Annotated in this window: 46 protein-coding genes and 3 pseudogenes (2 of these 49 only partly in view); 5 read left to right on the top strand and 44 right to left on the bottom strand. The window is 47.8% G+C overall.

Going from position 1 to position 57,671, the window contains the following annotated elements; translation table 11 throughout:
* The 3 genes in view from T458_RS55805 to T458_RS55795 are tightly spaced (at most 6 nt apart) and all read right to left on the bottom strand, a layout consistent with a single transcriptional unit that may run on beyond the window.
* A protein-coding gene (locus T458_RS55805) for a hypothetical protein (protein ID WP_023555592.1) crosses the window boundary here: on the bottom strand, window positions 1-489 show its 5' end (the start). It extends 747 nt beyond the left edge of the window; 489 of the gene's 1,236 nt are visible here — the first part of the coding sequence; the start codon lies at window positions 487-489; the stop codon falls past the left edge of the window.
* A complete protein-coding gene (locus T458_RS55800) occupies window positions 489-785 on the bottom strand; it encodes a 4Fe-4S binding protein (protein ID WP_023555591.1) in 297 nt (98 codons plus the stop codon). The genes T458_RS55805 and T458_RS55800 overlap by 1 nt, the downstream gene beginning before the upstream one ends.
* A 6-nt stretch (window positions 786-791) precedes the next feature.
* Entirely contained in the window at window positions 792-1,367 is a 576-nt protein-coding gene (locus tag T458_RS55795) for a 2-oxoacid:acceptor oxidoreductase family protein (protein ID WP_023555590.1), read from the bottom strand.
* Between the two features lie 325 nt (window positions 1,368-1,692).
* On the opposite strand from T458_RS55795, the pseudogene tnpA reads away from it, so the two are divergent.
* From tnpA to T458_RS55780, 3 genes and pseudogenes are all read left to right on the top strand, one after another.
* Window positions 1,693-2,093, top strand: a pseudogene (gene tnpA / locus T458_RS55790) (IS200/IS605 family transposase).
* A gap of 6 nt (window positions 2,094-2,099) precedes the next feature.
* Window positions 2,100-3,203: an IS200/IS605 family element RNA-guided endonuclease TnpB gene (gene tnpB, locus T458_RS55785; RefSeq protein WP_023555589.1), complete on the top strand. Its 1,104-nt coding sequence runs from the start codon at window positions 2,100-2,102 to the stop codon at window positions 3,201-3,203.
* A 171-nt stretch (window positions 3,204-3,374) separates the two neighbouring features.
* Window positions 3,375-4,016, top strand: coding sequence for a Crp/Fnr family transcriptional regulator (locus tag T458_RS55780; protein WP_023555588.1), 642 nt, complete (start codon window positions 3,375-3,377; stop codon window positions 4,014-4,016).
* 39 nt (window positions 4,017-4,055) lie between these two features.
* Here T458_RS55780 and T458_RS55775 read toward each other — a convergent pair whose 3' ends face one another.
* The 5 genes from T458_RS55775 to T458_RS55755 all read right to left on the bottom strand — a co-directional run bounded on the left by T458_RS55775 (window position 4,056) and on the right by T458_RS55755 (window position 10,874).
* The gene (locus tag T458_RS55775; protein ID WP_023555587.1) at window positions 4,056-6,041 is read right to left on the bottom strand and encodes a sodium:solute symporter family protein; all 1,986 of its coding nucleotides are present in this window, start codon (window positions 6,039-6,041) and stop codon (window positions 4,056-4,058) included.
* A gap of 16 nt (window positions 6,042-6,057) precedes the next feature.
* Window positions 6,058-6,822, bottom strand: coding sequence for a cyclase family protein (locus T458_RS55770; protein ID WP_023555586.1), 765 nt, complete (start codon window positions 6,820-6,822; stop codon window positions 6,058-6,060).
* An 11-nt stretch (window positions 6,823-6,833) separates the two neighbouring features.
* A complete protein-coding gene (locus tag T458_RS55765) occupies window positions 6,834-7,652 on the bottom strand; it encodes a beta-keto acid cleavage family enzyme (protein WP_023555585.1) in 819 nt (272 codons plus the stop codon).
* A gap of 170 nt (window positions 7,653-7,822) precedes the next feature.
* Window positions 7,823-9,496 carry a sigma-54 interaction domain-containing protein gene (locus T458_RS55760; RefSeq protein ID WP_252989900.1) on the bottom strand — a complete coding sequence of 558 codons (1,674 nt, stop codon included), beginning with the start codon at window positions 9,494-9,496 and terminating at the stop codon, window positions 7,823-7,825.
* A 154-nt stretch (window positions 9,497-9,650) separates the two neighbouring features.
* Window positions 9,651-10,874, bottom strand: coding sequence for a branched-chain amino acid ABC transporter substrate-binding protein (locus T458_RS55755; RefSeq protein ID WP_023555583.1), 1,224 nt, complete (start codon window positions 10,872-10,874; stop codon window positions 9,651-9,653).
* Window positions 10,875-11,207: 333 nt separating this feature from the next.
* Here T458_RS55755 and T458_RS55750 point away from each other — a divergent pair, with 333 nt between their 5' ends.
* Window positions 11,208-11,525 (top strand): hypothetical protein, encoded by a 318-nt coding sequence (locus tag T458_RS55750; RefSeq protein WP_023555582.1) that lies wholly within the window; start codon window positions 11,208-11,210, stop codon window positions 11,523-11,525.
* Between the two features lie 161 nt (window positions 11,526-11,686).
* Here the strand turns inward: T458_RS55750 and T458_RS55745 are convergent, their stop codons facing one another.
* Genes T458_RS55745 through T458_RS55725 form a run of 5 tightly spaced genes read right to left on the bottom strand, consistent with a single transcriptional unit; the run spans window position 11,687 to window position 17,538 of the window.
* Window positions 11,687-12,745: an autoinducer 2 ABC transporter substrate-binding protein gene (locus tag T458_RS55745; protein ID WP_023555581.1), complete on the bottom strand. Its 1,059-nt coding sequence runs from the start codon at window positions 12,743-12,745 to the stop codon at window positions 11,687-11,689.
* 25 nt (window positions 12,746-12,770) lie between these two features.
* A complete protein-coding gene (locus T458_RS55740) occupies window positions 12,771-13,970 on the bottom strand; it encodes a M24 family metallopeptidase (RefSeq protein WP_171819430.1) in 1,200 nt (399 codons plus the stop codon).
* A 51-nt stretch (window positions 13,971-14,021) separates the two neighbouring features.
* On the bottom strand, window positions 14,022-15,038 hold the full coding sequence (locus tag T458_RS55735) for an ABC transporter permease (protein WP_023555579.1): 1,017 nt from the start codon (window positions 15,036-15,038) through the stop codon (window positions 14,022-14,024).
* 1 nt (window position 15,039) lies between these two features.
* A complete protein-coding gene (locus tag T458_RS55730; protein WP_023555578.1) occupies window positions 15,040-15,999 on the bottom strand; it encodes an ABC transporter permease in 960 nt (319 codons plus the stop codon).
* Window positions 16,000-16,032: 33 nt separating this feature from the next.
* A complete protein-coding gene (locus tag T458_RS55725; RefSeq protein WP_023555577.1) occupies window positions 16,033-17,538 on the bottom strand; it encodes a sugar ABC transporter ATP-binding protein in 1,506 nt (501 codons plus the stop codon).
* A 216-nt stretch (window positions 17,539-17,754) separates the two neighbouring features.
* Between T458_RS55725 and T458_RS55720 the strand changes: the two genes are divergently transcribed.
* Window positions 17,755-19,047: a M20/M25/M40 family metallo-hydrolase gene (locus T458_RS55720; RefSeq protein WP_023555576.1), complete on the top strand. Its 1,293-nt coding sequence runs from the start codon at window positions 17,755-17,757 to the stop codon at window positions 19,045-19,047.
* A 184-nt stretch (window positions 19,048-19,231) separates the two neighbouring features.
* On the opposite strand, the gene T458_RS56235 is transcribed toward T458_RS55720, so the two are convergent.
* The 31 genes and pseudogenes from T458_RS56235 to T458_RS55600 form a co-directional block, all read right to left on the bottom strand.
* Window positions 19,232-24,181, bottom strand: coding sequence for an immunoglobulin-like domain-containing protein (locus tag T458_RS56235; RefSeq protein WP_051410152.1), 4,950 nt, complete (start codon window positions 24,179-24,181; stop codon window positions 19,232-19,234).
* 174 nt (window positions 24,182-24,355) lie between these two features.
* Window positions 24,356-25,003: a response regulator transcription factor gene (locus tag T458_RS55715; protein WP_023555575.1), complete on the bottom strand. Its 648-nt coding sequence runs from the start codon at window positions 25,001-25,003 to the stop codon at window positions 24,356-24,358.
* A gap of 8 nt (window positions 25,004-25,011) precedes the next feature.
* Window positions 25,012-26,340: a sensor histidine kinase gene (locus T458_RS55710; protein ID WP_023555574.1), complete on the bottom strand. Its 1,329-nt coding sequence runs from the start codon at window positions 26,338-26,340 to the stop codon at window positions 25,012-25,014.
* A gap of 298 nt (window positions 26,341-26,638) precedes the next feature.
* A pseudogene (locus tag T458_RS0129655) lies at window positions 26,639-27,643 on the bottom strand (IS110 family transposase); the annotation flags it as partial.
* 13 nt (window positions 27,644-27,656) lie between these two features.
* A complete protein-coding gene (locus T458_RS57440) occupies window positions 27,657-27,800 on the bottom strand; it encodes a hypothetical protein (protein WP_023555573.1) in 144 nt (47 codons plus the stop codon).
* A gap of 620 nt (window positions 27,801-28,420) precedes the next feature.
* Window positions 28,421-29,047, bottom strand: a complete 627-nt coding sequence (locus T458_RS55705; RefSeq protein ID WP_023555572.1) for a hypothetical protein — start codon at window positions 29,045-29,047, stop codon at window positions 28,421-28,423.
* Window positions 29,048-29,063: 16 nt separating this feature from the next.
* On the bottom strand, window positions 29,064-30,713 hold the full coding sequence (locus tag T458_RS57490) for an RHS repeat-associated core domain-containing protein (RefSeq protein WP_252989894.1): 1,650 nt from the start codon (window positions 30,711-30,713) through the stop codon (window positions 29,064-29,066).
* Between the two features lie 689 nt (window positions 30,714-31,402).
* Window positions 31,403-31,640, bottom strand: a pseudogene (locus T458_RS58015) (transposase).
* Window positions 31,634-31,918: a transposase gene (locus T458_RS58010; RefSeq protein ID WP_354702705.1), complete on the bottom strand. Its 285-nt coding sequence runs from the start codon at window positions 31,916-31,918 to the stop codon at window positions 31,634-31,636. The pseudogene T458_RS58015 and the gene T458_RS58010 overlap by 7 nt, the downstream one beginning before the upstream one ends.
* Before the next feature lie 178 nt (window positions 31,919-32,096).
* The gene (locus tag T458_RS0129645) at window positions 32,097-32,711 is read right to left on the bottom strand and encodes a hypothetical protein (protein WP_252989893.1); all 615 of its coding nucleotides are present in this window, start codon (window positions 32,709-32,711) and stop codon (window positions 32,097-32,099) included.
* A gap of 338 nt (window positions 32,712-33,049) precedes the next feature.
* Window positions 33,050-33,403: a hypothetical protein gene (locus tag T458_RS55690; RefSeq protein WP_023555567.1), complete on the bottom strand. Its 354-nt coding sequence runs from the start codon at window positions 33,401-33,403 to the stop codon at window positions 33,050-33,052.
* Between the two features lie 12 nt (window positions 33,404-33,415).
* Complete coding sequence (locus tag T458_RS55685) at window positions 33,416-34,066, bottom strand: hypothetical protein (RefSeq protein ID WP_144083929.1); 651 nt, start codon at window positions 34,064-34,066, stop codon at window positions 33,416-33,418.
* A gap of 434 nt (window positions 34,067-34,500) precedes the next feature.
* Window positions 34,501-34,728, bottom strand: coding sequence for a hypothetical protein (locus T458_RS55680; RefSeq protein ID WP_216087491.1), 228 nt, complete (start codon window positions 34,726-34,728; stop codon window positions 34,501-34,503).
* 744 nt (window positions 34,729-35,472) lie between these two features.
* Window positions 35,473-35,727: a hypothetical protein gene (locus T458_RS55675; protein ID WP_023555564.1), complete on the bottom strand. Its 255-nt coding sequence runs from the start codon at window positions 35,725-35,727 to the stop codon at window positions 35,473-35,475.
* A gap of 2 nt (window positions 35,728-35,729) precedes the next feature.
* Window positions 35,730-40,121 carry an RHS repeat domain-containing protein gene (locus T458_RS55670; protein WP_171819429.1) on the bottom strand — a complete coding sequence of 1,464 codons (4,392 nt, stop codon included), beginning with the start codon at window positions 40,119-40,121 and terminating at the stop codon, window positions 35,730-35,732.
* A gap of 1,067 nt (window positions 40,122-41,188) precedes the next feature.
* Entirely contained in the window at window positions 41,189-43,090 is a 1,902-nt protein-coding gene (locus T458_RS55665; protein ID WP_023555562.1) for a hypothetical protein, read from the bottom strand.
* 344 nt (window positions 43,091-43,434) lie between these two features.
* On the bottom strand, window positions 43,435-43,557 hold the full coding sequence (locus T458_RS57860; RefSeq protein WP_023555561.1) for a hypothetical protein: 123 nt from the start codon (window positions 43,555-43,557) through the stop codon (window positions 43,435-43,437).
* A gap of 80 nt (window positions 43,558-43,637) precedes the next feature.
* Window positions 43,638-44,012: a response regulator gene (locus tag T458_RS56230; protein ID WP_023555560.1), complete on the bottom strand. Its 375-nt coding sequence runs from the start codon at window positions 44,010-44,012 to the stop codon at window positions 43,638-43,640.
* A 61-nt stretch (window positions 44,013-44,073) separates the two neighbouring features.
* Window positions 44,074-48,216 carry an immunoglobulin-like domain-containing protein gene (locus tag T458_RS56225; RefSeq protein WP_023555559.1) on the bottom strand — a complete coding sequence of 1,381 codons (4,143 nt, stop codon included), beginning with the start codon at window positions 48,214-48,216 and terminating at the stop codon, window positions 44,074-44,076.
* 230 nt (window positions 48,217-48,446) lie between these two features.
* A complete protein-coding gene (locus T458_RS55655; RefSeq protein ID WP_023555558.1) occupies window positions 48,447-48,872 on the bottom strand; it encodes an acyl-CoA thioesterase in 426 nt (141 codons plus the stop codon).
* 28 nt (window positions 48,873-48,900) lie between these two features.
* Complete coding sequence (locus T458_RS55650) at window positions 48,901-49,689, bottom strand: 2-keto-4-pentenoate hydratase (RefSeq protein ID WP_023555557.1); 789 nt, start codon at window positions 49,687-49,689, stop codon at window positions 48,901-48,903.
* Between the two features lie 5 nt (window positions 49,690-49,694).
* The gene (gene dmpG / locus T458_RS55645) at window positions 49,695-50,723 is read right to left on the bottom strand and encodes a 4-hydroxy-2-oxovalerate aldolase (RefSeq protein WP_023555556.1); all 1,029 of its coding nucleotides are present in this window, start codon (window positions 50,721-50,723) and stop codon (window positions 49,695-49,697) included.
* Window positions 50,724-50,750: 27 nt separating this feature from the next.
* Window positions 50,751-51,629: an acetaldehyde dehydrogenase (acetylating) gene (locus T458_RS55640; RefSeq protein ID WP_023555555.1), complete on the bottom strand. Its 879-nt coding sequence runs from the start codon at window positions 51,627-51,629 to the stop codon at window positions 50,751-50,753.
* Between the two features lie 13 nt (window positions 51,630-51,642).
* Entirely contained in the window at window positions 51,643-52,422 is a 780-nt protein-coding gene (locus T458_RS55635; protein WP_023555554.1) for a 2-keto-4-pentenoate hydratase, read from the bottom strand.
* Between the two features lie 73 nt (window positions 52,423-52,495).
* Window positions 52,496-53,965 (bottom strand): aldehyde dehydrogenase, encoded by a 1,470-nt coding sequence (locus T458_RS55630; RefSeq protein WP_023555553.1) that lies wholly within the window; start codon window positions 53,963-53,965, stop codon window positions 52,496-52,498.
* A gap of 17 nt (window positions 53,966-53,982) precedes the next feature.
* Window positions 53,983-54,444, bottom strand: coding sequence for a RidA family protein (locus tag T458_RS55625; protein WP_023555552.1), 462 nt, complete (start codon window positions 54,442-54,444; stop codon window positions 53,983-53,985).
* A 15-nt stretch (window positions 54,445-54,459) separates the two neighbouring features.
* Window positions 54,460-55,449, bottom strand: coding sequence for an amidohydrolase family protein (locus T458_RS55620; protein ID WP_035316465.1), 990 nt, complete (start codon window positions 55,447-55,449; stop codon window positions 54,460-54,462).
* Window positions 55,440-55,979: a 3-hydroxyanthranilate 3,4-dioxygenase gene (locus T458_RS55615; RefSeq protein ID WP_023555550.1), complete on the bottom strand. Its 540-nt coding sequence runs from the start codon at window positions 55,977-55,979 to the stop codon at window positions 55,440-55,442. The genes T458_RS55620 and T458_RS55615 overlap by 10 nt, the downstream gene beginning before the upstream one ends.
* 13 nt (window positions 55,980-55,992) lie before the next feature.
* Entirely contained in the window at window positions 55,993-56,178 is a 186-nt protein-coding gene (locus tag T458_RS55610) for a 2-hydroxymuconate tautomerase (RefSeq protein WP_031306363.1), read from the bottom strand.
* A gap of 26 nt (window positions 56,179-56,204) precedes the next feature.
* Window positions 56,205-56,732, bottom strand: a complete 528-nt coding sequence (locus T458_RS55605) for an FAD synthetase family protein (protein WP_023555548.1) — start codon at window positions 56,730-56,732, stop codon at window positions 56,205-56,207.
* 107 nt (window positions 56,733-56,839) lie between these two features.
* Window positions 56,840-57,671 carry the 3' portion of a 4-hydroxyphenylacetate 3-hydroxylase family protein gene (locus tag T458_RS55600; protein WP_023555547.1) on the bottom strand. Its footprint extends 647 nt past the window's final position, so 832 of the gene's 1,479 nt are visible here — the last part of the coding sequence; the start codon falls outside the window, past its right edge; the stop codon is at window positions 56,840-56,842.

Raw genomic sequence — 57,671 nt, 5'->3', positions numbered from 1 at the left:
TACAGGAAGCAGCACGCCCTTGTTTTCGGCAATCTTGTAGGCTTGCACGACTGTGTCGAGAACCTCCTGGTTGCTCTCACACCAGATCTGAATCCAGCCTGCTTCCCGTACCGTAACCGCATCCTGCTGACCTCCCCAGACCGTTTGCGGCGAGATGACCTCGCGTGTGACCAAGGCCATCACGATCGGCAGACGCATGGTGCTGGTGCGGATATACGGCTCATACATCAAGGCGAGCCCCTGCGAGCTGGTTCCAGTGAATGTGCGTGCGCCTGCGAATACGCCGCCTTGCAGCACACTCAGCGCCGTATGCTCGCTCTCCACTTCGACCAGGTCCGCATCGATCTCCCCTTCTGCGACGAAGGTTGCCAGATACTCGACGAGCGGTGTCTGGGGCGTGATCGGGTACGCAGCCAGCAAGGAGACGCGTGCCAGCTTTGCACCCCAGGCCGCCGCCTTGTTTCCATTTAAAACGTCAATTTTGCCCACTATTCCTCACCTACCTCTTCAAACATCGTGATCGCATTGGCAGGACAAACCTCGGCGCAAATGCCGCACCCTTTGCACCAATCCAGATTGGTATCGTAATGCGTGTTCAACTCGACCTTGCAGCCGACGGGACAATACATGTAACAAGCAGAACAACGCTTGCACAGATCCGGATCTGTAACCGGCCGCTGATACCGCCATAGACCGGTGTTGACGACGTACAGACCTTTCCCGACGGAAGCCACGTTATCGCCAGTGAGTTGATACAACTTGTCAGGCACTTTTGTATCGCTCATCTCTTCTCACTCCGCCTTCCGTATAGGACCGCTCCGGGTAACAACCTGCACTTCGTTATATCCACGGGCGACGGCCACCAGATTTTTTTCTACGATCTTCTTTGGAAAATAGTTCTCTATACATTCGGATAAGGACTGCAGGGAGACCAGCTTGGTCGCCTGTGAAAACGCTCCCAATAAAATGGTGTTGGTAATCGGGGCATTGAATACGTCCAATGCGATGCGGTTGGCGTCAATGATCGCCAAGGTGTCTACCTGCTCGGGAATATCCTCCAAGGTCATCTTCTTGCGGGTGTTCAGAATCGCAAATCCATTCGCTTGTATGCCGTTAAAAACGGGAAGCTGCGCGATCAGCGAGGAATCAAGAACGATGATTCCATCCGGTTCATATACCTGCGTCCTTTCCCGGATCGGCTTGTTGTCCAACTTGACGAAGGCTTCAAGCGGTGCGCCGCGGCGTTCAAAACCGTATGCCGGAATGGACTGCCCGTAATTGCCCTCATGGACAAGAGCATGGCATAACAGCTCAGATGCCATAACGGCCCCTTGCCCGCCGCGACCGTGAAATCGAATTTGTTTCATCTTCTTCACCTCCTTCTCATGGTTGCTTTCCTTCTCTTATAATAGATTATTTGAAAAATTCAGTATGCTAAGCATTTTACACTTTGCCAAGAAAGCTGAACATTCGACATCCCCGAAAAGAGGGGCGGACGCGGAACTCTTCTTTACAATAACAACCGTTCCTTTTATGAATTAGCCGAGAACACTCGTGACTTCAGTCATCAGATGAATCGGCTTCGGACAAGGCGTGTCTTTTGACACGTGAATTGTCCGACATATGTTAACTTAAGATGTAATTTCTTGAAAAACATGTTGCGTATGTTATCCTGTGATTGAGGTGGACAACATGGCAGAAGTCAAACAGGGTAGAGGATATGTGTACTCGATCCAATACCATATTGTATGGTGTGTGAAATATCGCCATAAAGTGTTGCTTGGTGATAGCGATAACAAACGAAAGGAAATACGTAATCAAATTGCTACAGATAACGGTTTCACGATCTCAGAAATGGAAAGTGATTGTGACCATGTTCATCTCCTCATTAGATTGTAATCCGCAACATTCAATTCCGAATATCATCAAAGCGTTAAAGGGTGTTTGGCAAGATTGCTATTTAAAGAGTTCCCCCAGCTAAAAAGAAGCTATAGGGAGGGAATCTTTGGAATCCTTCCTACTTTGTGGCAACCGTAAGTGAACACACGGAAGCGCAAATACGACAATACATTCAAAATCAGAAAGTGAGGTGAAAAGCGATGTTAGTAAATAAAGCATACAAATTCCGTATCTATCCAACCAAAGAGCAGGAAGTATTCATCGCTAAAACGATTGGTTGCAGTCGATTTGTGTTCAACCACTTCTTGGCAAAGTGGAACGAAACATACAAAAAAACAGGTAAAGGATTATCATACGGAGTATGTTCTTCCGAACTGCCGAATCTGAAAAAAGAATTACCTTGGCTCAAAGAAGTAGATAGCATCGCTATTCAATCATCAGTAAAGAACCTCTCAGACGCATATTCACGTTTCTTCAAGAAGCAGAATGATGCACCACGTTTCAAGTCAAAAAGGAATAAAGTTCAGTCGTACACAACGAAACACACAAATGGAAATATTGCGATTGAAGGAAATAAGATCAAACTCCCTAAACTTGGACTTGTTCGTTTTGCGAAATCAAGAGAAGTAGAAGGGCGTATTTTACATGCTACGATTAGACGCAATCCTTCTGGCAAATACTTTGTTTCGTTGTTAGTAGAAACAGACGTGCAACCATTACCAAAAACAAACAGCGAAGTTGGAATTGATGTCGGACTTAAAGATTTTGCGATTCTCTCGAATGGAGAAGTGTTTGAGAATCCGAAATTCCTACGGAATATGGAACAAAAACTCATTTGTGCACAACGCACCCTTTCCAGACGTGTGAAAGGTTCTTCAAACTGGAATAAACAGCGAATGAAGGTTGCACGAATCCATGAACGCATTGCAAATGCCCGAACAGATTACTTGCAAAAAATTTCAATGCATATTGTCAAAAACCACGACATCATTGCGATTGAAGATTTGCAAGTATCGAACATGATGAAGAACCACAAACTTGCCAAAGTGATTAGCGAAGTGTCTTGGTATCAATTCAGAACGATGCTTGAGTATAAAGCAAAGTGGTATGGGCGTACTGTCATTGCTGTAGGCAAAACATTCGCTTCCTCTCAGCTCTGTTCGTGTTGTGGATACCAAAACAAAGAAGTTAAAAATCTTAATTTGCGACAATGGAAGTGTCCTTCTTGTCATAGCGAATGGGATAGGGATGTGAACGCAAGTTTGAATATTCTTGCCGAAGGCAAAAGACTACTCTCTGCATAATCGCAGTAACCGCAGGAACTGCGGGGATAGCTTGGTGGTACATCATGTACTAATTCTGTTCAGTAGAACGGACTACCCAAGAATCTCGTGGCTTTAGCCATGAGAGGTTCAAGATTTGATTACATATGAGAAACGGACGGATAATTCTGATAACGGCAAAGGGGGATCGAGATGTCGAAGCACAAATATGCCTGGAAGCCTTACCTGGCGAGAGGATTGAAAAAGACCTATCCGCCAAAAGCCATCTTGTTTCATCAGGGCGAGATCGGAAACGGCTTTTACTACCTGGAAGATGGCGAGGTCAAGATTCAATTAACCTCTTTCAAAGGGGATGAACGAATCATCGACATCGTGACACCCGGTGAACTTTTTGGAGAAGCAGGCATAAAAAAAGAGCCGTACTTTTCCACGGCTTATGTGATGAAACCATCCACCCTCTTTTATTTTTCCAACGAGGTGTTTCAACAGATCTGCAGGGAGCATCCATCCGCGATCGATATTTTTCTGCAATCCCTGATCCGCAAAGAACGCCTGCTGGCCGAGATTGTAGCGCAAGAGAATCGTTCCTTCGAGCAAAAGCTCGCCTTTTTCCTGCTCAAGCTCTACAACAAAAACAAGGATACAAACATCGCCATCAACCAGATTTCGTTGTCCAATTACATCGGCACATCACGAATTACCGTGTACAAGATCCTCCAGCAATGGGAGAAAAAAGAGATCGTGACCGTGTCCAACCGGTCTATTCAAATCAATGATCTGAACCGGCTGCGCGCCATATTGAATGATGATATTGTGATTCCTTCGGTGGATTGAAGGGAGGGGCCCTGTGTTCGACAGGGCCCCTCCTCGCTATTACGCTCCTTTTTCTTGCAGCAGGGCGGCATGTGCCTGCAGCAATTGCTGTCCACTTGACGTAATTTCCATTTTCCGCCGCCACATTCCACCCTCGTTCACATAGCCCTGCCTGATCAGCTTGGCGACAATTACGGATATCTTGAGGGAATCCAGCTCCTGCTTCTGGATGTACTCACGGAGCTGTTGGCTGCCGGCCCCTACCTTTTGCAGGATGACGAGATCTTCCTTGCTGACCATGCCTTTCTCCGAATGAATCACCAGGAGCCCCTCTTCGACCAGCTTCCTCGCTTCCTCTCCCAAACGGAATGTGTAAAAACCGGGTCCGACATAGCTTTCGCGGAACACAAGCCGCTTTTGATCCAGCATTTCGATGAGGTGGTTGCTGACAGTCGAGTCTTTTCCCAGCATGTCGGTGATTTCAGCCATCGTGTTGTAGCCGGAATGGATCAGACTCAGCACCTCTTGTTCTTCCTTTGTGACGGAGAGAGCGCTTGAATCAGGCGAGCCGTCCAGTCTCCATTGCTTCTCCCCGTAGTACTGGGGCTTGGTCATCAAACTGACTGCGATGGTGCAGACCAGCGTGACAACCAGTCCCACCACGCCGACGTGCGTATACTTCCCGATCACAAACACCTGCAGCAGTTCGAGCAGCGTAAAGAGTGCCGTCACTCCAATGCCTGCAATGGCCCCGATGAAGGCTCCTTGCTTGGTCGTTCTCCGCCACCAGATGCCCAGCAGCACCAGGACGGACGGCGGCCCAAGCCAGGCGGTTGCAAACGCGAACAAATACAAGGGACCACCCGGGTAGAAGCACAGAACCCAGACCAGCAATCCCAGGAGGATGGTGATGACCTTGGACGGTGTGGTCAATTCCCGCGGTGTTGCCTTTGGTTTGACATAGCGTTGGTACAGATCGCGCACCGCCGTACTGGAAGCCCCGATCAGTGCAGTCGTCGAGGTGGAAATGGAAGCAGCCAAGGCCCCGATTAAAGCGAATGCCGTAATGCCGACTGGCAGCGCTTTCAAAACAACCCCAAATGCAGCCATCGGAGAGACAGTCCCTTTTGGTTCAAAGGTGTCCGGGTAAGCAGCGCCCGCGTACAGCCCTGTTGTGACCAGGATCAGATACGGAACCAAAGCGAGCAGAACGGCAGCGTAAATAAAGGATTGCTTCGCCACCTTTTCGCTTCGGGTCGAGGACACGCGCAGCCAGTAGTAATTGTTGCCCCAGACGAGAAAGCAGCCGAACAGGATGATAAACGTAAGCAAGCTGGGATACTGCAGCGACAGGATCGGCAGCTGGCCGCCGGTGATGCCATGTGTCCAGTAACCGGATGGTCCCGACCACTGGGCATTGAGGAAGTCAAAGCCGCCGAATTGGGACAGGATGGCAATAAACATGAGCGGGAGTGCAATCAATCCGATGCACATCTGAACGAAATCCGTAAGCGTAATCGCCCAAAAGCCGCCCACATAGGTAAAGAGCAAAAACAAGAGAAAAATGGCAGAAAGCGTCCAGACAAGAGACCAGCCTGTAAAGCCATTGACGACGATAGCCATAGACACGACGTTGTTCGCCATGATCCCGATCAAGCCCAGGATCGAAGCGATGGTGACCAGCACGCGGACGCGGGAATCAAAGCGCATCGCCAGCCACTCGGGCAAGGTTTGCGCCCCGCAGCGGCGAATGTATGGAGCCAGAAAGATCCCGTACAGCGCCAACCCGCCGAACAGGTAGGCGATCCCGAAACCGAATGATCCCCAAAACCCAGTGGTAATGGCGAGCCCCGGTCCCAGCGTGATAATCGTACCGGCAAAGCCGATGGCCGCCACCCCAAACACGTTGATCAACAGCCCGACTTCCCTGCCTCCCAGTAAGTAATCGTTGGCGCTGTTGACCCATTTGCGCGTCACCCACCCTCCATAAAAAAGAATGATGAAAAAGACCGCCAGATAGAGTAAAAAGACAACGTTGAAGCTCATGTATTCCCCTCCCCGCTTATTCCAAAATGGCTACAGGTCTTGCCCATCCAGCACTAGCTCCTTCGATATTGACGGGAAACACCGCGATCTTGAAGCCAAACGGCCTCGGCAGACGGTCCAGGTTCGCCAGCTTCTCAATCTGGCAGTACTCCTTTTCCCTGCCGAGAAAATGAGCAGCCCACAGCACGCCGTCCCGCGGATTTTCCCTGTAGGATTGCGCCTGCAGATAAAACGGAATGTCCCAGCCCCAGCCGTCTGTTCCCATCACTTTGATCCCTTGGTCGATCAGCCAGCTGGTCGCCTCGGCAGAAACACCCGCATGCATGTTGAAGTACCCGTCCTCGTAGATGTAGCGATCAGCCCCCGTGCGAATCAGAACGATGTCGTAGGGCTTGAGGACATAGCCGATTTCCTCCAGCTTTTGCTGCAGATCCGCTGCCATCAGCTCATATCCGGCTCCTTTGTCATGAAAATCGAGCAATACTCCGTCGCCGTAAAACCATTCGAGCGGCAATTGGTCAATCGTGCGCGCAGGTTTGCCCTCTGATGTTGGCCAGTAATGCCAGGGTGCGTCTACATGTGTCCCTGTATGGGTGCTCAGCGTCACACTCTCTGCAGCCCAAGCCTTCCTTTCGGGAAAGTCATCTGGAGTCAGTCCAAACAAACCAGCCGCCTGCACCGCTCCCTGTTCATGCTGCAAGTACTCGATTTTAGCTGGCAGCGGCTCCTTTACCTTTTCGCTGATCGGTACGCTTAAATCGATGATCTGAAAGTTTCTCATACCTTACCTCCTCATTCTTTGCGCAGTCCCAGAATGGTCCTCGCTTCCTCTACACTAGCTACCTCGCGCCCCAGCTCATGTGATAGTCGGACAATTCTGTCAACAAACTCCGCATTTGATTTTGCCAGCTCGCCCGGCTTGTAATAGACATTGTCCTCCATGCCGACGCGCACATGTCCTCCCATGAGAATCCCGACCGTGTTCATCGCAAGCTGGTTCCTGCCGATCCCGATGGTCGACCAGGTAGAGCCTGCCGGAATCGTCTCGATCAGATGCAGCAGATTTTTCACCGTGGCGGGCATGCCTCCCGGAACTCCCAGGACAAATTGAAAGTGAAACGGCGGCTTGATCAGTCCCTTTTTCGCCAGCATCAAGGCGTTGTTGATCATTCCGGTCTCGAAGATTTCGATTTCCGGCTTAACCTGATACTGGTTCATCTTCTCAGCCAACCGCTCCAGAAAATCGGGCGGATTGAGGAAAACTCCCGGACCGAAATTCATCGAACCGGCATCCAGCGAAGCAAATTCCGGGGTTAATTCACAGATTTTCAAGCGTTCTTCTTCCTGCAGATTCAAGCCGCCAGAAGACGTCAGGTTGATCAGGATGTCGCATTTTTCTTTGATGCGCTCCACTGTCTCCCGGAACGTCTCGAAATCCATCGAAGGATTGCCGTCCCGATCGCGCACATGGATGTGAGCAATCGAAGCCCCGGCTTTCCATGACGTATAGACTTCCTCCGCGATTTCCTTGGGGGTGATTGGCAGGTACGGCGTATCCCTGCGTGTCGTAACTGCTCCTGTCGGCGCCACTGTGATGATCAATTTTTCCAAAGCCCTCACTCCTTTGCATGATCCGTTCACCGATCACACATTACACATTTCGTGCCAATCGAAGGAACAGGCCTGCGGAGTCGGTTCATCTCCAGTTGCAGCAGACAGCAGCGGATTTTGTACGAAAAACGTACAGTGCCAGTGTGCGAAATTCAGACAATGTACGAAATCTACACAGTCAGTCCGTAGCGTTTCATCTTTTGATACAGCGTGCTTCTGGAGATTCCCAGCATTTTGGCTGCTGTGCTTTTATTGCCGTCTGCCTCTCGCAGCACCGACCGGATCTGATTTTTTTCCGTCTCATCCAGACTGTGGACAGGCTCATGCAGGCGGGTTTGGACGGGAGCTTCCCTGGCAAACAGGTTGTCTGGAAACAATTCCGGTCCGAGCGTGTCCCCTTTGGCAAAAACGCAGGCCCGGGCAATCATGTTTTCCAGCTCCCGAATATTGCCCGGCCACCAAAAACGCAGCAAGCCATCTTGTACGACCGGGGATAGGGCGAGCGCGGCAGGAGCAGGCTTGCTTGTCTCAAATTTGCGCATAAAATAATTCGCCAGCATCAAGATGTCCTCCACCCTTTCGCGCAGTGCCGGAATCTTCAGATTGACCACGTTCAAACGATAATAGAGGTCGAGGCGAAAGTTGCGCTTGGCCACTTCTTCCTCCAGATTTCGGTTGGTGGCTGCGATAATTCTCACATCAATCGGGATCGGCTCGTATCCGCCTACCCGCACGACATACCGGCTTTGCAACACGCGCAGCAATTTGGCTTGTATCTCCAGCGGCATTTCGCCAATCTCGTCGAGAAAAACGGTCCCGCCATTCGCCAGTTCAAACTTGCCGGGCCTTCCCCCTTTTCGCGCTCCGGTGAAAGCACCATCTACATAGCCGAACAATTCGCTTTCCACCAGCTCACGGGGAATGGAGGAGCAATCGATCACGACGAACGGCCCGCTTGCCCGCCTGCTGTCATTGTGAATAGCATGGGCAAACAGTTCTTTTCCTGTACCGCTCTCCCCCTCGATCAGGATGTTGGTATCCTCCCGGGCAGCCCATCTCGATTGCCGGATCAGCTCTTGTACATTAGCCGAATGAGTGATGATATCGTCAAAGGTAAAAAAGGCTTTGGCTCCCACCATGTTGGTGACGAGGTTGCGAATGGCTTTGATCTCGCGGAAGGTATCGATTACGCCAATGATTTTGCCCAATTCATCGAAGACGGGGATCGCCGACTTCATCAGATGCAGCTTCCCCTTTTTGGGCATGGTGATAAAGAACTCCTTATTCACCCACCCCTTCCCTGTTTCCAGGACAGACAATACCTCTGGTTGGAAGTCGACGATGTCACATAAATGCTTGCCAATCGTATCGCCCAGTGTAATTCCGAGAATGTCGGCTCCTTGTTTGTTCACGTAGACGATTTCCCCGCTGCGGTTGATCGCCATGAAGCCTTCCGAGATCGTCTCGACGATCTGCTTCTGGTAGTGATTATGGAGCATCATTTCAGCCGCCAGCTTTTTTTCCTTCCATTGCGTGCTGATCAGGACCGAGACCAGATGCCAATGCCGTAAATCGATGCTCGCTTCTCCTCCCGTATGAATGACCAGCCAAAAGCGCTCATTATCCAATTCCATCTGCTCAGCGTAGATGTGCGGAGCTGCAGCGCCCTCCCGCCTGTCAATCGCCTGTTCGATCTCTTCCAGACGCTCCTTGATGTCCTGTTGCAGCAAATCATGGCGGACTTTCCACGCCACGAGAGACAATTCTTCTGTATACAAACAAACATAAGGAAACGGAAATTCTGGCAATTCCTCAAAAAAATGCCGAAGTGCTGAATGAACCATCGGGATCACTTTCCCCTCCTTTTATAGACAGAATGTTCACTCTATTCCTTTCCCACGTCAGGCAATCCTTCCTTTCTCTCTTGCATCTTCTTAACCGAGTGCACGTAAAAAACCGATGCCCATAATTCGCATCGGTTTTTGGTATTTACTGAGGTTATTCCGCTTTTCCAATGAAGGACGTGCCTTCTTTTTCAAACTTGTATACAAAGACGTCTGCGTATTTATTATCCCCTTTTTCGTCAAAGGTGACTTTTACGAATTTGCCCTGGTACTCTTTTGTATTGTGGACTTGTTCCAAAATCTGATCACGAGTTGGCTTTTTCCCGCCGTTTGCCTGGGTGGCAGCCACGATTCCGTTGAGGATCACATTGGCGGATTCAAATGCGTAGTCGGAATAGGTGCCCGGTTTTTTGCCCATGACCTTTTCATACTCTTCTGCCCACTTGCGGCCTTCCTCGGTCTGTTTGGCGTCCCCCGCCAAGGCAGTCAGATAGACCCCTACCGCGGCATCTCCGGCAATTTTCAGCAGGTCAGGGGAATCGATGCCATCCCCGCCCATGAATTTGCCCTGGTAGCCTTTTTCCTTCGCCTGCTTGATAATAATGCCTGCTTCGGGATAAATGCCGCCGAAATAGATAAGATCAGGGTTGCTGGCTACAGCCGTATTCACGACAAAGTTGTAATCCTTCTCCCCCTGGTTTACCCCTTCATAGCCCAACACCTTGACGCCGTCCTTCTCAAACTGCGCCTTCACCTGATCAACCAGCCCTTGACCGTAGGCGGTCTTGTCATGGATCAGGAAGACGGATGTCACGCCGAGCTCCTCTTTTGCGTATTTGGCCCCTTTTGGTCCTTGCGCATCATCCCGCGCACAGATCCGGTGAACCGTCTTTTTGCCTTCTTCTGTCAATGTGACGCCGCTGTTTGCCGGTGATACCATCACCAAGCTGCCGGATTCATACTTTACCGAGGACGGGATTGCGACGCCTGTGTTAAAATGGCCGACTACGCCCAATACATCAGCGTTGGCTACGAGCATTTCCGCGTTGGAAACGCCCATTTTCGGGTCGGCCTGGTCATCCTGAGGGAATAACTGCAGGTCAAAGCCAAGTTTCTTGAACTCTTCTTTTCGCAGTTCGATCGCAAAGCCAGCCCCCGTCTTGATCGCATCCCCAATCGCGGACTGAGAACCGGAAAGCGGGCTTTGGGTGGCGATCAAAATCTTTTCCCCACCGCCAGACGATGGTTCCGCACTACCTCCAGAGGCTTGGGTATTCGTGTTTTGGGCTGGAGCCGAACCTTGCGAGTTACAGCCTGCCAGTGCCATGGCGGCCAACAAGACCGAGGCAAGAACGATATTCAACTTCTTACGCCTCACGTTAATCCCCCCTGAGTACATCTATTTTTCTATCATATCTGTAAATATATGAAAAAATGAAACATTCTGAATCTTACATACTGTCAACAAAAACAGGGATTAAATCTTACATTCTATCTATTTTCAGTCTCTTTTTTTCGTGCTTCATCTTCTTATATTTAATCTATATGTTCACGACAGTCATTTTAGCCCTTTCATGGGCAATAGCTTTGGCTCGGAAAGTCCACGCTGAACACTCTGGCAGGCACAAATTAGTCATAGTTAGCCATGATAAACAGGAAAATGAAATGCTAAAATGAAGCAACGATTCTTTTTTGGGCTGGAGCTGATCATATGAAACGAATCATTCTTCTTGTTCTATGTATGGGAATCATATTCATCGGCGCATTTACGATCGAGGTGGAGACTGCTCCCCCGGCAAGCACCCGCATCATTTTGGAAAATACGCACCAAACGTATATTTCGCCTCCCTGCTATGAACAGGCGCAAAAGACGAACAACCTGTCTGAAGCTGATCTCAAAAAAGCGCAAGACTTGAACTATCAGCCAGAATCAGGTTGTACCAAAGACTCTCTTGAACCTATCAAACAATCGATCGCCTACGCCATCGCGGAAAAAATGGGTTTGAAGGAAAGCAAATGGGAATGGTAAGCACCTCCTTGATGTTGCAAGGAGGGTAGTTTCCGCCGGCTAGGTAAGACGCATGGCCTTGCAGGACTGCATCAGGATGCACAAAGTTTACTCGGATTCCATACTCGATTGTGAAAGAGGCCTTCAGCAAGGGTATGGCTGAAGGCCTCGGTATATCTTCCTTAATAGTCAAATTGATCGATGTTCGACTTATCGAATACTTTTGGCAAGCCTAGCAAAACGACCCCATCCTTCACTTCAAATTCACCCAAGCCCTCCACTTTAAACGTACCATTCTCTGATATGGTCCCATCGGCAGCGGCTCTGCTGACATGCATGGTCAATTTACCCAGATCAGTCACATCCCAAAGGACGAAGTGTTCAACGGTGTCATTGTGAACATATTTTTTCATCACTGCCGGATTAGCCAAACCCGTTACATAGATTTCACCCTTTTTGCCCGCCTTCTCAACAGCCTCGGCAGCACCCGGCAAAGCGATCGATTCAGGTGCGATAATCGCTTTCACATTCGGATATGCTTTGATCAGATCGCCCGCAACTTTCAAGGCTTGATCTGGCTGACCGTTATCATACTGCGTGGTTACGATGTTTACGTTTTGGTATTTTTCTTCAATAGCCTTTTTCATCGAATTTATCCAGTCGATCTGGTTAGGATCGGAAGGTGTGGAAGAAAGAATCGCTACATCGACGGGGGCGTTAAACTTTTCCGCCACTAATTTGACCAGTGTCGTTCCGATCCCTTCGGAGGTCGCTTGATTGACGAAGAAATCTCTGGCAGACGGCTCAACATCGGAATCCCAGGTCACAACCTTTATCCCTTTCTGCTTTGCTGTTTGTAGAGCAGGGACGAGGGACGTGGGATCGGCAGCCGAGACAGCCAGTACGTTGTACCCTTGAGAAACGTACCCGTTAATCATCGAGACCTGCTGCGAGGCATTCAGCGTAGTGGGTCCATTATATGTAAGATCGATCTTGATGTCAGCGGCAGCCGTTTTTGCTCCCTCATGGGCAGCGGCAAAGTACGAATTTCCAATTGCCTTGGGCATCATAACAACTTTGATATTTTGGTCTGTTTTGTTTTGCGAATTGTCGACAGAAGAGTTGGCATTCGCACCTGAATCCTTATTTTCGGTAGCAGGTGTCGTTACTACATTACATCCAGCAAGCAAGGTTGCAAAGGCCAAGAGGAGAGCAAGTAAGAGCAGCGATCTCTTTTTCATCTGGTAAACCTCCCTTTTGTTTGGATTACACGCTGATCTTCCCTGTCTCTTTCCACTGTCTGCATAATTCCCGCACCAACGGAGACATCGCTTCATATCCTTCTTCGGTCACGATCAGCCCTTCTTCAATTCGATTGGAACCGTCTGGATGGCCAAACAGGCTAATATCCGTGTTTACCGTCATACCCACAGCGAAAGTATCGGTAGATTGTTCATTGGGGTAAGGAGATTCGGCTTCCGCAACCCCGCATCCGTGCAACGGAGGATAGAGATCGTATTGGCTTACTGCTTTTGCGTTGAAATACTCCTTGACGCCCGCTACGAGCCACCCTTGTTTCGTACCCGCTCGCAGTCGTGAAAGTGCAATTTCTTCGGCTTCGATCAATAAATCGATCAATGCCTTTTGTCCCTCGGAGATCTCTCCGACCACAAAGGGAAAACCAATCGTCGCCACATATCCTTCATATTGCACAGCCAACGCCGCCATCACCATATCACCATTCTCGATCACCTTCTGTGTCGCTCTTCCGATGATGGTGTCTACACGTTTTCCGCTGGAAACAATGCAGAATGGAATGAACTCAGCACCTGCCCGCATCGCTGCCTGATGAGCTGCCGCCGCTAGCTCCAGCTCTGTTTTCCCTATAGCTGCCTCTTTCAACAGAGCCTTGTATCCTTCGTCCGCCATCCTGGCTGCTTCCCGCAAACAATGGATCTCATGTTCCGTTTTCACCATCCGTAAAGAAAACAACAGATCGTTAGCATTCACGATTTCTATATTCTCCAGACTGTTCTCGATGGCAGTCCATACGTTCGTCGACATCGCGTCGAGTCCGACAATACCAATGCGCTTCAGGCTGTGTCTTTCTTTCAATCCCTGAAAAATAGATTGAAAATTCGTGTAATTAGCTTGAGGGTAGTCGATTTCGTCCGGAACCGTCACGCAAGCAAAATCGGGAATCACCCGGATATCTGGCCATGCACTCATCTCACGGCAAACCATCTCCCCTTCTGGTGCAGCCAGTACAATCGGCTCTCCTTGGCTGGGAATGATCGCCGCCCCTCTCTCAAACAGCGGCCAATAATTGCTTATATAACGCAAATTTTCCCTGCGGTACTCATCGCCGTAGACAAAACATGCATCCAGTTGCCGTTCGGACATGAGCTTTCGCAGTCGGTTCACTCTCGCTGTAAATTCTGAAGAAGGAATTTCTATTTTAGTCATCGTCATTTGCTCCTTTTCGTTCATTTTCACAACACTCCCCTGTCTAACGACTCACCCCGTAACCCGATCTATTTCCGCGCTACTCTTCGACTTCACCCCCTTTCCAATTGGCGGGGATGTGCGACGTTGACGGGAGATGTACACATTTATCTGCTGAATCGCTACGGCTAACAACAGAATCACTCCGGTTATGACTTTTTGCTCCACCGACGAGATGTTTAGCATGTTTAGCCCTTGGCCCAGCATACCGAGGATGAACGTTCCAATCACCACTCCACTAATGGTGCCAGCCCCTCCGAAGACGTTCACACCACCGACCAGACATGCTGTAATCACCAAGAACTCATATTGGTATCCCATATCGCCTCTTACGGAAGCAAAATACGATCCGAGAATGACCGCACTTATACCCGCTGTAAGACCTGAACAGATGTACGTCCAAATTTTGATCGTATTCACAGGCACCCCGGAGTAAAAGGCAGATGCTTCGTTATTTCCAATAAATGTAACAAAGCGCCCGTAAACCGTTTTTTGCAACAAAAAACCGAAGAACAGGGCAATCGCAGCAAAAATCAACAACTGCAGCGGGATGATACCGAAAAGACGGCCGACGCCAAGAACCAAAAACTCTTCAGGAAAACCGGAGATGGAATTCTCTCCCCCGATCACTAAAGCCAAGCTGGAGTATATAAACAAGGTAGCGAGAGTGGCGATCAGTGGTTGAATACCCGTTCGGACAATCAATAGCCCATTGATAAAGCCAGCCATCCCTCCTACCGCTATGGCAAGAAGTCCTGCCAGCCATATATTCACCCCCGATTGCCAGATCAACCCCATGATGACACCGCACAAGCTCATGATCGAACCTACAGATAAATCGATACCGCCCGAAATAATCACAAACGTCATGGACACAGCCATAATGCCAATCACCAAAAAGTTCGTGAGCATGGTAGACATATTATCGAAGGAGAGGAAGTGAGGAGTGAAAATCGAAAAGAAGATCATTTCCAGTAGAAAAACCGATAGAGCCATAAGCGTCCAGTTGGATAACCACTTTCGCACCATGTCATACCACCTCTGCTTTCTTGCTGCTTTGCTTGGCCAGTATCGAATCGACGATCACGGCAATCAGGATAATCGCCCCTTCCGCCGCCTGATTCCAAATCGCCGGCAGATGATAATACACCAAACTAGACGCGATGATAACAAGCAGAAAAGAGCCCAATAACCCCCCGAACGGCGTTCCTCTTCCGCCAAACACACTTGCTCCCCCAATTACGGCAGCCGCTATTGCCTTTAGCTGCATGTCAATTCCCGTGGTTGGCGTAGAAAATCCGGTATAGGAAATATAGAGAATACCAGCTATAGCGGATAACAAACCGGCAATCACGTACGTTTGGAATACAACTCGCTTTTCTTTGATCCCAGCCAGCCGCGTTGCAATCGGATTGTTCCCAACAGCATAGATGTGACGGCCTTTTACGCTTACCTGTAAGAATAAAATCGTCCCTAATAAGATCAGCGCCATAATGGCCATTCGGCCTGGTATAACCCCAAAGATTTGAAAACTCCCCAGAACCAAAAGGGAATCGGGAAGGTTCGTCACCCACTGGCCCTCTGTCACCATATACATCGCACCTGAATAGATGCTCAGCGTTCCCAAGGTTGCGATAATAGGAGGAAGCTTGGTTAGTGTAACAAGAGCCCCGTTCACACAGCCGGCTATAATCCCCGTCATCATGCCTGCCAAAATGATCGCCCATAATGGCCATCCAGCTATGGCAAGCTTTCCGACCAGCAACGTAACGAAGCCCATGATCGCACCGATGGATAAATCGATTCCCCTCGCGATGATGACGATAATTGCTCCGAGGGTGAGAATACAAATGACGACTGTGTTATGTAAAAGGTCCACCACATTGCCTGGAGCCAACATGGAGGGTGTCGTTACAGCAAAGACGAATAAGAGCAGGCAAATAAACAAGAAAAGAGAAAGTTCCCGGTTATTACCGATTTTCCAAAGCATATTTCATCACTTCCTCTGATTGATGTCATCAAATTACACGTGGACACCTGCGGCATGAGAAGCTATGATCTCCTCGCTTATCTCCTCTTGGGCCACTTCTGCAACCATTTTTCCTTCTCTCATGACCATAACCCGATCAGCCAAGCTGAGCACCTCGGGGAGATCTGAAGAAATGAGCAGAATTGCTGCCCCCTCTTCTGCAAGCTGATGTATCATGCGATGGATCTCTTTTTTTGCGCCTATATCCACTCCCCGAGTAGGCTCATCTAACAGAACGATGCGGGGTTTGCAAGAAATCCATTTGCTGAATACGACCTTTTGTTGATTGCCGCCAGACAACTCGCCCACTTTCTGACGAATAGAAGAAGCTCGTATACGAACCCTCTCCATCATCCGCTGCGCTAGGCTGCTTTCCTCTGCCTTTTGAATTACTCCATAACGGGATAACTGCTTGAGACTTGGCACGCTGATATTGGAGAAGATATTCATTTCCAAAGCTACTCCGTGACGGTGACGATCTTCCGGAACGTAAACAATGCCATGTTTAATCGCCTGACTTACGCTGCGGATCCGGACATTCAACCCGTTAATTCGGATGTGCCCACTGTCAGCAGGATGAATGCCGAATATAGCCTCAGCCACATAGGTACGGCCAGAACCAACTAGACCAGATAACCCGAGTATCTCTCCCGGGTATAAGTCGAAGGAGATGTTAGAAAAGCTATTGCTTTTGGAGAGGTCCGTAATTGAAAGCAAAGGATTTGTACGTTCAATCTGCTGACTACGAAATCTGGACAACTCAATCTCTCTGCCCACCATCAAGCTGACTAACTGCTTTTCCGTTAAATCCGATGTTTGATAGGTACCTACTTTTGCCCCGTCTCTCATGACCGTTATCCTAGAGGTTAAAGAAAACACTTCCTCCAGTCGGTGGGAAACGAACAGAACAGCGGTACCGGTGTCTCTCAGTTGCTTGACAATTCGGAACAAAACCTCTGTTTCATGGGCAGACAGGGTTGCCGTTGGTTCATCTAGAATAAGGACCCTTACTTGATGGACAAGTGCTTTTGCAATCTCTACCATCTGCTGCTGAGCAATGCTAAGCTGATACGCTTTCTGCTTGATATCAAGTGAAACACCAAGCTGTTCAAACAAATTCTGAGCCTGACGATACATCTCTTTTCGATCCATCCATCTGATACCGAACTTCTTGTACGGATGAAAACCCATAAAGATATTTTCTGCTACCGATAACTGCGGCATCATGGCAGGTTCTTGATGAACCGTAAAAACCCCTAGTTTATGCGCTACGGATGGATCGGTTATTTTGACAGGCTGCCCGTTGAACTCGACAAACCCTCCATCTGGCTGGTAAACACCCGAAAGTATTTTGATCACCGTTGATTTTCCCGCGCCGTTCTCCCCGACCAATGCGTGAATTTCTCCCGGTCGCAGTTCCAGGTCAAGGCTATGTAAAACTGTCGTTCCATCAAATTGCTTTATCAGTTGACGGGCGGACATGATCCGCTCCTGATTCATAGGTGACACCTCCTTTTTGAAATTTCAGACTTTTCCGATATTAAAGAAAATAATAACATAACAAAAATATATTTCAACATTTTATTTTTGATTCATTTTGTTTTGCTTTGAATATCGGTCATAAAAAGATTGCCAACCCCAAAAAACAATGTTAGTATCATCATCAGAATATTTTGATAACTAATCAGTACCAGGCGAAAAAGGGAGGTTTTTCTCATGGCGGTAGAGGAGATAAGAAACTGGATAAGGGTCCATCTTGAATCGATTCTGGACACGAATAAACGATTGGTCAGCATTCCCAGCGAAAACCAATACCCTTACGGTAGCGAACTGTTGGTACAACTGGAAATCAACCGTCAACTTCAGCAGCTGGGGTTCCAGACTGACGTTTTTCTTCCTACGGATGTTCCTGATTTAAAGATGCATGAAGCCTTTTTAGACGACGGGAGAAATTATCAGAATCGCCCCAACGTAGTTGGCGTATTAAAGGGGAGTGGCGAAGGGAAGTCTCTGCTTTTTTCCGGGCATATGGACACGGTACCAAAAGGATCTGACACCTGGACGCAAGATCCCTATGCCGGTGAGGTTGTGGGCGATGTCCAATATGGTCTGGGGATTCTTGATATGAAAAGTGGAATGGTTGCCGCCATGATGGCTGTGAAGTGTTTGAGGGATCTGGATTATCGTATCAAAGGCGACGTAATCATTGAATCTGTGGTAGACGAGGAATACGGCGGAGCAAACGGAACGCTAGCCTGCCGGTTGAGAGGTTACCGGGCAGATGCCGCTATTATCCCAGAACCCTCCAATTTGGCCATTTGCCCAGCCGCACAAGGTGGGAGCTATTTTCGGATTACGTTTCAAGGCAGACCAGGCCGTTCCTACAGCGGAGAGAAAACAGTCAACCCGATCTTTGCTGCCGCTCGATTTCTAGAGATCATTCGACAGTATCATGAGTGGCGTAACAAACACGCCAACGTTCACCCTCTCTATATGAACAATCCAGAGCTGCCGACACTGGTTCAGGTTCTGCGTGCAGGAGACGTCAACCTCGAACTGGGGGATCGGGTTCCGAGCAGTTGCTCTTTTGATGTCTGGATTCAATGCTATCCCGGGGTGACGGAAGAAGAACTGTACGCTGAATTCACAGGTTTCTTCCAGCCCCTCGTCGAGCAGGACGAGATATTGTCCGCGATCCCCCCGGTAATAGAAAAGAAAGTCCGCTTTTTGCCCGGTACCGGACTTCCCGAGGATCACCCCATACTTGGAGTGCTGCAGGACGCGGGAACCGAATCCGTACCGGGCGGTCTTCCCATTCAGGGAGCTCCGTTCGCCTGTGATTCATTTATGTTCAATAGGTATTCCACCACTCCTGCGGTCATTTTCGGGCCTTCAGGAGGCAATGCTCATGCACCTGATGAATTCATTCACATCCCCGATTTCCTCAAGTTAATTGAGATCTACGCTTTGACTATTTTGAAATGGTGTGAAGCAGACAAAAAGCGGTAGCACACGTTCGACCAATGGAACCCACACTACTTTCACAAAAAAGAGGCTTTCCCACCTCTATCCAATGCCTGGTGGGAAAGCCTATTCTATACTTTCTCTTGCAAAAACAACTCTCGTACGCTGATATCAAACCGCTTCATGTACTTTGGAACTTAGATGATGCCGGCCATTTTCGTCTATCCCTTTATTTCCACACCTTAATAAAAATTTCTGCCTCTTTTCCTGCATACGTGGCTGTTATCGTCGTCACGCCTTCTGAAATCCCGGTGATGACACCATTCTCTACCGTCGCAATCTCAGGATCATCTACGCTCCATTCCACTTCCTCGGTTACATCCTCCTTGTGATTTCTTTCATAAATGGCCGTAATGGCTAGAGACGCCGTTTCCCCTTCTTCGAGTGACAGGCTGCTGTAAGTAGCATGCAGTTCTTGCAGTTCCTTTTCATCCACCACACGGACGCTGATATTCACATTTCGGCCTCCGTACCTGGCTGTAAGGACTGCCGTTCCCTTTTTGAGCGGAATGATCGTGCCGTCTTCGGCCACCTCTACGATACCGGGTGTGCTCGACGACCAGTCGACGAGTTCCGTGACATCTTTTTCCCGCTTATTGCTCAATCTGGCTCGTATGCGTAACGTCTCTTCCTCGTCCAACCCCAGCAGAAGCTTCTGCGTGGATGCAGTCAGAGCTTTGACGCTTATTTTAGAGATGACAACAGGGATGGTCAATTCTTCTCCCAGGTAGTGGATCGTCAGCTCAGTCTCTCCTTCTTCTTTGCCCGTTTTCACGCGCCCTGCCGTTACCTTCGCCAGATCACTGTCTATGCTGTACGTGGTGTTTTTGTCATGGGTTATATTTTCTAGCGTATTTGGTCCCACGGCGTAAACCCTAAAGCTTACTGTTAGATCGGGCTCGATCAACAATAGCGATTCCGAGGCTCTGAGAGTAAGACGGTCAGCTTCTTCCTTCTTAACCGTTACCGTAATCGTCGCTACTTCCCCCTGATAACGGATAGTGATCTGGGCTTTCCCGGCTTTTTTGCCAGCAGTGATTCTGCCTCGTTTGACTGAAATCAAATCATTGTCGATGTCGTAGATGATGTCCTTGTTTTTCGTAATCTCTGTACGTTCTTCCCCTTCCACGGCGTACACCTTGAAGGACTTGGAGGCGCCTGGTTTCAGATGGATGTCGGACAGTGACACTTCGAGTTGCAGCTTTTCATTCCCTTCTTCCACGACAGTGACTTCACTGCTCGCCGTTTTGTTGCCATCTGCGGTCGTCACCGTGATCGTGGCCTGCCCTGCCTGTTTCGCCGTTACTTTGCCCGTTGCATCCACCGCAGCGACGCTCGGATTGCTGCTGCTCCAGCTCACGGCCCGATTGGTGGCGTTGGACGGTGTGATCGTTGCTTGCAGCGTCGCAGACTCCTCGCCAACGGTCAGCGTCAAAGTTTGCGGGGTAAGGGTTACTTTAGTGACCGGAACCGGAACCTCGACAGGTGGAGGTGGAGTGACAGGACGGCTGATGACACGTATCGTGCGCGTCACCGGAGCAGCCTGATTGCCTGCCCAGTCCGCCGCGTCGTATTGGAGGGTGTACGTCCCCAGTTTGTTCGTATCGACGGTCCCAGTGACAACAGGTGTCAAGCCGGTTGCGATATTGTCCGTGATCCTCACACCCGGGTCCTGGAAGACGCTTCCTCGGTAGATGCTCATCGTCGCTGCTCCATTCAGGGTGATGACCGGAGCGGTCTTGTCGATTCTCACCTCAACTTCTGCAACATCACTGACATTTTGCAGGGCATCTGTCTGTCTGGCGTATAGTTTCGTCTGATTTTCGTCCTGTATGGTGAATGGACCCACATATGCCACCCATTGCTGACCATCCAAGCTGTATTCCAGTTTTGTACCCGATTCTCCACTCACCGTTACCTCTACATCACCCTTCGTCCAACCAGATGGGTCGAGCAAAATCGTTGGTTTGAGGAGAGCATCTTCGCGAACAACTTTTACGGTTCGAATGACCGGTACAGCCTGATTACCTGCATGGTCCACTGCTTCGTAAGTGAGGGTATATTCACCGAGCCTGTTGGTATCGACTGTCCCAGTGACAACAGGTGTCAATCCAGTTGCGATATTGTCCGTGATCGTCACACCCGGGTCCTGGAAGACGCTTCCTCGGTAGATGCTCATCGTCGCTGCTCCATTCAGGGTGATGACCGGAGCGGTCTTGTCGATTCTCACCTCAACTTCTGCAACATCACTGACATTTTGCAGGGCATCTGTCTGTCTGGCGTATAGTTTCGTCTGATTTTCGTCCTGTATGGTGAATGGACCCACATATGCCACCCATTGCTGACCATCCAAGCTGTATTCCAGTAACGCGCCGGCTTCGCCGCTTATCGATACCTCTACATCCTCCCTAGTCCAGCCGGACGGGGTGAGCGAAATCGTCGGGCCGAGAAGTGCATCTTCGCGAACGACCTTCACCGTTCGGATGACAGGTACTGCTTGATTGCCTACATGGTCCGCTGCTTTGTAAGTGAGGGTATTTTCACCGAGCCTGTTGGTATCGACCATACCGGTTACAGAGATTTGCGGATTTGGGTCGAGATTGTCTGCGACTTGTGCTCCAGGGTCGCTAAATGTACTTCCTCGGTGAATACTCAGGACCGCATCACCGTTTAGTGTAATCATTGGAGCCGTTTTGTCGATCCGCACCTCGGCTTCCGCGATCTCGCTGATAGTCTGCGAGGCATCTGCCTGTCTAACGTATACGGAATAACTCCCCTCATTGGTCACGACAATGGAATTCGGATTGGCTGCATCAGAATTAGGCAACCAATTCTGACCATCTGTGCTATATTCCAGCTTCGCTCCCTCTTCTCGATTCGTTGCCGTAATCGTCACATCCTGATTGGTCCAGTCCGAATGGCTCACCGTGAGCTCAGGTTTTGGCAGACTGTCGATCTTCACCGTGTACGTCTTTTTTACGGTACCATCCTTTGCGGTCACCTGTATTTGGACCTCATTCTCGCCATTTCCCAGTTGCAGCTCCTGCTCAGCTCCATTTACGATGGGAGACCACGCGCCCCCGTTGATTCTCATCTCCCCTTCTGCTAACGGATCTTTTAGCGTTGGGGTAAGCTTTATTTGAGTCACACCGAGGTTCACAAACAGCCGATAACTCGTCACCGTACTAGAAAATTCGGGAGCTAACATTAACGCACGGTTGCCCTCTTTTACAAGCAGGTTGTCCAATCGAGCCTCGTTATCCAGGTATTCATAGGCCCCCATGTCGATACTGTTCCCGACAGAACGTGGATTGCCATCCATGTCGGTAGTGATGGAAGACAGATCGGGAGTGAGACCTGCATCATAATACTGGGTGCTTCCCTGGTCAATGGCTGGCGAATCTGCGCTAAGGCGATAATTCCCTTGGGCAAAATCAATAAACTTAGGGTCAGTATCTACCAGCGAATGAGAGAGTTGAATAGAACCCGAATAATAATAGATTGCTTCTTTTGCATTACCCCAGACGATGCTGTTTCGAATGGTACCAGAATCGGAGTTCCGGATGAAAATGCCGCCACCAGACACATCCGCTTCATTCCCGCTAATCGTCACATTGGTTAAAGCAGGCTTGCCGCCAATATTATACAACCCGCCGCCGGACATATTCGCGCGATTCCCGCTTATTTCCGCATTCGTCAACACATTCTTGGCGCCGTTGCTATAGATCCCGCCACCGGAGTTACCTGCGCTGTTTCCTTTTACTTCTGCACCGGAAATTCTCGGACTTGCGCCATAATTAAAAATACCCCCACCATCAATAATGGCCTGATTTTCGTTTATCTTCACATTAGTCATGACATCGTTACTATAATAATGATAGGTGCCTCCACCATTTTTTGCCTGATTATTTATGATCTCTACATTAGTGAGGGTAGCTTTGCTGTTGGTGCTTGAATACCCCCCGCCGCCATTTCCAGTCGCCGTGTTCTCCCTGATCGTCACATTAGTAAAAACTCCACCTTCTGAGAAATAATAGACCCCGCCACCGTCAGAACCAGCTTTATTTCGGTTAATCTCCACATTAGTCAACGAAGGATTGCTTCTGTCGTTTGAGATCCCACCACCACTTCCGGTCACAGACTCGTTCTCAATAATCTTTACATCCGTGAACACAGCATGGCTTCCCTGGGTGATATGTACGCCACCGCCAGACCTTTCCGTTCTATTCTTCCTTATTTCGACCCTAGTAAGTATGGGATTGCTTTCGAAACCATACAAGCCGCCACCAAAAACACCTCCTTCATTCTCGCTGATCTCCATATCAGTCAGCGCAGGATTACTTTTATAATTGTAGATTCCGCCGCCATTATACTCCGCTTTATTCTTGCTTATCTTCGTGTGATACAAAGTAGGATTGCTGTTCTCGCTGTTAGACATTCCTCCGCCAGTTGGAGCCTTATTATCTTCAATCCGTCCGCGTATTAGCTCAGGATTACTATTATTGGAATTCGCAATCCCGCCGCCGTTTTTAATTGCTGTATTCCCAATAAAGGTTATATCGCGAAGAGTAGGACTGCTTTGGTAGTTATACATGCCTCCCCCGTCTTGATCATAGACGTAATAGCCCGAAGCATATCCGCCCGTAATCGTTACCCCATCCAGCTTTGCGGTCTGGTCTACGTTCCGGTTATGGAAAACATGGTAGGCATTGTCGGATTGATCCCCTACAACGCCAATATCACCGCTGAGAATCGTCTCATAATCGGTCACATGGCGTTCCGTTCCCATTCCTGAATAGCCACCGTAAATCTCTACGCCGTTTTTCATCTGGAATGTTTTCGTACGTGCATCACTAGCAAAAGATTCTTTCGTAGGGTAGTATGTCCCCTCGGCAATCCAGATCTGATCTCCCGACTGTGCCGATTCCAGTGCCTTTTGCAAGGTAGCGAAAGCATCATCCCAAGTGGTTCCGCTGCTTTCGTCGTTCCCCTGCATCTTCACATAGTAAATCGTTTCCCCATCTCCTGCTGCCCTAGCACCGGTAATTGGTAACACCTGGACAAGACCAAGCAATAGGGCCAATACCAGCATCCTGATCCAATTCGTTCTCTGATTCACTCGTTTACTCCCCCTTGTACTTGCCACACCGCATTCCATTACTTCCGACTGTTTTGAAAGGAGGATACCATGCACATCATGTCGATAGTAAGTAGACAGTTTTTTGTCTACCATTGCCATAAAAAAGAGAAAAACCGCCTTGCCTCTCGCCTTTTACAAGAGAAAAAACGGTTTTCATTCTTTTTCGTTCCTATCGACTTCAAGCAGCCCCCACTTTTGGCATTTAGCAGCCAATTCGCTGCTGGAGTGCTCCCAATTGAATTTCTTCATTATTCTACCCACATGTTTTTTCACTGCGGCCAGGCTTACATGAAGCTCCTTCGCGATATGAGTCTGCGTCTTGCCTGTGTAGATCATGCTAAGCAGTTGACGATCTCCTTCGCTTAACAGGCTTTTCTTTTTTTCCTGGACGAGCTTTCTCAACCGATCACCGTATTTGGAATGCGGATGAAGCATAGCGGCACAAATAACCTCGGGCAACCTCTCGAATTCGTTCTTATAGAGATAATCATAGGCTCCATTCATAAAGGCTTCATTAAAAATCTCATCGTTGTCGTCCAGCGAACTTAACATAATCACTTTTATCTGAGGATACTGAGTGGAAATATCAAGCGTTGCGTCAAGCCCGGAAGCTTTGTGATCGCCAAGCATAATATCCATCACCACAATATCGGCTGGATCATCGCGAAGCATCGCAAAGCACTCGTCAATCGTGGATACACAAGCGTACAGCGCTATTTTCTCATCTCCGAGGAAAAAACTTTGAAGTCCTTCCCTCCAATCCGGATCATCTTCCACATAAAGAACTTTTATTTTGCTCATCGTTTTTCTCAACCTTTTGCTGGAAATGTAAGGACAATAACCGTCCCTTTGTTGGGGGTGCTTCTGACCTCCACCTTGCCCCTGTGGGCTTCGATCACCTTTTTCACCTGATACATGCCAAGGCCAAAATGCTTGCCACTTCGATACTTCGTGGAATAGAAGGGTTCAAAAATGTTTTGCAATTGTATGCTGTTCATTCCGCAACCCGTGTCACGTATGGTAAGCAGTACCTTTTGGGCTTGCTTTTCAAGTGCAATGTAAAGCGATCCGTTTTCCCGCATCGCTTCCACGGCATTGTTGCAAATATTTTGCAGGCATTCGGCTATGAGGATCCTATCAAGAAACAAAAATGTGGGGACATATTGCTTCTCAACTCGAATTTTTGGGAGGGCTTCTATGGATTCTAAGACTTCGTCCAAGATGGCGGAGATATCCTGCATTTCCTGCTTGGAAGCCAGCTTGTCACTCGTAGCATAAGAGACTTTGGCCATCATCGCCATCATCGATTCGTGTGTATGCAATAAATTTTCCACATAAGCCTCGATCTTCTCGTACTGCCCCACCTGTATATTTTTACGAATATTTAATGCGTTCAACTTAATTTTTCCAATCGAATTTTTTAAGGAATGGTGGATTAATCCGGTCCCTACGTGCACGGTATGTATCGATTTCCGTCTTACTCCCAAAAAAGCATCCCGTAAATAAAAAATCGTGATAAGCAATAAACTCGTGATACTGATATAAGGGATAAGCGTCATCAGTTGATCGCTTACAGGGGAAGAAGAGAAATGGTACATATTCAATGTGATCAGCGGAATAAGAAAGACAAACGCAATCGAAACGTGGCTGACTCGCTCCTTGAAATCATTCGCCTGTATGATGGGACGAACAGCCAGCGAAGCTGTAAGGCATACATAGCATAGCCCCCATGCCGCTACAAATCCATTATCGACGCGATTTGCCATTAGATCTGTATAGAAGAGCAAGGTCAATACTGGCGGAATGCTTGCGAGGACGGGAATCCACTTTTGATAGGTATACATGCCGTTGTAGATCAGATAAAATAGCAGCATTCCGTAGTAAGGAAACGTATTAATGAACATGTTCAAAAGGGCCGTCACGATCATCGATGCACGAATAACGGTCACATTCAGCGCCTGGTCGGTTGCATAAGGAACCCAGCCTTTTTCAAGGAAAATCTGCAAGCCTGCCAAACCGGCGCACAGGATTACGAGAGACGCCCAAAAAATCAGACGGTTTCCCCGATGGTTCACCCACAAATGGATACTTACAGATGTCAGACTGACAAACATGAGAAAAAACATGAAGAAGAACATGGATACCCGCCTTTTGTTCATGGTCTTTATGTAAAGTATACATGTTCATTCGCCAATGAAAAAAGGGTGAATCCACGGTTATACTGTTTTCCCGTCGATCAACTCCTTCCTAGGTCACGAAAACTACCTCTGTTCATCATAGTTTTTTTCATGGGATCACATAAGTAGACACTTGCATGTCTACCTTTTACTTATACGTATCCTCCATGATAAAGCGGTCACTGTATAAAGGATAGGTGGCAACTCATTAAAGTTACCACCCTGTTGATCATGCCGCCCGTTCTGGAAAAACTGGCATTTAGTATTCCGTCTTGTACTTCATCATGCTGTAGATGACGTTGACCAATTTTCGCATGACACAGATGATTGCTTGCCACTTGGTTTTGCCTTCTGATAGCTTCTTCTCATAGTAAGCATGGTACATTGGATGATTCGGCTTCTTTTCCCCCCTCGATACGCCAAGCATACGAATAGCGAGGTTGTAGAAAATGTCATACAAGCTACGATTGCCTAGCTTGCTCTTTTTTGCCTTCTGCTTGTTTCCTGAACTATGCTGTACGGGTGCAATCCCCGCAAAGTTAGCTAGTTTGTCTGCATTAGGAAAGCGTGAAATGTCGCCAATCTCTGCGATTAGTTCCGCCGCCGTGACCGTACTGATTCCGTGCATCGTTTCTAGTTTGTAATCCAATAAAGCCATGTGCTTCTTCAATTCAGCATCAATTTGGTCTAGCTGATGCTCACGGATGATGATGTCTCGAACCACATCTTTCACTAGGAAGTCATTTGCTTCTTGGTAGTCCTTACTAGTGTCACCGTCCTGTTCCACAAGAGAGAGAATTTCCTCTGCCTTCTTGGTGGATAAGTAGCGATTGCTTTTCTTGTAAAGGAAGTTAGCCAGTTCATCCACTCCCACCCCCTTCAAACAACTGGGAGAAGGATATTTTCGCCAGAAGGCTAGTGCTGTTTTTCCATCCACCTGTGAAAAGAACTTCTTGTAGCTTGGATAATGGTAGCCAAGCTGTTGGTGGAGTTGGAGTTTTAGTCCAGTCAAAACGCTAACGATGTTTGCTCTTCTAGTTACCAGTTGGGAAATTGCATAGTAGAGGTCAAGCGGATTAGCGTTTGGCAATGTATCCAAGTTGGAAATCAGGATACGACCCACACATTCCGCATCCCAAGCATCTGTTTTCTTGTTGTTTGGACTGCTTCTCCGCATGGATACCGTTAAAGCAGGATTGACAGCCTTTACCTCATACTTGTTTTCGATTAGATACATGGCGAGTCCTCTTCCGTAACCGCCCACATGCAGATGATACTTAAATCCCCAATCTGTTTTTCCAATATACTCGGTGATACAAGTAGTAGTCGCAGATGTTTCGCTTAAATGGATTAAAGAATTTCCAATGCACATCCTTGTATTCAATGACAATCTTATCAATCGACAGCTTGATGTTGCTCATTTTCTTCCCCCTCCAAAAATTTTGATGAATTTCTGGCTTAATTAGAGGGGAGGGCGGCTAGCCTTTATCACATGACCTTCCCAAATTCTGTATATAAACTGGTCGTCACCAGATTGTTTTGACCCTTACACTCTTCATAGTCGGGACACCATGCCCATTAGTTACGATAGCCCTTCTTACTTCATGTTCCTTTGCATCGTAATAATCGTTCCATCCTTGCGGATTGTTGCATTGCAGAAAAATTTTTGTCCTTTCACCGTCTCTATCGAAATGGGGGTTAGGTTAGTTGCGTCCATATCGGATTTTCAAAAAACAGGGAGAAAACGAAGATAAGGTTATTGCGGTAAAAATTGATGGTATCTGGCTATTTTGATGGAATAATCAATGGGGAAGAAAGGGGAATTAGGGGTACTTTTTGCAACAGTGTTTGTCCGTACACAACTTTCATGAAAACAATGTACGGGTATTACATGGGTTATATTGCCTATCAGTAGATAAAGCGGTTCATTCGGCACTGGGTGGGGTTGTTTCAACAGTCACACCTTTCACGAGGCGGCTACAAATGCAAAAAGAACCCCAGACGAGTATTGACTACTCGTTTGAGGTTCTCTACTAACACATTAAAACATTCTATCCACTGCTTTTACAAAACTTGGACACCAGTGGAACGCATTGACGTTTGAGTATGCTTCTTGAAATTCATCTTCTCGTTGAAACCACGGTAAATCAGGATGACGATTTGATACGTCGCGTAAACAGAACCAACCCTGTCTCAAGTCTTCTCCTCCAGTTGACCTGAAATCAGCATTTGAGCAATAAGCACAAATGTTAAAGGATACATCCATTTTGTCTTGAAGTGCTTGTAATGCAATGGAGAAATCCTCAATAGCTTCCGCTTCAAAGACTATCCCTCTGAAGTCGCACATTAGTCTGAACCTTAATTGAGGTTCATCAGGGTCATATTGTCTAGTAACGGCAATATATTCCTCAACCGTTAGTATGTCTATTGAATTACCATTTGTAGATTGTACACTATTCAAGAACTTTAGCTGATACCCTTCTGGTAACTTTGTTATTAACTCAAGAAGACTCTGAACATACGTTGCTTCATTGCTTTCTAAATATAGAGAATTTCCTACCAGAATCAGATGAACAGTATTATCTTCTCTAAATCGTACATAAAGGTTCGTATCCTGACTGTGCCCCTTATCGTCAATTAGTTTAATCGTAACAATCCTCTCGTTCATTCTCCCCCTCCTTTCTTTACCTTCCCTTAATTGAGATAGATTTTAGCACAATGGTTAAATAATAAGGATTTGATTCTGCGTCAGGTCTTGATGTAATCCACGCTTTGTGGTGGGCAGGGTTTGTTGCAAAGACACTAACGTGCCCAGTAGCAGGATTGTCAATCACAGCCTTTAAAACCCCAGTTGCGTTTACTGCATCTATTGAAGTGAACGTATATTTGTTAAACACTGGTGCTAAAAAGTATGATAATCCTGTTGTATCCACTGGTCTTGGGGTCAGGTTAGTGTTTGTACCCGAACCGTCACGGAATATTAGGGTTTGTCCATTATAATTATAAGTCGTAGTGCTTGTCGAGGTGTCCTGTGTAGCAATGGTCAATATCGTTGCCGCTACAGCCGCCCATCCTATTGCACCACCTGAAACTGAACCAGAACCAGACCTTGGCATTGTTGCAGTAGTTCCTGCAAAAAGAACAGCGGTGGGTCTTAGTTCAAGGTCTTTTGCAATAGAAGCACCCAAATTACTCCAGTACGCTGTCCTTGCATTATCTGCTTCGGTCTCAGCAAATTGCATACGCTGTTTGTTTCCTGCTTTGTTTGCCTCTTCCCAGACGTCCGTCCATAGAGCAATAGTATCTCTAGTTGAGCCTTGAATATATTCGTCTCCGTCTTTCCAGTGACCTGTAGGGTCTTTATATCTGAGAGGATTATTCTCTACATACGTATACCGATTCAACGACAACGGATTATCCACTTGCCCCTTATACGTATCCTCCGAGATAAACCGCCCTACCTTCGGATCATAATACCTCGCACGCAGATAATAAAATCCTGACGCTTCGTCATAAATCTCCCCGCTGTACTTAAAAGGATTTTCCATTCCCTCAGTCTTGGTTACAATATTGCCCCACGCATCATACTCGTAGAGATTGACATCCTTCCCTTCTTCGTTCGAGATGGACACGACATCCCCGTGACTATTGTAGCCATAATACCCGTTTTGTTTTGTCACATAGCCTTTACGGAACAACAACTCATTTCCCCAGACGTTGCGGGCTTTGACATTTCCTGACTCGTCCAGTTCCTCAATGACCTTCCCATTTAGATACACGTATTTCGTCTCGGTGCCTTTTGCTGCTTTGGTCGCACGTAATCCATCCCCAAAATACGTGTACGATTCAGCATTTCCTGTCCCCTCGTTTGTAATACTTCTTAGCCGATTGCGTTCATCGAAGGTATAGGTGGTGGTACCATTCGTGTTTGCCACCTTGCCATCCATAGCTGCCCGGTTTCCCCGCTGGTCATACGAATATCGTTTGCTGTTGTCAGGGAATACCTCGTCCGTCAGACGATCAACCTTGTCATATGCGTATTGATAGGCGGTACCGTTGCGCAGAATCTGGGTGACATTCCCAAATGCATATTGATTTGATTCTGTCCATACGGGCTCTTCTTTTATTGATTGCGTCAGATTTGCTACCTGACCGAATGAGTCCATTTTCTTCACCATGCTGCGACCATTCGGATACTGAACGCTGTAGCTTTCTCCCGTGCTGTCGTTGTGGTAATCATAGCGAATCGTACCTGTCAGATCACTGCTTACCTCCTGCAGCCTTTCCGCAGGGTCATATTGATAAGAGATGACAGTTCCATCCGAATACGCCAATTGATCGATCTGATCGTCTCGATCCCATAAAGCCTGCCGAGAGCTGCTCAGTCACTGAAAGGGATCGAAACTGTATTTTACCTCTCAGTAGTCTTTGCTGATTGATTCTACAAATGAAAAGGAAAAAGCCCTAAACGAATATTTTTTACCCGTCTAAGGCTCCCATTTTCTATTTATAAATCATGGCGGTCTGTAAAATTTCCACGCGGTATTTTTCCGGTGAATTCCACTAGGAGCTATATCTACCCTTCTTGATTTCGTTGCTGACTATACCGAACAATCCATCCCCTTTCAGTGTACAATTCGCCCGGTAGTCCATCACTTAACTCTCTAATACTTGTCATATTTCCATTCTCATCTTGCATTAATACATCAATTCTTTCCTCTTGTTCGACTGTCCATAAGAGATGATGCAAAGTAATATCTACTACTCTGGGGATTAGAGCGCGGATTAGTTCAATGTTTTCGTATTCGGGTAATAGTTCATTGAAACTACTAAGCCTATTATCCCTTAACTTGCCCCACGATAATCTTATCCGACATCTCTATTGATTCATCTCGTACTTTCTTCATCAAGAGTTCCCCAAAAAGTTCAAGAGACTTTAAAACCAAACATAACCCCTCCTCATCTAGTTCCATGGAATTCTTGTTGGGTTCCTTACAAGTTGTCCTTTGACGATGGCTCCGTCCTATTTTACCTTAAAGTGAATGGCGTCAAGGAAAACAACAGCATAAACCACTTGCAAGGGGCGATTTTGCCACTCTTTGAGCATCGGTACAATCTTATTCGTTAAGCGTTGGTGAGATTTCGATGCCATAGAGCTGCTGCAGATGGTCTTGGATATCACGTGTGGATACGCCTTTAGCATAGAGGGCGAGAATTTGATCTTTGATCCCTGTAACATTGGATTGATGTTTCTTTACAATGTTCGGCTCAAAATCACCCTCTCGATATCTCGAGGGACTTGGATGTCAACATCCCCGTACTCAGAACGGACGGTTTTCTTGCTATACCAATTGCGGCTGTTGGTTGTCCTCTTGTTTTTCATGTCATGCTTGGCGTATCCAAGAGAGGACTCGATTTCAGCTTCCAGCATTTCTTGGATCGTGTCTGCGAATAGATCCTTTAACGCTGACTGTACGTCGTCCACTGACTTCATGTTTTTCTCTTTAATCCACTGCTTGATCTGCTCTTTTGACATCATAAAAATCTCCCAACCTTTCTACTCCTCATTGTAGTTTAGAGGTTGAGAGTTTACACAAAATATTTTACAGACTCTGGTTTCGTGACTTGTCGGGTAAAATGTCCTTGTTCCACTCATTGATACGGTTTGTTTTACGCGAGCGTGGGGCTGCGTACGTTACTTTTTGGACTGCCTAGCTTTATGTTCTCAATACCGCCGTCGTACTCTTTTTGCTTCTCTTTGTTTTCAAGCTTCTGCCGCCATTTTCGTTGATCAGAACTTGACAGAAGTACAAGTTGTTAAACTGAGGGGGATGCTGAATGAGCGACTCCATCGGAATCTTTTCAGCAGGTCGATAAACAATTTCCACTCTGGTTAGTTCCCCCACTGTTTTCTTGCCTTTCGGTTCCTCTCGCTCTTTCCTCTTGTCATCCACCCTACAGTAGCCTGCCTGTTGACGCTGACTCTTTTTACCAAAGTATCTTGTCTCCTCATACAGATTCATCCGCCGTCCCGTCTTTGATGAAGTAAACACGTTGGTTATCGGGGCAGGAATGTCAAATGCGACATCACAGCGAACAAACCATATCAAACTTGCGTTCTGATAAAGCGTATCTAATAGGTGCTTGAACTCTGACAAATAGTCTGGATGCGTTTCGATACGCAAAGAGTGCTTGAATGATTTCGGCTCATGGTATGGCTGATAGGAGATATATAAGTAGGCTTCATGAGACAATTCAATGTGCAGATGATACTTAAATCCCCAATCTGTTTTTCCAATAGACTCGGTGATACCGTAGTAGTTCTTATCCACCCTGTCGAAATAGTAAGGCTATTAATTCGTTTTTCATGGATTTTGAAAAAACGGGAGACAGCGAAGATAAGCAAAATAAGTGGATTAACGAAGGTAACTGGGGATTTTAATGGAAATGTGCTGATCAAAGTATCCAAAAAAGGGTACATTTTTGAGCATTTCGGTGCGTACAACCGATTTCATAAAACCAGGTACGGGCATAACAAGGGTTATGTTCTTAGTCTTGAAGTAAAGTGATTCATTCGCTACCCACCCTTCTTCGAGGGCGGCTGCATGGACAAAAAGAAACCCCAGACGAGTAGTTGGTTACTCGTTTGGGGTTCAGGTTCAGTTATTACCTATTCAGAAAGAAGTGTACTCTCCCATTTAACTATGTGAAATTGGTAATAATTAAAGTAGTGAATTAGATCCTGACAAAGCAATTTTAATTCGTCAGAATCATTATCTTTTGTTCGATATTTTAATTCAGCTTCAAAAAACTTCTCTTTTATAAAAAAACGAAGCACTTTAAATGACCTTATATATTTTCCATCCCTCGGAAATGTCCAAGAGTCAATGAAAGAACTGAGAAAATCTCTTTCGTATTCCTCTAAAGGCTTATCCAACTCTACTCTCAGCTTAATTATAGAACCTTTATTAACAGCAAAGACAGGTGCATTATATATTGTATTAATATCATCCCATTTTGTCATAGTTCTCCCTCCCTAATAGCCCGGAGAAAACCTTCTTCCGGCAGGTGTCATTTTTACAAGTCCTCTTGCTATTATTGCAGCAGCAGCCGCAGTGGTTAATGTAGTTCTAGTACCATTATCATTTTGAATATACATACCGTAAATTGCCTCACCCTTATTAGGAAATGTAATTTCCATCTTAATCTGGTCAAATACACTTATACCTGATATTGGTTTTAACTGTTTGCCCTCGGTTAACCCCCCTATTTTTTTACATAGTTCAAGTTGCGGTTTGGGGTCTTCACCATTTAAAGGTTTTACTTCCCATACCTCATTACCTAGAACAATATCCGCTTCATATTTTTTCTTTAGTAACCCAAATAGTTCTGTCTCACCTGTTTCTAAACTCTTCTCTAGTTCAGGTTTTTGACCAGTCATTTCATATAACTTTTTAGAAACATTAATTTGTGCAATTTCATGAAGTGGTGTATAAACTGACGGATGTTTTCCGTTGCCTAAAGCGAGATTACCACCAAATACCATCATTGATGCTTCCCAATCAGCAACCACTCCTGAATCATATGTTTCAGAAATAAGTCTTAGAGACCATACAGGCATATGACCACTCGGATCAACAAACCTCCACGGATTATTATGAGTATACGTATATCGGTTAAGAGTCAACGGATTATCCACTTGCCCCTTATACGTATCCTAGTTTATAAACCGTTGTTACTTCTAAAAAGTTGGTGGCAACTATTTACCAATTGCCACCATTTCTACTATTCTATCATCCAGCCTGCTTTACTGGTACTTCAGGTATCACATACGCCGTCTTTGTCCTCATGAATTGCAATATTCACAGGAAGTCGTAGACTTCGATAGCATAGCAATCGAGCAATGGGAAGAGACTGTACTGCTCCCCTGTGCGTTAGTCTGTGGAAGGGTGAACAGAACTGCCAAAGATGAAGCGTGAATGGGTTATATTGCCTATCAGTAGATAAAGCGGTTCATTCGGCACTGGGTGGGGTTTATTTCAATTGCCCCCCTTTTCAAGGGCGAATCCAAGGGCAAAAAAATCCCCCATACGAGCGTTGATCCTCGGTTGGGGGATAAAATCATCCAAAAATATCTTTATTTGTTCTTTTAATCTTGTCTAATATTTTGTCCATTTCCTTCACATCAAACAATCCTTCATTCGTTCCTGCCAAAAAGTATAGCTTTAACCAATAAGAATCATCTTCCAAATAGGTCTTTACTGCTTTTTCTATTACTTCTTTTGAAAGTTTCTTTACGATGATCTCTGGAGGTGCAGCAGGAATAAAGTCAACCCCCTCTTTATCCATGTACGAAAATAATTTCAATAAAAACATCAATATTATCGTTTTCTATATCCTCAATTTCATCAAAATATGGAGGATATTTTATCACATAATTCTCCAATTAAATCTCCCCCCCTCGGTTATTTACCGTAAAGGTCTCTCAGGACTTTAATAACATCAGCCTGATTTACCTTATTAGATTTACCCACAACCTCGATTCCACTTTCAACATTCTTAAAGTATACCCTAGCCCCATTTGCACCACGCATTTCATATATCCCTCCAAATCCAAGCGATCTTGAGCCTTTACCCGTCGGGATACCATACTCATTAGTTTCGAGCTTCCTTTTAGCTTCATATCCCTTTTCAAACTAATAATCGTTACATCCATCTGGATAGTTGCAATCAGAAGATTTTTTTGTCCTCTCATCCACCCTATCGAAACAGTAAGACTATTAGTTCGTTTTTCATGGATTTAAAAAACGGGAGAAAGCGAAGATAAGCAAAATACGTGGATTAATGATGGTAACTGGGGATTTTAAAGGAAATCCGCTGAGGAACTAAACCAGAGAAGGGGTATATTTTAAGAGCATTTCGGTACGAACATTCCATTTCGTGAATATAGGTACGGACAGAACAAGGGTTATGTTCTTAATCTTGAAGTAAAGTGATTCATTCGCTACCCACCCCTCTTCGAGGGCGGCTGCATGGACAAAAAGAAACCCCAGACGAGTAGATAATTTCTCGTTTGGGGTTCGTAGTAAATGATTAGAAGATTGTTGTAACCTCAACATCAACCCAAATATCTTTAAGCTGCTTTGACTTTATTCTAGCATCCTTCAATAAATCCATCACATTATGGAAAACTTGAAGTGTCTCATAATCGTAGAACTTCATAATGTTCCATCCTTTATCAGTCTGGGTTATTGAATATTTTTCTCCTTGATAAACGAACTCTATCTCATGCCCTAAACCTAAATCTTCTTCAAGTTGTTCAAAAGTGTATCTCAACTCTTCTTCCATTCTTACCTCCATCGTCCTCGGGGTGGTTTTTTTGTCCAATCCCAATCATGTTCATGTGGTACTTTCGGATGCATCTTAGGATTTCCGTGGTCAGTAAAATCTACATCTCGTAATGCTCTTCCATCAGATCCAAAATATCTTCTTGTTTTCAAATTTCCATCTTCATCCATAAGATCCATTGATGAATTTGGTCTGCTAGAAGTTGGCAGATTCCTACCTGTTGTTACAGAATGATCGGTAAGTTTTGGATAGTTGGTTAGTGCGTCTGGATCTAGATTTAACCCTGCAAGAAAATCAGGATAACCTCTTGCTATCTGATCTGCCATATATTCCTGTAGATTCCACTGTCGTAACTGCAACTGAGTTTCTCTACTGGAATTAAGGTAAACTTCGTTATCCCCTCTCATCCAAAGAATATACTTATCATAACTTGATAAATCATCTTTTGTGAAACGATCTCCATAAGGTCTTCCATCATATTTCTCTCTACTATCAATGTGCTCATAATCAGGACTCCACGATGAAGAGGAACTATTACAACTACCTGCATGTGACCATCTGCCATCTGCCGACTCACACCAATTCCCAGTAGGATCAATATTGTTAACTGGGTTGTTGTGAACATATGTGTAGCGGTTCAAACTCAGCGGATTATCCACTTGCCCCTTATACGTATCCTCCGAGATAAACCGCCCTATACTCGGATCATAATACCTCGCACGCAGATAATAAAATCCTGACGCTTCGTCATAAATCTCCCCGCTGTACTTGAAAGGATTGGCCATTCCCTCAGTCTTGGTTACAATATTGCCCCACGCATCATACTCGTAGAGATTGACATCGTTCCCTTCTTCGTTCGAGATGGACACGACATCCCCGTGACTATTGTAGCCATAATACCCGTTTTGTTTTGTCACATAGTCTTTGCGGAACAACAACTCATTTCCCCAGACGTTGCGGGCTTTGGCGTTTCCGGACTCGTCCAGTTCCTCAATGACCTTGCCATTTAGATACACATAGTTGGTCTGCGAGCCTTTTGCTGCTTTGGTTGCCCGCAGCCCATCCCCAAAATACGTGTAAGATTCAGCATTTCCTGTCCCCTCGTTTGTAATACTTCTTAGCCGATTGCGTTCATCGAAGGTATAGGTGGTGGTACCATTCGTGTTTGCCACCTTGCCATCCATAGCTGCCCGGTTTCCCCGCTGGTCATACGAATATCGTTTGCTGTTGTCAGGGAATACCTCGTCCGTCAGACGATCAACCTTGTCATATGCGTATTGATAGGCGGTACCGTTGCGCAGAATCTGGGTGACATTCCCAAATGCATATTGATTTGATTCTGTCCATACGGGCTCTTCTTTTATTGATTGCGTCAGATTTGCTACCTGACCGAATGAGTCCATTTTCTTCACCATGCTGCGGCCATTCGGATACTGAACGCTGTAGCTTTCTCCCGTGCTGTCGTTGTGGTAATCATAGCGAATCGTACCTGTCAGATCACTGCTTACCTCCTGCAGCCGTTCCGCAGGGTCATAGTGATAGGAAATAACCGTTCCATCCGGATACCCCAATTGATCGATCTGATCATCTCGATCTTGGTACCCGATCCCGTATTCCCTGCCGAATGTTATCAAGCTGTTCAGCCGCTGGAAGGGATCGTAGGTGTATTGTACCTCTCTGTATGTTTTGCTGGTCGGATCTAGATTCGGACCGTTACTGTTCGTTTCCTTTTTCACCAAAGAAGTATTCGGGATATACTCCGTCGTTTCTTTGTTGCGAATGACACCCGTAGCATCTTTGGTTGTCAGGCTGGACAGGTCATAAAATGGAGTGTAGGCATATTCATGAATATTTCCTGCCTTATCTGTAAAGGTAGCGGGCTTCCCATTAGGAAAATAGCGATACGACTCTGTTGCTCCCGATGGCACATCTTGCTCACTGATCTTCCAGGACATGGCATTGTAATGATTCTTAATCGTCAATCTGTTGTTTTCTGCCACAGTCGCCAAATTACCGTAGGCATCGTACCCATACTGGTAGCTGTTATTCTCTGGATCGAGAAGGTATACCAAATTTCCGCTTGTTGTGTAGCGGTATTTCCAGGCACGCTGTTCACCTGTTTGATCCATCACGGTCTTGAGAATGACTTGGTCAAAGGCGTTACGATCATAGGTAGTTGTTATACTTTGGTCTTGCTCTCCCGTCCGACTGATATCTTTCTCCAGTTGCCCATTGCGATTGAAGTATTGGATGTTTTGCAGCCCGTTTGGATGAAGAGTTAGCCTGGTTTGAGATGGTACATACTGGTTGCCGTCGCGTACACTGTTTGCTGACAGGTAAACCGTTGTGCCGATCGGATCAATTTTTTTCCAGACAGTTCCGTCCTGATTATATAGATACGTAGTCGCACGTTCCTGTATGGCATAGGGCGCACTGGAAGTCAGATGTTTCCCATCCAAAGAGTAGGTATTGTACAGCAACGGTCGAATCGTTCCGTCTGTTCCCACTTGTCCCTTGTACTCCACGTCACCAAAAGGCGTGAAGTGAGTGAAAGTTTTGGAGCCATCCGGAAGTGTTACGGTCACTTTGCGCGCTATATCATCGTAAGCATACGATACGACCCTTGTCTGGTCCTGGTTCGTAAATTGTTCTGACGTACGTCTTCCAAGCATGTCATATTGATAGGTAACATAGCTTTCATCTGGATACGCTCGTGCTGCAAGTCTGCCCAATCCATCATAATCAAAGTAATGGAATAGGGTTGATTGTATCCCGGGTTCTGTTTCAACCTGTAGGCTTACTGCGGCCGGATACAATCCAAGATCATCGTACCAATCAATCGTTTGCGTGATCTTCTTGGAATCTGCTCCCTTGCTCGTCTCGGTCATCGAGGATAGCATACGATTCTGATACGCATAGGCTCTGTCTACCTGATCTACCTTTGTTGATGTTCCGTCTGGATACGAGTCTACAATCGTCTCGGATGCCAATAATTTTTCGTTGTTGTAGGTATATATCTCTTTGTGAAAATGATTTGGATTTCCCGAAGCGATTATTTCTACCTCAGACGGCAAACGTAAATAGGTTCCCGTCACAGGAAGATACTGCATTCTTTTGATGTTCCCTTTTGGGTCGATCTCTTCAATCGTATCTCCATATCGATTGTACCTGTATTCGATCATTTGTGCATATTTTGACAGTCGGGAAAATACTTTTGGCATTCTGCTGCTGTCCGGTTCTAACAAGAATTGATAGACGTCTTGGTCCTCTGTCATGGAAGCAGGCCGTCCCAAAAAGGAAAATTTGTATTTCGGTTTCGTCTCTCGCCCGTTGTACAGATAGCTCGTATAGGATATCGGAACATAATCGTAGTTTCTTCCCTTTTCCGAGAACGACAATCGCCCCTGAATGGTTTCCTGCTCACTGCCACCACCCAGGTAAGTCTTTACGGATTGCAACAAATAGTTCTTGTCTGCATTCACTATAAACGTTTTCTCTTGATTCGGCAGACCTGCCTCGATGGTTTGCGTGACAATTTTTGCTCCATTGCGTCCAGATTGATTTTGTAAACGTACGGACTTATCCTTGTTCGACTTCCAGATTTCCTGGTTTCCTTTTGGATAGTATTTGGTAAAGGAATACGTCTGTGCAGTCGGAGCATCTGGATGCAGCGTCTTGGCAAATCGAAAGTTTACGGATGTTACCGGATGGTAGCTGGTATACGTCAGTTTTTCGTCGTCATGATATAGTCTGACAACCCCCCGTTTTAGAAAATCGGGTTCCTGAGGCTTGTATGGACTATACGTGTACGTCATCGACAAGCCTTCTACTGGATACGTTACCTGTTTTAGCAGTTTATAGCTGACTGTTCCACGTTTCGTTATATCCTCATTGGTGTAAACAGTCGACTCCATTTCGTTGTAATCCAAAGAAATTTCCTTATTTGCAGCAGCAGGAAAATAATAATTCGGTTTTAAATTAAATTCTGCCTGCCCGTACAAACCGGGATCATGGTAATTGTACTCCGCAATGATCTTGCTCCCGCCACCGTTCACATCATGTTCTAAGATCCTGTCGGTATTCGGGGCTGTATTCCATGCATACTGAACATGCTTCAATAATTTCGTTTTTGAGCTATTTTCGTACACATAGATATGCTCTACTTCATCTCGGGCATTTTTATCGAGTACGACCACCCTCCCGACGCTATCGGTGATTTCAATATCTGATCGGTTATCTTCCGGAATCCGATAGATAATTTTGTCTCCATAGGCGTTTGTTTTCGTGACGATATGAGTATCCTCTACTCCATCTCCGCCATTGTTCTCGATTTGGAAAGCATACGTGTAACCGTTGACATAGAGCGACACGATATCCTTCTTACCATTCTCCATGGTCCCTTCACCATATCCCGACATGCTTGCTCCATCATACGGGGTATTCACCCACGTACCGGTCTTTGAAGAAGACTCCAGTACAGTTCCGTCATCCAAGGTGAATACATATCGTGTCCCTTCACTTCTATAAGAACAGGCATATTCGGAGAAACCATCTCTATAGCTACAACCCACATTTCCCTTATCCACCTCTTCGAATCGGGGCAAATTCAGTTTCCAGCCATTTGGCATGTGATATTCATCTTCATACCCCGAAAAAGAAGTGGTTTTATTACTGCCACTAGAACTGTAGTAGATCTTTGACAGCATCGAATCTAACGATGAATAACGCCTTTCAATCGAGAGATCCATTCCATGTTTTCCATCCAGGTGTAAATCTATTTCCTTTACATTTGCTGCCCTGTATAGTTCATCCACTGGATTATCTGTATTTGCTCTTGCGTAATTGTACAAGAGACCTTTCTGATCATACATGGCGTCAGGCAAAGTAGAAGTCAAGGAAGATGACGGTTGTTTTAGTAACGGAATTTTCGATTGAGTGTTTGACCGCTCTAATCCCTTTCGATAAAAATCTGCAATAGACGGTACAAATTTCTCTAACTGATCATATTCGGCACCAGGAAGATTTTGAATAGCTTGCAGTACTTTCTCATCTGTCCATTCGTACTTTTCAACCTGTTCAGAATGAGACAAAAAGCGGTCAAACGACGGGTAGAAGTATGCCACAATCTGGAGAGCCTTTCGGTCGAATGAATTGTACATATTCCAGACCTCTTTACCCTGAAAAGAATCCCACTCCCATTTCAGTACCTCTTCCTTTGAAAAAGTAGGAATGTCCTCTGGGCCAATCTCTGGCTGCATTTTGGCCATTTCCAGGGAATCCTTGTATGCCGTTATCCAATTCTTCGTATCGTCCCCTTGAACGGAAGCAGCGCGGGAAACCTGGGTAGTGCTCTTTGTTTCCGCATTCGCAATATTAGGTAACAACAAGGAACTAATGAGCAACATACTAAGCGTTTTCTTTATCCATTTTGATGAAATCATCCTACATTTCCTCCACATCCTTATTGACCAACCCTTTTTATCAAATTCCCGTTTCCGTCGTAGAAGAATTCGGTCAATATGTTCCCGCCTTGTTTGATAAGAACAAGTTGTCCCCGCTGATTGTAGATATATTCGACGCCAAGGTAACGTACGCCCAAACGAGCATGGACGCTGCCGCCATTTGCACTGGACAGCACTACGTAATAGTCTTGTCCACTCTTGAGTGAAGCCAATAACGATGAGAAAGGCGGCGTTATTCCGTCATCATTGTAGGCAAGTCGACGTGTCTGGCTGTAATCTTCAAATAATGCAAGAACGGTATTGCTTGAGAGTTGGGACTGGTCAGCTCCGTAATAGGTCGTGAATACTTCGTAATCCCCGGTCATTGGTGCAGTAAATTTAAAAATCCGATTTTGTCCCACATTCAGATTTACATCTTGGGGAGTGTCCACTTTCAGTTCTTCTGTATCCAAAAAGTCGAACGTGAATGTAGCCGTTGCCACATCTGCTCCTGCTCCGATTATCTTATCTTTTGAAATCGTTACCGTCGCGTCCATGACATCATGCTTGTTTTCGTGCCAGAGAGCATTCCCCGTAAAGAGAATCGTAATTTGTGTCTCACTGTTACGTGTCACATTGAATGTAAGTCCTTCGGGAAGATGATTGACACGAACACCATTTGCCACATCCGAAGTAAACTCCCCATGTTCTAACTGAATAACCTGCTCGTCCTTGATAGAGCCGTCATTGATCGCTGATTCGTGAAGGACAGGAGATGTCAGATTCGCCTTTGCATCAAGTACGGCTGTCAATCTGGCATGAAGATCATGATCTTGCTTATAAGGCGACACATACACAAAATAAGTGACTCCTTTTGTGAGGACTACATTGACCTCAGAAAAGAGTGACCCTTCTTCTGCATCATCGTTAGCATCGATCAGTTCTTGCATTTGCTCGTCTGCATACAAAACAATCATCGTATCGTTCGGTGCTCCAAAGCCGCCGTAGGGGCTAGTGAAGAATCGATAGTTTCCGCTGACAGGAGCTGTAAAGCGGTATGCAGGAATCTCTCCTGCTGGCAAACTGATATCAATGGGTGATGCTACATCCAAGATCGGAACAACTTTGCTAAAACCAAGCGTGTAGGTTGAGGTCGTACTAAACTCACCTTTATAACTTAAAACCACAATGTGATAGGAAGTATTTGGCTCAACTTGAAAACTCACTTCTTCTTTTTTCCCCGGTTGTTCTTCCATACCGAAGTCGATTACCATATCTGTTCCCTGCATCACAATAAAATCGTAGTCCTTGTCCGTCGGAACGTTTAAAGTAACCGTCAATGTCCCTACCATCGAACCCGAATCGAAACGATACATGTCCATATCCGTGTTTGTGGATAATTTTGATACATAGAGGTTTCCACTGGTAATTGGATAGCTGTCTGGAAAATCATCGTTTGGTTCAAACGAGTCCCATACGGAGCTATCCACTGCTAAAGTGGATCTGAGTAGCAATGTAGAAGAGGTTTTTGGAGCAGGTTGAAGTTCATTCCAGTAAGTAGCTGAATATTGCTGGTATTCCGCTTGCAAGTCCTTAAATTTCTTTCCGTAATCCAACAAATTTTGCTGGTCTTCATTTTTTTTCTTCTTTTTTCCTATTCTGCCGAATCCCTCATGCAGTTGTTTATTTTTCTGAAAATAAAAAGCAGCCTGCTTTTCAATCTTTTTGGCAAGCTGATGGTCACCTTTTTTTTGGGCAAGAGACTGCAAAAAGTTCAGGGTTTTCTGCACTCCCAGGATTTTCCTGTCTATCCCATAGACTTCGCTCATCGGGTCTTTCTCTTTCTTTGCGGATGCCAAAGGAGCCCACGAAACAAAGAGCATGATCATCACCAATATAAGTCCAGTCGTTTTTTTCCACATTTCGTAACACCCCGCTAGTTTTGTCTGCCGTTGCCACCTCTTCACGAATCATATGTACATTTTTCTACACCACTTTTACATATTATTTCAATACAATTACACAATCAAAAGTATATCAATGAATGCAAACGATGAAATTGATAAAAAAATGGTGCCATTGGTAAAAACAAAAAATCCCCCCTCCAGCCATCTTCGACTGTGGTCAAGACCCCATTTAGTGGACAGTATGAAAAACCCCGGCGACTAGGCCGACAGCTGATTCCTCGCGGCGTCCACGTTGATCCAGAAGTCCAAACTCTCCGAGTTTCTTGTACTTCCGCATCCACATCTTAATTTGTCCTTCATCATGGATATGCAACCTCTCCGCTATTTTTTCGGTGGGAAACACCATCTAATTTCATCTGAACGGCCTGCAACTTTAGCTCTTCACTATAATGCTTAAACTTCTGACCTTTCTTTGCTGGCATAAAAATGCACCCCCTAAAGTTTTCATCGGTAAACCGTAGGGGTTTTTCCAATGTCTACTTTAAGGGGTGCACATCATCACTTAACAGGCTTTTCTTTTTTCCTGGACGAGCTTTCTTAACCGATCACCGTATTTAGGATGCTGATTGTGCATGGTGGCACAAATAACCTCTGGCAACCTCTCGAATTCGTTCTTATAGAGATAATCATGGGCTCCATTCATATAGGCTTCATTAAAAATCTCATCGTTGTCGTCCAGCGAACTTAACATAATGACTTTTATCTGAGGATTCTGAGTCGAAATATCAAGCGTTGCGTCAAGCCCGGAAGCTTTGTGATCGCCAAGCATAATATCCATGACCACAATATCGGCTGGATCATCACGAAGCATCGCAAAACACTCGTCAATCGTGGATACACAAGCGTACAGCGCTATTTTCTCATCTCCGAGGAACAAATGTCCCGTCGTTCAACTCCTTCCTAGTTTACGGATCCTCCCTCAGGAAAACTCCCGATCTTTATTTCTGTACTTTAATCGAAATCTCTACCTCTTTTCCTGCATACGTGGCTGTTATCGTCGTCACGCCTTCTGAAATCCCGGTGATGACACCATTCTCTACCGTCGCAATCTCAGGATCATCTACGCTCCATTCCACTTCCTCGGTTACATCCTCCTTGTGATTTCTTTCATAAATGGCCGTAATGGCTAGAGACGCCGTTTCCCCTTCTTCGAGTGACAGGCTGCTGTAAGTAGCATGCAGTTCTTGCAGTTCCTTTTCATCCACCACACGGACGCTGATATTCACATTTCGGCCTCCGTACCTGGCTGTAAGGACTGCCGTTCCCTTTTTGAGCGGAATGATCGTGCCGTCTTCGGCCACCTCTACGATACCGGATGTGCTCGACGACCAGTCGACGAGTTCCGTGACATCTTTTTCCCTCTTATTGCTCATTTTGGCTCGGATACTCAACGTCTTTTCCTCATCCATCTCCAGCAGCAGCTTCTGCGTGGATGCAGTTAGAGATTTGACGCTTATTTTTGAGATGACGACGGGGATGGTCAGTTCTTCTCCCAGGTAGTGGATCGTCAGCTCAGTCTCTCCTTCTTCTTTGCCCGTTTTCACGCGCCCTGCCGTTACCTTCGCCAGATCACTGTCTATGCTGTACGTGGTGTTTTTGTCATGGGTTATATTTTCTAGCGTATTTGGTCCCACGGCGTAAACCCTAAAGCTTACTGTTAAATTTGGCTCGATCAACAACAACGAGTCAGAGGCTTTGAGAGTCAGACGATCTGCTTCTTCCTTCTTCACGGTGACCGTGATCGTCGTTTCTGCTCCCGAGTAGCGAACCGTGATCTGGGCTTTCCCGGCCTTTTTGCCAGCAGTGATTCTGCCTCGTTTGACTGAAATCAAATCATTGTCGATGTCGTAGATGGTGTCCTTGTTTTTCGTGATCTCTGTACGTTCTTCCCCTTCCACGGCGTACACCTTGAAGGACTTGGAGGCGCCTGGTTTCAGATGGATGTCGGACAGTGACACTTCGAGTTGCAGCTTTTCATTCTCTTCATCCACGACAGTGACTTCACTACTCGCCGTTTTGTTCCCATCTGCGGTCGTCACCGTGATCGTGGCCTGCCCTGCCTGTTTCGCCGTTACTTTGCCCGTTGCATCCACCGCAGCGACGCTCGGATTGCTGCTGCTCCAGCTCACGGCCCGATTGGTGGCGTTGGACGGTGTGATCGTTGCTTGCAGCGTCGCAGACTCCTCGCCAACGGTCAGCGTCAAAGTTTGCGGGGTAAGGGTTACTTTAGTGACCGGAACCGGAACCTCGACAGGTGGAGGTGGAGTGACAGGACGGCTGATGACACGTATCGTGCGCGTCACCGGAGCAGCCTGATTGCCTGCCCAGTCCGCCGCGTCGTATTGGAGGGTGTACGTCCCCAGTTTGTTCGTATCGACGGTCCCAGTGACAACAGGTGTCAAGCCGGTTGCGATATTGTCCGTGATCCTCACACCCGGGTCCTGGAAGACGCTTCCTCGGTAGATGCTCATCGTGCTTGCCCAATTCAGGGTGATGACCGGAGCCCTTCTGTCGATATGTATCTCTGCTTCTGCAACCTCACTGACATTTTGCAAGGCATCCGTCTGCCTGGCGTATAGTTTCGTTTGGTTCTCGTCCCGTATGGTGAATGGACCCACATATGCCACCCATTGCTGCCCATCCAAGCTGTATTCCAGTTTTGTACCCGATTCTCCACTCACCGTTACCTCTACATCACCCTTTGTCCAACCAGATGGGTCGAGCAAAATCGTTGGTTTGAGGAGAGCATCTTCGCGAACAACTTTTACGGTTCGAATGACCGGTACAGCCTGATTACCTGCATGGTCCACTGCTTCGTAAGTGAGGGTGTATTCACCGAGCCTGTTGGTATCGACTAAACCGGTTACAGAGATTTGCGGATTTGGGTCGAGGTTGTCTGTGACTTGTGCTCCAGGGTCGCTAAATGCACTTCCTCGATGAATACTCAGGACCGCATCACCGTTTAGCGTAATCACAGGAGCCGTTTTGTCGATACGCACTTCGGCTTCTGCGATTTCGCTGACATTTTGGAAGGCATCTGTCTGTCTCGCGTATATTTTCGTTTGATTCTCTTCCACTATTTTGAATGGCCCCACATATGCCACCCATTGCTGCCCATCCAGACTGTATTCCAGCATCATTTCGCTTTCTCCACTCAATGTTACCGTCACGTCTTGATTGATCCAGTCCGTATGGCTCAACGTGAAGTTCGGCTTCGGTATTCGTAAAAGCGTCACGGTATACGTCTTACTTTCTCCATGCCCGGCTTCAATCTGAATCTCAATCTTATTTTCACCACTGCTGATCTGTACCTCATGCTGAGAACCACTCACAACAGGAGACCACCCTCCATCGTTAATTCTCCATTTGCCTACCGATGTCGGATCTTTTAGTGTCGGGGCAAACATCAGTTCAGTGATACCGCTAGATAGAATGGTCTTATAATTCACTACGGAGCTGGAAAATGCAGGTTCTATTGCTAAGGCTGTCTGGTTCCCCATTATCGCCAAACTGGTTAAACCCGCCTTGTCTTGGAATTCATAAGCCCCCATGTCCATCTCTTCCCCGATCAACCGTGGATTGCCATCCATGTCTGTAATGATCCCTGACAGATCAGGAGTTTGATTCCTCTCATAATACTCACTACTTCCTGCTCCAATGGCTGGTGAATCAGACTGAAGTCGATAGTTTCCTTGTTGGACAAGTAAAAATTTGGGATCAGGGGAATTCACAAGGGAATTACCAATTTCCAATTCCTGTATATTGGCATTCGTCTTCGAATTCCCCCAGACAATACTATTTCGAAGAGAAGTAGTAGAGGAATTTGAATGTCCCAATCCCCCGTAGCCACTCGTAGAGTTATTTCCACTTATCGTCACATTCGTGAGAACGGGCCTACTATCATTGCTGGAGTGCATTCCACCACCTCCGCTTTTGGCCTGATTGCTAACCATTAATACGTTTGTTAGGACTGGGCTGCTTTTAAAGTTTTGGATTCCGCCTCCGGTTGTACCCGCTTTATTTGCTTGGACGGTTACATGGGTCAGGACTGGATGGCTGTTATTATTATCGATCCCGCCGCCAGTATTTTGAGTAGCCTCATTTTCGCTTATCGTCACATGGTTCAAAACAGGTCTACTCAATTGCAAGTTAGCCATCCCACCGCCGCTTTTCGCCTTATTTCTACGAATAGTCACGTTACTCAGAACTGGGTTGCTATTCCAGTTGTAGATCCCGCCTCCGTCATAAGCGATGGCCTTATTTCCACTAATTTCGACATTCGTTAACTTCGGTTCCCCTCCTGAGTTCTGGATACCACCTGCATATTCAGCTGCAGTATTGTCCAGAATCAACACATCCGTTAATAGTGGGCTACTAAAATTATTATCTATTCCACCAGCACTTTCCGTACTCCTATTATCGCGAATCGTCACACTCTCCAGAACTGGATTGCTGTAATCATTCGCCATCCCGCCGCCAGTAGTGGCGGTATTACCGCGTATCGTCACATTATGTAATTTCGGATGACTGACCCTGTTATACATCCCGCCACCGATTTGATGATTTCCGGTCCCGTTTGCATTCCCGCCGGTAATCGTCACACCGTCCAATAACGAATTCTTGTCCAAGTTTAGCTGATAATGGTAAAACACATGATAGGCGTTGTCGGAAGTGTCTTGCTGTATCCCTAAGTCTCCGCTGAGGATTGTTTCATTTTTTACCCAATCCCGTTCTGTAGAACCGTCTTCTGCATCAGCTGGAAACCCCCCGTAAATAGCCACTCCTTTTTTCATCTGGAATGTCTTTGTGCGTGGATCGGCGGGATCGATTTCTTTCGTCGGATAATACGTCCCTTTCGCGATCCAGATTTGATCTCCTGATACCGCCGATTCCAGGGCTTTCTGCAAGGTGGCAAAGGAATCGCTCCAGGTGAGTCCACTAGTACCATCGTCATCCCCATCCATCTTTACGTGGTAAATTTTCCCCTCCGCAGCCAAAGCCACTGTAATGGGGAGCACTTGAACACATCCTAGGAAGATGGCCAGTGCCAACATCCAGAACCGCTTCGTTCCTTGATTCATCCTTTCTATTCCTCCCTCTAATAACCCCGGTAAGCATCTTCACCAGGCCAAATCCCTTTGGTTACCATTCATCGTGGAAACATTTGACAAGTGCAATTTGTAGCGAGGATACCATGCACATCCTGACCACAGTAAGTGGACAGTTTTTTGTCTACCATACAAAAAAATCCCCCCTTCAGCCTTCTGCGACTGATCGGGGAGATCTATTTGTACTTATTTTCTTTTTTCTATTACGTGGACAATACCTTCTCCTGCAAAAACAACTCTCGCACGTCATCCGGGATCGGCACGGCCTTCAAGTTGCCTTTGTCATCGAACTGCACCCAACCGCGCACCTCGTGGCCATTGGCGACCAGTTCATCGCCACGGTAGACCTCATGCTCCAGGCGGAAGGTTTTGTTTTTGACTTCGGTGACGCGGGAGACGACGCGCACGTCATCGTTGTACAAGAGCGGCTTGCGGCATGTAACTCCTGCATCCAGGAGCGGCAAACCGATTTTTTCGTTATGGAACAAATCCAGTACCGATACGCCCATTTCATTTACCAGCGTCAGCATGCCGATATCAAACCACTTCATGTACGTCGGATAGTAGATGATGCCGGCCATATCGGTATCGCCCCAATGGACTTTTAGATGAACCGTATTTTGGACCATGCGCTTCTCCTGCCTCCTCGCCTTCTGTCTACTTGCCGGTGAAGGAGACGCTTCCCAGTTCGGCAAATTGCACCTGGATGGTATCGCCGGCCTCGAATGCGATGGCTTCAGAAATCGCGCCGCTCAGCACGACATCGCCTTTTTTCAGCCCTTTGCCTTCTGCGCCCAGCTTGTTGACCGCCCACGCGATAGACGTCGCCGGATGCCCCAGGACCGCAGAGCTGGAACCTACCTGGCTGACCGAACCGTTTTTGTACATGGTCATCCCGAGGTTCCCGAGATCCAGGCCAGCTGGGGAGAGCCATTTGTTGCCGATGACGAATCTGGACGAGGAGCAGTTGTCCGCGACGACATCGACCAGCGTGAACTTGAAGTTCAGGTAGCGGCTGTCGATGATCTCAATGGCTGGTGCCACATATTGGGTTGCTTGCAAGACATCCAGTGCGGTCACATTGGTCCCCTGCAGATCTTCGCCCATAAAAAAGGCGATCTCAGGCTCTGCTTTTGGGTGAATCAGCTTGGAAACCTCGATTCCTTCCCACTCCAACGCCAGCATGTCATGCGTCAGGTAGCCGTAAATGGCTTCGTGCACACCCATCATCTGCTGCTTGGCTTTGCTTGTCAGGCCGAGCTTGATACCGATCCGCTTAGCTCCCTCTTGCTCTTTGCGGGCAATCAGCTTCTCCTGGATCGCATAGGCTTGTTCGATAGTCAGATCGGGGTATTGGTCCGTCACCTTGACGACTTCCCGACATTCCTTTTCCGCGGACAGCAAATACTCGACGATTTCCAGATCCTTCGCTTGCGTGTATGCCATCTCTCTTACACCCCTAACCTTTGTGCTTTGCTCATTTCAGCCGCAACGTCCAGAATCATGTCTTCCTGTCCGCCGACGACTTTGCGCTTGCCCAGCTCGATCAATATATCGCGCGGGTCTACGTTGTAGCGTTTGCCAGCACGCTCTGCGTGAAGCAGGAAGCTGGAATAGACGCCTGCATAGCCGAGAACCAGACTTCCCCGATTAATATCCTGCGGACGCGGCAGCAAAGGTCCAACGACATTCTCTGCGGCATCCATCATTTTGTAGATGTCGATTCCCAGATTGACGCCCATCCGGTCAAGGACTGCCAGCAATACTTCTGTCTGGGTATTCCCTGCACCGGCACCCAGGCAGCGCACGCTTCCGTCGATCCTTGTCGCGCCTTCCTCAATCGCCACCAGCGTGTTGGCAACCGCTACAGACAGGTTGTTGTGGGCATGGAAACCGATCTCGATATCCAGCGATTCGCGCAGGGCACTGATGCGCTCGCGAACCTCATGCGGCAGGAGCGCTCCAGCCGAATCCGTCACGTAGACCGCTTCTGCTCCGTAGCTCTCCATCAGCTTGGCTTGCTCCACCAGCTTCTCCACAGGAGCCATATGCGCCATCATCAAAAAGCCTACTGTCTCCATGCCCAGCTCGCGCGCAATGCTGATGTGCTGCGCCGAAACGTCCGCTTCCGTGACATGCGTCGCCACGCGCACCAGACTTGCGCCCAAACCGCGTGCCTGCTTCAATTCGGCAGCAGTCCCGATGCCTGGCAGAACCAGAACAGCCAGCTTGGAGCGCTTGCACTCCTGAGCCGCTGCCTCGATCAGCTTCATCTCGTCCACGAGCGAGCGTCCGTATTGCAAGGTTGAACCACCAAGTCCATCCCCATGGCTTACCTCGATGTAGTGCATGCCGGCATCATCGAGCGCGCGGGTCACATTGCGAACTTGTTCTTCCGTATATTGATGCGCAACCACGTGGCTTCCGTCGCGCAGACACACTTCCGTAATTTTGATAGGCTTGTCGCTTTTGCGTTTCATACGTGTTCCACTCTCCCTCTCTACGGATTACTTGCTGGGCTGGCTCAGCATGTGACGAGCGTAATCCTCCGCCACGCGCGTCGCTGCCGCCGTCATAATATCCAGATTCCCGGCATAATTGGGGAAGTAATCGCCCGCTCCCTCTACCTCCAGGAAAACGGTGACGCGATTTTCATCAAAAATCGGTTCCTGCTTCATCCGGTAGCCAGGTACGTATTGCTTTACAGTCTCAACCATGTCCGCAATCGATTGGCGAATCTTCTCTTCATCCATGTTCTTCACTTCGCAGTAGATCGTGTCACGCATCAGGATCGGAGGTTCTGCCGGATTCAGGATAATGATCGCCTTGCCCTGATCCGCCCCGCCTACCTCTTCGATGCCGCGTTTCGTCGTAATCGTGAATTCATCGATGTTCGCCCGAGTTCCCGGACCCGCACTTTTGCTGGAGATGGTCGCCACGATTTCCGCATAGGAGACATCTGCTACACGATTGACGGCATAGACAATCGGAATGGTCGCCTGTCCACCGCATGTGATCATGTTCACGTTCTTTTCACTCAGATTGGAGCCTGGGTTGATCGCCGGACAGAAAAACGGTCCGCGCGCGGCAGGTGTCAGGTCAATCGCCAGCTTGCCCAGTTCCTTCAATACTTTTGCATGACGCACATGTGCTTTGGCGGAAGTGGCATCAAAGAAAATCTCCGCGATGTCCGGATTTTCCTCGATAGCCTGGATGCCGTTGGAAAAGACCTTGTAGCCCCGCTCCTCCGCACGCTTCAAGCCATCTGATTCAGGATCGATCCCGATCATTGCGGTCAGTTCGATGACCTCGCTGCGCTCCAATTTATACATCAGGTCTGTGCCAATATTCCCCGAGCCGATGATGGCGGCTTTTACTTTACCCATAGTCCTTCCTCCTCTATTTAAACTTGACGGAGACGGAGCCCAGAGAACCAAACTGCGCGACGATGTTGTCGCCTGGCTCCACATTGACCGCTGCCGACAATGCGCCAGGCAGAATCAGCTCTCCTGCTTTCAATTGAATGCCGAACTCATGCAGTTTATTCGCCAGCCACGCCACCGCATGCGCGGGATGTCCCAGCGCCGCTGCTCCGGCGCCTGTGGCGATCAACTCGTCATTTTTATAAAAGGACATGCCAACGCTGCCGATGTCGATGCCGTCGATGGCGCTGATCTTCTTGCCGACTACGACCTTGGCGGAAGAACCGTTGTCCGCGACAGTATCGATCAGCTTGATCTTCCAGTCAGCGATTCGGCTGTCAATGATCTCGATGGTCGGTACCAGATACTTCGTAGCCATCAGAACATCCAGATACGTTACATTGGGTCCGACCAGATCCTGGTTCAACACAAAACCAATCTCCGCTTCCACTCGTGGACGCAGCATTTCGCTGGTATCGACCGTATCGCCGTCTTCCACCCGCATATCATCGAGCAGATGCCCGTAGTCCGGTTCGTCGACGCCCAGCATTTTTTGCATCGCGACACTGGTCAGGCCGACCTTTTTGCCGATGACCGTACGACCTTCCGCCAGCTTTCTGCGCGTGACCTCCAATTGAATTTCATAAGCGTCGGTAACATCGAGTTCCGCGTAGCGTTCCGTGATGGGAGCGATCGGGAGCCGGGTGCGTTCTGCTTCCAGCAATTCTGTGGCAATCACATCAATGACTTGTTTCATTCCATTTGCTCCTTCCCTGTATCTAGATGCCATAAAGAGTGACTCATCAGCCACTCTTTATCGCGTCAACAACTTATAACTTTAAAGTTATGGTTTTCGCTTCTGTATAAAACTCAAAGCTGTGTCGTCCGCCTTCGCGTCCTACACCGCTGGCTTTGGAGCCGCCAAACGGAGTGCGCAAGTCGCGGTAATACCAGCAATTGATCCACAAGAGACCGGAGTTGATCTTCGCAGCCACGCGGTGGGCGCGCTGCAGGTTGTTGGTCCAGACCACCCCTGCCAAGCCGTAAATCGAATCGTTGGCGATGCGAATCGCATCTTCTTCTGTTTTGAATGGAATGACGACCAGGACAGGGCCGAAGATCTCTTCCTGTGCCACTCTCATTTTGTTGTCTACATCGTACAGCACGGTCGGCTCGTAGAAGTTCCCTGCGCCGAGCTCCGGAATCCGTTTGCCGCCGATCGCCAGCTTCGCTCCCTCGGACAAGCCGATTTGCACGTAGTTGTCGACGGTTTCGAGATGGCTCTTGGAGACGAGCGCCCCCATGTCTGTCTCTTCATCCAGCGGATTGCCAACTTTGATCTTCTTCACGGCAGCCGTGAACTTCTCCAGGAACAGATCGTATACGCTCTCCTGTACGAGCAGACGGGAACCAGCCAGGCAAATCTCGCCCTGATTGCGGAAAATGGCTTCGATCGAGCCTTTTACCGCTTCATCCAGGTCCGCGTCCTCAAATACGATGTTGGCAGACTTGCCGCCCAGCTCCAGGGATACCGGGATCAGGTTCTCGGATGCATTTTTCATGACGGTTTTGCCTGTCGTGGTCTCGCCTACGAAGGACACCCGGCGTACATACGGATGCGTAGTCATTGCTGTACCCACGCTTCCGCCCGGTCCTGTGATAATATTCAGAACTCCCGGAGGAAGTCCTGCTTCATTGGCGATTTCGCCCAGCATGACCGCGGACAACGGCGTATAGGACGCCGGCTTGACGATCACGGAGTTTCCTGCTGCCAGAGCCGCAGAGGCTTTCCACGTCATTTGCATGAAGGGAAGATTCCACGGGATGATCAGGCTGGTCACGCCTGCAGGTGCGTATTTGGTATAGGACATATGCTTGGCTTGCTCGTAGTGCTCATGGTGCACGTATTTCGCCATTTCGGCAAAAAAGCGCAGATTGGATGCCGCACGGGGGATGTCAAAGCCCCGGCTTTCCTTGATCGGCTTGCCGACGTCCAGGGTTTCCACGACGGCCAGCTCTTCTACCCGCTCCATGACCAAATCGGACATTTTGCATAAGATCTTGCAGCGATCATCTACGGACATTTCACTCCAGACGCCGCTCTCGAATGTGCGCTGAGCGATATTGATCGCCTTCTCGACATCCTCCACACCAGCGTTGGCTACGTTCGCCAGCTTTTGGTTCGTAGCGGGATCGATCGTATCAAAGGTTTCCCCTGAGATGGCATCGATGTATTCTCCGTTTATGAAAAGTTTGGCATCCTTTACTGATTTGGTGTAGTCCTGTGCGACCTTGTTCACGTGAATCCCCCTTCCGATTAGTCCTCAATCTCCACGATCATTTCCACTTCCACCGCATTGTTCAGCGGCAATTGCGCCATGCCGACTGCGGAGCGGCCGTGTCTGCCCTTTTCCCCGAAGACAGCTACCAGCAAGTCGGAAGCGCCGTTCATCACTTTGGGCTGATCGGTAAAATCCGGTTCGCTGTTGACGAAGCCGAGCAGCTTGACGATGCGCTTTACCTTGCTCAGCTCGCCTACCTCCTGCTTGACGACAGCGAGCAGGTTGAGCATGCATTGGCGAGCGGCATCATAGCCGACTTCAATCGTGACATCCTTGCCCAAGCTGCCGCGGTATTCATCCGTTCCTTGTCCTGCCGTAAACAAAAGGTTGCCGACGCGCACGCAACCCACATAGGTGCCTACTGCTTGTCGGGGCTGGGGCAGTGTATAGCCCAGCTCCGCCAGTTTTTCCTCTGGAGTCATTGCTTGATTAGCCATATGTCGATTCACCTTTTATTTCATATTTAAGAAGCGAAGAGCGTTTTCTCCCATGATGGCTTTCTTCTGCTCATCCGTCAGCGAAACGGTATTCTCCACGTCATTGCCTGGAGGAATCTCGCGCAACAGGAACGGATAGTCCGAACCCATCAGGATTTTTTCATGGCCGAAGGAATCGACCAGGAACTGCACGATTTTCGGATCGTTGACCAAGGAGTCGAAGTAAAAGCTTTTGGCGTAATGGCTCGGCGGCTTGTCGATCAGACGCAAGTGCGGCCAAACCTTCCACCCTTTGTCGAGACGCGGCAAAATGTACGGGAATGATCCGCCGCCATGCGCGAAGCAGATTTTCAGATTCGGATATTTCTCCATCACACCGCCCAGAATCAGGCTGGCGGCTGCCAACGCTGTTTCGCTAGGCATCCCAACGGTGTACATCAGGTTGTGGCGGGTAATCCGGTCCTTGCCCAATGTCTCCCATGGGTGGACGAAGAGCGGCACGTTCATTTTTTCTGCCGCAGCGAAAAACTCGATCAGAGAAGGATCATCCAGGTTCTTGCCGTTGACGTTGGTGCCGATCTCAATCCCCTTCATGTCCAGCTCGTTCATGCAGCGTTCCATTTCGCGGATGGCAAATTCCGTATCCTGCAGCGGCACCGTTCCAAGACCGATGAACTTCTTCGGATTTTCCTTGACCGTCTGCGCGATGAAATCGTTCTGGATTTGCGCCATCAATGCAGCTTGCTCAGGCGGCGCCCAGTAGGAAAAGGTTACGGGAATCGGCGACAGCACCTGTACGTCTACATGTTCCCGCTCCATATCGGAGATGCGTCTGGCTGGGTCCCAACACTGGTCGGTGATTTCACGAAAGACTTTTCCGCCGACCATGATGTTGGCTCCACATGTGCATGTGCGCTGCATGACGGGCCAACGCTCCCCCGAAAACTTTTCCACAAAGTTGGGGAAATCCTCCGGAATGATATGCGTATGAAAGTCTACTCGCATTTCCACTCACTCGCTTCTTCCGGCATTACATATCCGCAATTTTTGCAAGTGCGCAGCTCTTCACTTCCATTGAATCCGGCGATCGCTTCTTTAACCTGTACCTCGATGTTGGTCAACTGTACGGTCACGCGGTGCATCTCATGGTCGCACTTGTCGCAGAACCATACGAAGTCTTCCAGTTCCCCTTCTGCACGGTCGCGCTCGATTACAAGGCCGATCGTGTCTGCCACGCGGTGAGGAGAATGCGGCACATTGGCTGGCAAGAGGAACATTTCCCCTTCCTTGACAGTGACGACTTCACGCTTGCCTTCGTCGTTGATCACTTCGACGTAGCAATCGCCTTTCAACTGGTAAAAGACCTCCTCAGACGGGTCTACGTGGAAGTCACGGCGTTTGTTCGGTCCGCCGAGCACCATCACCATCAGTTCGGCATCCTTCCAGATCACTTTGTTGTTGACAGGCGGTTTGAGCTGATCCTTGTTTTCCTCGATAAATTTCCACAGGTTAATCGGCATGAATTTGCTTGCCATATCCAATCACTCCTTATTGTTTATCCTTGGTCTTGCCGCCTACAGCCCAATGCTTGTGGGGCAGTTCATGAATCAACACACGGATGCTCTGCAGCGGAGCGCCCAGCGACTGTTCGACCGCATGGGTCACGTTCTGGATGAGCCGCTCCTTGTCTTCATCAGATCTTCCTTCTAAAATGCGAATCTCTATGATCGGCATGAGAATCCCTCTTCCGTGAAAAATGTTCACTGCCACCCCAAAAGAGATAATGTCTTCTGCGTCTCCCCCTGGGAAAGCAAGTGACGGATGCGTGTAGATGAGATCGTCTTGCCATCGGGACAGTGGACAGGCTCTATGATCTGGACGGGAAAATGACGGGCCAAAAGCTCGACATTTCCCTCTCTGTTTTGACCGAATTGAAAATCGTTGCCAACGTGGATGCACAGTGGATGAAGCCGCGCCAACTCCGTCACAAAGGAGGACGCGCTGCGCTTGGTATAGCTCTCGTCAAAACGGGCGACCACCACATGATCGACGCCAAGCATGGCGATGCGCGATACTTTTTCCTCTATGGGCGTCAGAATCTGCGCACCCGAGAAATAATGGCGCGGAGGGGGATCGAAGGTATAGACCAGACTGGGCACCCCCAGCATCCGGCTTCGCCTGACGGTTTGACGTATGACTTCCTGATGGCCTTTATGCACACCATCAAACGCGCCAATGGCGATGACGGAGCCGGATAATGTCAGCGTTCCCTCTGTATGCGTCTCCATCGTGTCTCCCTCCAGCAATCATCTCGCCGGGAGAGGCAATAGTCTGCCCTCCCCGGCGGAACGGTCGCATCGATTGAAACCGCTTCCGTTCTTTTTTACAGAAAGTATTAAACCGTCGTTTTGTCTTTTACAAAATCAGGCAGGTTGAGCGCCTCGTCGACCAGGCTGAACGTGTTGTTGCGTTTGAATTGGTTGTAGAATATCGCTCTCTTGCGGATCGGATCGCCTGTGTAGTAGCGCTCGTACTGGAGCAGGCGCTGTCCGAATGCCTCTCCGCACAGATCCCAAGCCAGCTTGAAAATTTTCACGCGCTGTTCGGCGGAAATGCCTTCACGGCCCAGGTAGTACCTTTCCATATCCCCCGCAATCTCTGGGGCTGCGAAGTCCGCACCAGTCGGCGACATCAGCAGGCCGCCCGCGCCGATGATCTGAATGACTTCGATCGCTCGTGGATACACGGTCGGCATCAAGCCGCGGATCGTCTCCAGCGATACTCCCCCTGGCATCACTTCGCCAGACGGCAAGGTCTCGAACTCGTGCTCTGCCACTCGCAGAAGAGCGCGAATGGTTTCGACGGACTGGATCAGCTCCCCGAGCTGGTCCTGAACGTTCAGGAAGACATCTACACCGATGGAATCGGCTACCCGGCAAGCCACTTCTGCGGCGAACTGGAGCTTGATCAGTCCGCGCACACCGGATTGGTGAGCAGGCTGCTGCGCGATGCCTGTCTTCGGATAGAGCAGGTTGGCTGCTTCTACGTTGTTGTACAGGAATACGCGATCCCAAGGAACGAGTACATTATCGAAGACCAAGACGGCATCCATCTCTTCAAAGCGGGAAGCCAGCGGGTGGTCGAACAGCGGACGTGTGCCGTCCTGCATCGGTTCGCGGCACAGCATGCGCAGTCCCGGCGTATCGATCGGAAGCGCGAAGGCGAGA

The sequence above is a fragment of the Brevibacillus panacihumi W25 genome, assembly GCF_000503775.1.
Lineage (GTDB): Bacteria > Bacillota > Bacilli > Brevibacillales > Brevibacillaceae > Brevibacillus > Brevibacillus panacihumi_A.
Note: the sequence above shows the minus strand (reverse complement) of the source record. Positions and strands in the feature narration are given on the sequence as shown.

Excerpts from the sequence above, each read along its gene's own strand:
- T458_RS55800 (WP_023555591.1), bottom strand. The coding sequence starts at position 785 with ATGAGCGATACAAAAGTGCCTGACAAGTTGTATCAACTCACTGGCGAT.
- T458_RS55795 (WP_023555590.1), bottom strand. The coding sequence starts at position 1,367 with ATGAAACAAATTCGATTTCACGGTCGCGGCGGGCAAGGGGCCGTTATG.
- tnpB (WP_023555589.1), top strand. The coding sequence starts at position 2,100 with ATGTTAGTAAATAAAGCATACAAATTCCGTATCTATCCAACCAAAGAG.
- T458_RS55780 (WP_023555588.1), top strand. The coding sequence starts at position 3,375 with ATGTCGAAGCACAAATATGCCTGGAAGCCTTACCTGGCGAGAGGATTG.
- T458_RS55775 (WP_023555587.1), bottom strand. The coding sequence starts at position 6,041 with ATGAGCTTCAACGTTGTCTTTTTACTCTATCTGGCGGTCTTTTTCATC.
- T458_RS55770 (WP_023555586.1), bottom strand. The coding sequence starts at position 6,822 with ATGAGAAACTTTCAGATCATCGATTTAAGCGTACCGATCAGCGAAAAG.
- T458_RS55760 (WP_252989900.1), bottom strand. The coding sequence starts at position 9,496 with ATGGTTCATTCAGCACTTCGGCATTTTTTTGAGGAATTGCCAGAATTT.
- T458_RS55750 (WP_023555582.1), top strand. The coding sequence starts at position 11,208 with ATGAAACGAATCATTCTTCTTGTTCTATGTATGGGAATCATATTCATC.
- T458_RS55745 (WP_023555581.1), bottom strand. The coding sequence starts at position 12,745 with ATGAAAAAGAGATCGCTGCTCTTACTTGCTCTCCTCTTGGCCTTTGCA.
- T458_RS55740 (WP_171819430.1), bottom strand. The coding sequence starts at position 13,970 with ATGACTAAAATAGAAATTCCTTCTTCAGAATTTACAGCGAGAGTGAAC.
- T458_RS55735 (WP_023555579.1), bottom strand. The coding sequence starts at position 15,038 with ATGGTGCGAAAGTGGTTATCCAACTGGACGCTTATGGCTCTATCGGTT.
- T458_RS55730 (WP_023555578.1), bottom strand. The coding sequence starts at position 15,999 with ATGCTTTGGAAAATCGGTAATAACCGGGAACTTTCTCTTTTCTTGTTT.
- T458_RS55725 (WP_023555577.1), bottom strand. The coding sequence starts at position 17,538 with ATGAATCAGGAGCGGATCATGTCCGCCCGTCAACTGATAAAGCAATTT.
- T458_RS55720 (WP_023555576.1), top strand. The coding sequence starts at position 17,755 with ATGGCGGTAGAGGAGATAAGAAACTGGATAAGGGTCCATCTTGAATCG.
- T458_RS55715 (WP_023555575.1), bottom strand. The coding sequence starts at position 25,003 with ATGAGCAAAATAAAAGTTCTTTATGTGGAAGATGATCCGGATTGGAGG.
- T458_RS55710 (WP_023555574.1), bottom strand. The coding sequence starts at position 26,340 with ATGTTCTTCTTCATGTTTTTTCTCATGTTTGTCAGTCTGACATCTGTA.
- T458_RS57440 (WP_023555573.1), bottom strand. The coding sequence starts at position 27,800 with ATGAGCAACATCAAGCTGTCGATTGATAAGATTGTCATTGAATACAAG.
- T458_RS55705 (WP_023555572.1), bottom strand. The coding sequence starts at position 29,047 with ATGAACGAGAGGATTGTTACGATTAAACTAATTGACGATAAGGGGCAC.
- T458_RS58010 (WP_354702705.1), bottom strand. The coding sequence starts at position 31,918 with ATGATGTCAAAAGAGCAGATCAAGCAGTGGATTAAAGAGAAAAACATG.
- T458_RS55690 (WP_023555567.1), bottom strand. The coding sequence starts at position 33,403 with ATGACAAAATGGGATGATATTAATACAATATATAATGCACCTGTCTTT.
- T458_RS55680 (WP_216087491.1), bottom strand. The coding sequence starts at position 34,728 with ATGGATAAAGAGGGGGTTGACTTTATTCCTGCTGCACCTCCAGAGATC.
- T458_RS55675 (WP_023555564.1), bottom strand. The coding sequence starts at position 35,727 with ATGGAAGAAGAGTTGAGATACACTTTTGAACAACTTGAAGAAGATTTA.
- T458_RS55670 (WP_171819429.1), bottom strand. The coding sequence starts at position 40,121 with ATGGAGAATGGTAAGAAGGATATCGTGTCGCTCTATGTCAACGGTTAC.
- T458_RS55665 (WP_023555562.1), bottom strand. The coding sequence starts at position 43,090 with ATGTGGAAAAAAACGACTGGACTTATATTGGTGATGATCATGCTCTTT.
- T458_RS57860 (WP_023555561.1), bottom strand. The coding sequence starts at position 43,557 with ATGCCAGCAAAGAAAGGTCAGAAGTTTAAGCATTATAGTGAAGAGCTA.
- T458_RS56225 (WP_023555559.1), bottom strand. The coding sequence starts at position 48,216 with ATGAATCAAGGAACGAAGCGGTTCTGGATGTTGGCACTGGCCATCTTC.
- T458_RS55655 (WP_023555558.1), bottom strand. The coding sequence starts at position 48,872 with ATGGTCCAAAATACGGTTCATCTAAAAGTCCATTGGGGCGATACCGAT.
- T458_RS55650 (WP_023555557.1), bottom strand. The coding sequence starts at position 49,689 with ATGGCATACACGCAAGCGAAGGATCTGGAAATCGTCGAGTATTTGCTG.
- dmpG (WP_023555556.1), bottom strand. The coding sequence starts at position 50,723 with ATGAAACGCAAAAGCGACAAGCCTATCAAAATTACGGAAGTGTGTCTG.
- T458_RS55640 (WP_023555555.1), bottom strand. The coding sequence starts at position 51,629 with ATGGGTAAAGTAAAAGCCGCCATCATCGGCTCGGGGAATATTGGCACA.
- T458_RS55635 (WP_023555554.1), bottom strand. The coding sequence starts at position 52,422 with ATGAAACAAGTCATTGATGTGATTGCCACAGAATTGCTGGAAGCAGAA.
- T458_RS55625 (WP_023555552.1), bottom strand. The coding sequence starts at position 54,444 with ATGGCTAATCAAGCAATGACTCCAGAGGAAAAACTGGCGGAGCTGGGC.
- T458_RS55620 (WP_035316465.1), bottom strand. The coding sequence starts at position 55,449 with ATGCGAGTAGACTTTCATACGCATATCATTCCGGAGGATTTCCCCAAC.
- T458_RS55615 (WP_023555550.1), bottom strand. The coding sequence starts at position 55,979 with ATGGCAAGCAAATTCATGCCGATTAACCTGTGGAAATTTATCGAGGAA.
- T458_RS55610 (WP_031306363.1), bottom strand. The coding sequence starts at position 56,178 with ATGCCGATCATAGAGATTCGCATTTTAGAAGGAAGATCTGATGAAGAC.
- T458_RS55605 (WP_023555548.1), bottom strand. The coding sequence starts at position 56,732 with ATGGAGACGCATACAGAGGGAACGCTGACATTATCCGGCTCCGTCATC.